General features: G+C 59.9%; 43 protein-coding genes. 26 read left to right on the top strand and 17 right to left on the bottom strand.

Features of this window, described 5'->3' with window-relative positions; all coding sequences use genetic code 11:
• Positions 1-156: 156 nt before the first annotated feature.
• From JFT66_RS28565 to JFT66_RS28545, 5 genes are all read right to left on the bottom strand, one after another.
• Positions 157-2,244 carry an LTA synthase family protein gene (locus tag JFT66_RS28565; RefSeq protein WP_034116966.1) on the bottom strand — a complete coding sequence of 696 codons (2,088 nt, stop codon included), beginning with the start codon at positions 2,242-2,244 and terminating at the stop codon, positions 157-159.
• A gap of 410 nt (positions 2,245-2,654) precedes the next feature.
• Positions 2,655-2,846, bottom strand: coding sequence for a PLDc N-terminal domain-containing protein (locus tag JFT66_RS28560; RefSeq protein WP_003172956.1), 192 nt, complete (start codon positions 2,844-2,846; stop codon positions 2,655-2,657).
• A 67-nt stretch (positions 2,847-2,913) separates the two neighbouring features.
• The gene (locus JFT66_RS28555) at positions 2,914-3,444 is read right to left on the bottom strand and encodes a hypothetical protein (protein WP_034116967.1); all 531 of its coding nucleotides are present in this window, start codon (positions 3,442-3,444) and stop codon (positions 2,914-2,916) included.
• A 41-nt stretch (positions 3,445-3,485) separates the two neighbouring features.
• Positions 3,486-4,001, bottom strand: a complete 516-nt coding sequence (locus tag JFT66_RS28550) for an ankyrin repeat domain-containing protein (RefSeq protein ID WP_034116968.1) — start codon at positions 3,999-4,001, stop codon at positions 3,486-3,488.
• 106 nt (positions 4,002-4,107) lie between these two features.
• Positions 4,108-5,934, bottom strand: coding sequence for a long-chain-acyl-CoA synthetase (locus JFT66_RS28545; protein WP_034116969.1), 1,827 nt, complete (start codon positions 5,932-5,934; stop codon positions 4,108-4,110).
• 405 nt (positions 5,935-6,339) lie between these two features.
• Here JFT66_RS28545 and JFT66_RS28540 point away from each other — a divergent pair, with 405 nt between their 5' ends.
• Positions 6,340-6,618 carry a DUF3509 domain-containing protein gene (locus tag JFT66_RS28540; protein ID WP_003172952.1) on the top strand — a complete coding sequence of 93 codons (279 nt, stop codon included), beginning with the start codon at positions 6,340-6,342 and terminating at the stop codon, positions 6,616-6,618.
• Between the two features lie 56 nt (positions 6,619-6,674).
• On the opposite strand, the gene JFT66_RS28535 is transcribed toward JFT66_RS28540, so the two are convergent.
• The 4 genes from JFT66_RS28535 to aroC all read right to left on the bottom strand — a co-directional run bounded on the left by JFT66_RS28535 (position 6,675) and on the right by aroC (position 10,016).
• Positions 6,675-6,944, bottom strand: coding sequence for a response regulator transcription factor (locus JFT66_RS28535; RefSeq protein WP_034116970.1), 270 nt, complete (start codon positions 6,942-6,944; stop codon positions 6,675-6,677).
• Between the two features lie 210 nt (positions 6,945-7,154).
• Positions 7,155-7,685 (bottom strand): 1,2-dihydroxy-3-keto-5-methylthiopentene dioxygenase, encoded by a 531-nt coding sequence (locus JFT66_RS28530; RefSeq protein ID WP_198860558.1) that lies wholly within the window; start codon positions 7,683-7,685, stop codon positions 7,155-7,157.
• On the bottom strand, positions 7,682-8,848 hold the full coding sequence (locus JFT66_RS28525) for an MFS transporter (protein WP_153871040.1): 1,167 nt from the start codon (positions 8,846-8,848) through the stop codon (positions 7,682-7,684). Before JFT66_RS28525 ends, JFT66_RS28530 begins: the two co-directional genes overlap by 4 nt.
• A 76-nt stretch (positions 8,849-8,924) precedes the next feature.
• On the bottom strand, positions 8,925-10,016 hold the full coding sequence (gene aroC, locus JFT66_RS28520; protein ID WP_198860557.1) for a chorismate synthase: 1,092 nt from the start codon (positions 10,014-10,016) through the stop codon (positions 8,925-8,927).
• Between the two features lie 143 nt (positions 10,017-10,159).
• On the opposite strand from aroC, the gene JFT66_RS28515 reads away from it, so the two are divergent.
• Complete coding sequence (locus tag JFT66_RS28515; protein ID WP_153838067.1) at positions 10,160-11,122, top strand: alpha/beta hydrolase; 963 nt, start codon at positions 10,160-10,162, stop codon at positions 11,120-11,122.
• Positions 11,123-11,221: 99 nt separating this feature from the next.
• Positions 11,222-12,025, top strand: coding sequence for a hypothetical protein (locus JFT66_RS28510; RefSeq protein WP_034116975.1), 804 nt, complete (start codon positions 11,222-11,224; stop codon positions 12,023-12,025).
• Positions 12,026-12,164: 139 nt separating this feature from the next.
• Here JFT66_RS28510 and prmB read toward each other — a convergent pair whose 3' ends face one another.
• A complete protein-coding gene (gene prmB, locus JFT66_RS28505; protein ID WP_034116976.1) occupies positions 12,165-13,073 on the bottom strand; it encodes a 50S ribosomal protein L3 N(5)-glutamine methyltransferase in 909 nt (302 codons plus the stop codon).
• Between the two features lie 240 nt (positions 13,074-13,313).
• Here prmB and JFT66_RS28500 point away from each other — a divergent pair, with 240 nt between their 5' ends.
• The 5 genes from JFT66_RS28500 to JFT66_RS28480 all read left to right on the top strand — a co-directional run bounded on the left by JFT66_RS28500 (position 13,314) and on the right by JFT66_RS28480 (position 16,091).
• The gene (locus JFT66_RS28500) at positions 13,314-13,904 is read left to right on the top strand and encodes a cysteine hydrolase family protein (RefSeq protein ID WP_034116977.1); all 591 of its coding nucleotides are present in this window, start codon (positions 13,314-13,316) and stop codon (positions 13,902-13,904) included.
• 136 nt (positions 13,905-14,040) lie between these two features.
• Positions 14,041-14,361: a hypothetical protein gene (locus JFT66_RS28495; protein WP_034116978.1), complete on the top strand. Its 321-nt coding sequence runs from the start codon at positions 14,041-14,043 to the stop codon at positions 14,359-14,361.
• A 75-nt stretch (positions 14,362-14,436) separates the two neighbouring features.
• Positions 14,437-14,994 (top strand): Smr/MutS family protein, encoded by a 558-nt coding sequence (locus JFT66_RS28490; RefSeq protein ID WP_034116979.1) that lies wholly within the window; start codon positions 14,437-14,439, stop codon positions 14,992-14,994.
• Between the two features lie 78 nt (positions 14,995-15,072).
• On the top strand, positions 15,073-15,618 hold the full coding sequence (gene folE, locus JFT66_RS28485; protein WP_034116980.1) for a GTP cyclohydrolase I FolE: 546 nt from the start codon (positions 15,073-15,075) through the stop codon (positions 15,616-15,618).
• A 101-nt stretch (positions 15,619-15,719) separates the two neighbouring features.
• Complete coding sequence (locus JFT66_RS28480; RefSeq protein ID WP_027603930.1) at positions 15,720-16,091, top strand: glutathione S-transferase N-terminal domain-containing protein; 372 nt, start codon at positions 15,720-15,722, stop codon at positions 16,089-16,091.
• A gap of 59 nt (positions 16,092-16,150) precedes the next feature.
• On the opposite strand, the gene JFT66_RS28475 is transcribed toward JFT66_RS28480, so the two are convergent.
• Positions 16,151-16,753 carry a glutathione S-transferase family protein gene (locus tag JFT66_RS28475; protein WP_034116981.1) on the bottom strand — a complete coding sequence of 201 codons (603 nt, stop codon included), beginning with the start codon at positions 16,751-16,753 and terminating at the stop codon, positions 16,151-16,153.
• Between the two features lie 367 nt (positions 16,754-17,120).
• Between JFT66_RS28475 and JFT66_RS28470 the strand changes: the two genes are divergently transcribed.
• Both JFT66_RS28470 and JFT66_RS28465 read left to right on the top strand, forming a co-directional pair.
• Positions 17,121-18,407, top strand: coding sequence for an NCS2 family permease (locus JFT66_RS28470; protein ID WP_153838242.1), 1,287 nt, complete (start codon positions 17,121-17,123; stop codon positions 18,405-18,407).
• Between the two features lie 12 nt (positions 18,408-18,419).
• Positions 18,420-19,046 (top strand): LysE family translocator, encoded by a 627-nt coding sequence (locus JFT66_RS28465; protein ID WP_034116983.1) that lies wholly within the window; start codon positions 18,420-18,422, stop codon positions 19,044-19,046.
• Here JFT66_RS28465 and JFT66_RS28460 read toward each other — a convergent pair.
• Both JFT66_RS28460 and uraH read right to left on the bottom strand, forming a co-directional pair.
• Complete coding sequence (locus tag JFT66_RS28460) at positions 19,036-24,270, bottom strand: dermonecrotic toxin domain-containing protein (RefSeq protein WP_198860556.1); 5,235 nt, start codon at positions 24,268-24,270, stop codon at positions 19,036-19,038. The genes JFT66_RS28465 and JFT66_RS28460 overlap by 11 nt on opposite strands.
• 148 nt (positions 24,271-24,418) lie before the next feature.
• Entirely contained in the window at positions 24,419-24,772 is a 354-nt protein-coding gene (gene uraH / locus JFT66_RS28455; RefSeq protein WP_034116988.1) for a hydroxyisourate hydrolase, read from the bottom strand.
• A gap of 390 nt (positions 24,773-25,162) precedes the next feature.
• Here uraH and puuE point away from each other — a divergent pair, with 390 nt between their 5' ends.
• The 8 genes from puuE (at position 25,163) to JFT66_RS28415 (ending at position 32,326) form a co-directional block, all read left to right on the top strand.
• A complete protein-coding gene (puuE, locus tag JFT66_RS28450) occupies positions 25,163-26,089 on the top strand; it encodes an allantoinase PuuE (RefSeq protein WP_198860555.1) in 927 nt (308 codons plus the stop codon).
• Positions 26,086-26,601 (top strand): 2-oxo-4-hydroxy-4-carboxy-5-ureidoimidazoline decarboxylase, encoded by a 516-nt coding sequence (gene uraD, locus JFT66_RS28445; RefSeq protein WP_153838071.1) that lies wholly within the window; start codon positions 26,086-26,088, stop codon positions 26,599-26,601. Before puuE ends, uraD begins: the two co-directional genes overlap by 4 nt.
• A 41-nt stretch (positions 26,602-26,642) precedes the next feature.
• Positions 26,643-27,638, top strand: coding sequence for an allantoicase (alc, locus tag JFT66_RS28440; protein WP_005789952.1), 996 nt, complete (start codon positions 26,643-26,645; stop codon positions 27,636-27,638).
• 145 nt (positions 27,639-27,783) lie between these two features.
• The gene (locus JFT66_RS28435; RefSeq protein ID WP_034116993.1) at positions 27,784-28,287 is read left to right on the top strand and encodes an ureidoglycolate lyase; all 504 of its coding nucleotides are present in this window, start codon (positions 27,784-27,786) and stop codon (positions 28,285-28,287) included.
• Positions 28,288-28,338: 51 nt separating this feature from the next.
• On the top strand, positions 28,339-29,637 hold the full coding sequence (locus JFT66_RS28430; RefSeq protein WP_034116996.1) for a urate hydroxylase PuuD: 1,299 nt from the start codon (positions 28,339-28,341) through the stop codon (positions 29,635-29,637).
• 115 nt (positions 29,638-29,752) lie between these two features.
• Complete coding sequence (locus JFT66_RS28425; protein WP_034116998.1) at positions 29,753-31,099, top strand: nucleobase:cation symporter-2 family protein; 1,347 nt, start codon at positions 29,753-29,755, stop codon at positions 31,097-31,099.
• A gap of 49 nt (positions 31,100-31,148) precedes the next feature.
• Positions 31,149-31,517, top strand: a complete 369-nt coding sequence (locus tag JFT66_RS28420; protein WP_152612296.1) for a hypothetical protein — start codon at positions 31,149-31,151, stop codon at positions 31,515-31,517.
• Between the two features lie 23 nt (positions 31,518-31,540).
• Complete coding sequence (locus JFT66_RS28415; protein WP_034116999.1) at positions 31,541-32,326, top strand: outer membrane protein OmpK; 786 nt, start codon at positions 31,541-31,543, stop codon at positions 32,324-32,326.
• A 48-nt stretch (positions 32,327-32,374) separates the two neighbouring features.
• Here the strand turns inward: JFT66_RS28415 and JFT66_RS28410 are convergent, their stop codons facing one another.
• On the bottom strand, positions 32,375-33,523 hold the full coding sequence (locus JFT66_RS28410) for a patatin-like phospholipase family protein (protein ID WP_198860554.1): 1,149 nt from the start codon (positions 33,521-33,523) through the stop codon (positions 32,375-32,377).
• A 30-nt stretch (positions 33,524-33,553) separates the two neighbouring features.
• Positions 33,554-34,489, bottom strand: a complete 936-nt coding sequence (locus JFT66_RS28405; protein ID WP_034117000.1) for a lipid A biosynthesis lauroyl acyltransferase — start codon at positions 34,487-34,489, stop codon at positions 33,554-33,556.
• Between the two features lie 119 nt (positions 34,490-34,608).
• Here JFT66_RS28405 and minC point away from each other — a divergent pair, with 119 nt between their 5' ends.
• The 8 genes from minC to JFT66_RS28365 all read left to right on the top strand — a co-directional run bounded on the left by minC (position 34,609) and on the right by JFT66_RS28365 (position 42,816).
• A complete protein-coding gene (gene minC, locus JFT66_RS28400; RefSeq protein ID WP_034117002.1) occupies positions 34,609-35,346 on the top strand; it encodes a septum site-determining protein MinC in 738 nt (245 codons plus the stop codon).
• A gap of 200 nt (positions 35,347-35,546) precedes the next feature.
• The gene (gene minD, locus JFT66_RS28395) at positions 35,547-36,359 is read left to right on the top strand and encodes a septum site-determining protein MinD (RefSeq protein WP_003175251.1); all 813 of its coding nucleotides are present in this window, start codon (positions 35,547-35,549) and stop codon (positions 36,357-36,359) included.
• A 3-nt stretch (positions 36,360-36,362) separates the two neighbouring features.
• Positions 36,363-36,617 carry a cell division topological specificity factor MinE gene (gene minE, locus JFT66_RS28390; RefSeq protein ID WP_003175252.1) on the top strand — a complete coding sequence of 85 codons (255 nt, stop codon included), beginning with the start codon at positions 36,363-36,365 and terminating at the stop codon, positions 36,615-36,617.
• Positions 36,618-36,713: 96 nt separating this feature from the next.
• Entirely contained in the window at positions 36,714-37,349 is a 636-nt protein-coding gene (locus JFT66_RS28385) for an RluA family pseudouridine synthase (RefSeq protein WP_005789965.1), read from the top strand.
• Positions 37,350-37,535: 186 nt separating this feature from the next.
• Entirely contained in the window at positions 37,536-38,825 is a 1,290-nt protein-coding gene (locus JFT66_RS28380) for a M18 family aminopeptidase (protein WP_034117006.1), read from the top strand.
• Positions 38,826-39,049: 224 nt separating this feature from the next.
• Entirely contained in the window at positions 39,050-39,217 is a 168-nt protein-coding gene (locus JFT66_RS28375; protein ID WP_162524839.1) for a hypothetical protein, read from the top strand.
• Positions 39,218-39,289: 72 nt separating this feature from the next.
• Positions 39,290-41,455 (top strand): mechanosensitive ion channel domain-containing protein, encoded by a 2,166-nt coding sequence (locus tag JFT66_RS28370; protein ID WP_162524855.1) that lies wholly within the window; start codon positions 39,290-39,292, stop codon positions 41,453-41,455.
• A 14-nt stretch (positions 41,456-41,469) separates the two neighbouring features.
• Positions 41,470-42,816: an amidohydrolase gene (locus JFT66_RS28365; RefSeq protein ID WP_034117010.1), complete on the top strand. Its 1,347-nt coding sequence runs from the start codon at positions 41,470-41,472 to the stop codon at positions 42,814-42,816.
• A 115-nt stretch (positions 42,817-42,931) separates the two neighbouring features.
• On the opposite strand, the gene JFT66_RS28360 is transcribed toward JFT66_RS28365, so the two are convergent.
• Together JFT66_RS28360 and JFT66_RS28355 are read right to left on the bottom strand one after the other, a co-directional pair.
• The gene (locus tag JFT66_RS28360) at positions 42,932-43,156 is read right to left on the bottom strand and encodes an MbtH family protein (RefSeq protein WP_034117011.1); all 225 of its coding nucleotides are present in this window, start codon (positions 43,154-43,156) and stop codon (positions 42,932-42,934) included.
• A gap of 82 nt (positions 43,157-43,238) precedes the next feature.
• A complete protein-coding gene (locus JFT66_RS28355) occupies positions 43,239-44,636 on the bottom strand; it encodes an aspartate aminotransferase family protein (protein WP_198860553.1) in 1,398 nt (465 codons plus the stop codon).
• Positions 44,637-45,085: the final 449 nt, after the last annotated feature.

The raw sequence follows: 45,085 nt of genomic DNA, 5'->3' as shown, positions 1-45,085 counted from the left end.
GCCACCTCATGAACGCTACTTGCAGACAGACACTCTTCAATCAGTGATTGCTTGAGCGCTAGGTTGTATTTCGTCATGGAACACCCTCCCGAGGGGTCAGGTGTCCAACATTCGGGGGGCAGTTCACTAGAAGGCCTCTTTTTTATTGCCGGTCAATCAGTCCGGCTTACCATCCACGACACCTGCGGTGTTATCCAGCAGGCTCTTGGTAGCGGTTTGCAAGAACGACTCGAGTTTTTGCTTGAGTGCAGCCTCGTCCGGCGATTCCGGGATCACCTTGCCAGTCGGCTCGGCGCCCAGGGTGTATTCCCACAACTTGGGTGGCATTTCTTTTGGCAATACCAGCACGCGGTCACCGGTAAGCAAGGCCACGGTCTGGTCGCTGCCTGACGGCTTGATCACGCCGAAGCCCTTGTCGCCTTCCGGCAGGTTCAGCAGGTCACGGCCCCAGCACTGGTGCAGGGTGTCGCCGCCAAGGCGGCCCATGATGGTCGGCACGATGTCGATCTGAGTGCCCACGGTGTGGTCACGCTCGCCGAACTTCTCCTGCATGCCCGGTGCAATCAACAGCATCGGCACGTTGAAGCGGCCCAGGTCCATCTCGGTGATCTGCTGCTCGTTACCGAAGCCGTGGTCGCCTACGACCACAAACAGGGTTTCCTTGAAGTACGGCTCTTTACGGGCCTTTTCAAAGAACTGGCCCAAGGCCCAGTCGGAGTAACGCATCGCCGTCAAATGCTCGTTGAGGCTGCCACGGTCGGTGACTTTCTCAACCGGCAATGGCGTCGGCAAAGCGTATGGCGTGTGGTTGGACAGGGTTTGCAGCAGCGCGTAGAACGGCTTGCCGCCTTCACGGGCCTTTAATTCTTCCAGGCCACGGTTGAACATGTCCTGGTCGGATACGCCCCACGTCGGGTCGGAGAATACCGGGTCGACGAAGTCATTGCGGCCGATGAAGTTGGTCATGCCCTGGTTGCTGAAGAAGCCCGACTGGTTGTCCCAGGCGAAATCGCCGTTGTAGACATACACATCGTCGAAATCACGGGCGCTGAGCAACTGCGGCAAGCCCGACAGTTTGTGGCTGCCTTCCGGGGTCTGCATCAGGTATTCGAAACCCGGCAGGTTCGGGAAGCAAGCCATGGTGGCGAACATACCCTGGTGGGTGTGGGTGCCGTTGGAGAAGAAGCGGTCGAACAGCAAGCCTTCCTTGGTCAGCTTGTCGAAGTACGGCGTGATATTGCCCGGACGCCCCAATGCGCCCACCGAATGGCCGGCGAAGCTTTCCATCAGGATCACCACGACGTTCTTGATCGGCAGGGTTTTCTCGGCCGGTGGCGTGAAGTCACGGCGCACGGCAGCAGTGTCGGTATCCACCAGCTTCTCTTGCGGCAACACCAGCATGTCGCGCACGGTCTGGGTGGCCAGCGGCTGCTCCAGGGTGGCTTTCCAGATGTTGGCACGGTCTTCACCGAACCGCGCCTTGGCCGCAGCGATCAGCGACAGGGTGCCATTGAGGCCCAACTGGTTGGCGAAGTTGGAATCGGTGGTGTACACATCACCCCAACGCAGCGGCGGCCCCTGGCGCAGGGTGCCACGGATGGCGACCACAGCGACCAGCAGGCAGACCACGAACACGGCGATGCGGCTGTACCACGGTGCCACCTGGCGCGTACTGATAGTGCCGCCACTGAACGGGCCGCGTGGGCGCGTTGCCCGGTCTGCCCCTTTGAAGGCCATGCTCAGGATCAGCGTACCCACGGCCCAGGCCAGCAGGTAGCGCACGACCGGGAAACCGTACCAGAGCATGCTCATCACGGTTTTCGGGTCTTCCTTCACATACTGGAAGACCAGGCCGTTGAGGCGCTGGTGGAACTCACGGTAGAAGTCCATCTCCATCAAGCCCAGGAACAAGGCGATGCTCGACGCAACGGTCAGCCACACACGGAAGAAGCCACGTGCCGCCATGGCCCGCACACTGAACAACGCCAGCAGCAGCGGGATCAGCAGGTACATCACCAGGCGAATGTCCAGGCGCAGGCCGTTGGCGAACGCTTCCAGGAACGTCGAGGCGGGCGTATCCAGGATCATCTCGCGGTTGTAGACCAGCAACGCCAGGCGTAGCAGGGAGAACATCACCATCATGACCAATGCGCAAAGCAGCGTGTAAGCCAGATGGGATTTGACGGTCGGTTGCAGCAGGCGATTTGAAGCTCGCTGCTGATTCAGGGCGTCCGGGTTTGCCATGTCGTTTTAGGACCCATTGGAAGTTTAAGTTGCGAAATAATGCAGTGGCGTCCGTCCCTCGCCCAGGCTGGCTGGGGTAGGCGGTTAACGCGGTGGCACAAATGGTGCCCGATCAAGGCCGGCAAGGCTATTAATTACTGAACGTGCGCCACGATCCTGCTTTTAAAAGCGTTGGAGTTAGAGCCTTGGCAGGGAGATAAAGCCGGCGAATTGTCTTGGATAAGATGTGAAAATTCTGTGCACCGAATACTTTCGACACATAAAACTAATTGATGCAGTGAAAAGCAATGTGGGAGCGGGCTTGCTCGCGAATGCGGTGTGTCAGTCAAAACATCTGATACTGATACACCGCTTTCGCGAGCAAGCCCGCTCCCACACTAACTGTGCTCACTCCAAAGAAAGTGAGGTGCTTAGATCCGCACGTTACCGCGTGGCCCGGCAATCGCCCAGATGATCAGGCCCAGTACTGGCAACAGCAGGATCAGCAGGATCCATAGCACTTTGGCGCCCGTGCTCGCGCCGCTTTTGAACACGTTGATGATCGCCCAGATATCCAGCGCGAGGATGATCAGGCCAATCAGGCCATTAAAAGTGGAACCCATGGTGTCGCTCCTAAGTGAGGGCATGCACTTGTAGGATAGCCAGCCTTGGCGGGGGTTCCGTTTTATTTCAGACGTGCACAGCGATCTTCAACGCTTCCAGCGACGGCTCGGCCTTGATACCCACTTCGGCGCACAGTTCCAGCACTCGTGGCAGGTCGTTGCCAAACACCAACACCGCCTGGATCTCGTCGTCCAACAACTGGCTGAAGTTCATCAACACATAGCCGCCGTCTTCCGGGCTCAAGGCGCTCATCTGGATCTGGATGCGGTTCAGCGCGGTCAGGTCTTCGGCCTTGGCCAGTTGCTTGGGCTTGAGGTTGAACGCCACACCCGGGCCGAACGACGCGACGATCTGGGCAAACAGGTCGACATAGGTATCGGCCTGGAACAACACCGTGTCCGGCAGGCTACCGACCACCACCCACTCTCCCAGTGAGATAGGGAAGGTGTCGTCATAGTTGATATCCGGATTGGCCGCCAGAAACGCCAGCGGGTCCGCATAGGCCTGGGCCGCTTCGTCGGCGATACGCGCGACCTCGTCGTCGCTCATGACGCCGGCGCTGATTTTGCTGAGGAGTTCGACGAGGGCGGTTTTCATGAGGTGGTCCTGTGGCGGGCGGGTTTTAAAGGGCGCGTAGCCTACACCAGTTTCTGCAACTGCGCCGCCGTATCCACCGCGCCCATGGTGTGTGCCGCTGCCAGCGCCGTCGCACCCTGTGCATCGGTGGCCTTGGGATTCGCGCCCTTGCTGATCAGGTAGTCAACCATTTCAACGCGGTTGAACATCGCCGCCATCATCAACGCCGTGCGCCCATCCGACGATGCGGCCTCAACCGGCGTCCCCCCTTCGATCAGCGCCTTGACCACCGGCAGGTTGCCTTTGAACGCCGCCCCGGCAATCGGCAACTGGTTCTTGTCGTTGGCGATCAAGGGGTCGGCCTTGAATTCCAGCAGCACCTTTACCGCCTCGGCGTGGCCATGGTAGGCCGCGAGCATCAACAAGGTGTCGCCATTGTGATTACGAAAGTTGGCCGGCAAGCCCTTGGCCAAGAGCGCCGCGAGCATGGCGGCGTCGCCTTTGCGGGCCACGTCGAAGACCTGCTCGGCGAATTCGGCAGCTTCGTCTTCGGTCATTTGTTTAGGCTGATCTGACATGGGGGCTCCTTCCTGATGCGACTTATGTAACTGGATAAGGCGCCCAGTGTCGCGATGGAGTTCCCCAGTGTCATGGCTTTTTTGTCAAAAGCCGCCATAGCCAGAATCAATAACGGAACTGCCCGCCCTGGATCTGCGCCAACAATTGCCCGGTGACCGGCACGTAGCTGTCCGAACCCGGCAACCAGGCGTAGACCGGATCATTGCCGGCCTTGTCCGGGTCGAATGCCTCCTCTTTGAGTTTCACTTTCTGGTATTTGAAGGTGCCGGTGGTTTCCATCTTCACCTTGATCCGCAGGAACAGCGGCACCGCATAATGCGGCAACTGGCCATGAGCGAATTGCAGCAACTCGCGCATATCCAGGGCGGCCAGGGATTCGCTGGGAGTGATGGCGACCATGCCTGCGCGGCCGTTAGTGTTTTCAATCTCGACGCCATATGCCACCACTTCGGCAATCTGCGGGTGTTGCAGCAGGACGTTTTCCACTTCGGTGGTCGAGACGTTTTCGCCCTTCCAACGATAGGTATCGCCCAGGCGATCGACAAATTGCGCATGACCAAAACCGATACTGCGCACCAGGTCGCCGGTATTGAAGTAGCGGTCACCCTTTTTGAACACGTCCGTCAGCACAACCTTGCGATTCTTTTCCGGGTCGGTATAGCCGTCGAAAGGCGACTTTTCATCAATGCGCGCCAACAACAGGCCCTGCCCGCCGGTGGGCACCTTGAGCATGAACCCATTGCTGGCGCGCAGCGGCTCACCCGTGTCGTGGGCGTAATCCACCAGCGCCCAGTGCTGCAGGCAAAAGCCGATGGTGTTGTCGAAATTCAGCACGTTGGTAAAGCCGATATTGCCGTCGCTGGCGGCATACAGTTCGCAGATATGCTCGACGCCATAGCGCTGCTTGAATTGTGCCCACACACCGGGGCGCAAGCCGTTACCGACCATCTTGGTCACGCGATTATCGCGATCCTGTGCGCTGGGCGGCTGATCAAGCAGGTAGCGGCACAACTCACCGACATAGCCAAGGGTGGTCGCGTTGAACTTGCGCGCATCGTCCCAGAACTGGCTGGCGCTGAATTTGCGCCGAATGGCGAAGCCGGAAGCACCGATAATGGCCGAGCCCCAGCACACACACAGGCCGGTGGCGTGGTACAGCGGCAAGGTGCAATAGAGGACGTCCTGCGGCCCCATGTCCAGGGCGATGCTGCCGAAGCTCACGGCGGTCTTGGTCCAGCGCCCGTGCTTCATGATGCCGGCCTTGGGCAAGCCGGTGGTGCCGGACGTGTAGATATAGAAGCAGGGGTCGTTGAAGAAAATCTGCGCTGAGCTCGCGAGATTGTCGACCGGGCTTTCGGCACTCGCGGCCATCAGGTCGATATAGCCCTGGGGAGCCTCAGTACCGGGTTGATCAGCCACGAACCAGGTCCGCTCGGCACGGATCTGCACGTGTTCACGCACCGCTGCGTAGGCACTCAGCAACTCCGCCCCCACCACAATGGCTACCGGGTTGACCAGCGTCAGGCTGTGCACCAGCGGGGCCTGGGTCTGCGAGGTATTGAGCATGGCGCAGATACCGCCCAGCTTGGCCACGGCCAGCACGTTCAAGAGCAGTTCGGGACGGTTTTCGATAAACAGCGCCACCACGTCGCCCTTGCGAATGCCTTGGGCATGCAAGAAATGGGCGATGCGATTGGCACGCTGGTTGGCGTCGCGATAGCTGATCACGCTGTCACCGTACAGCAGCGCGGCACCGTGCGGGTTACGCAAGGCCGCTTGCTCGAAATGCCAGGCCAAGCCGCAGGGCTGCGTTGGGTCGGTGACATTGGCTGCGCGCATGCCGCGAACAACCCTTGGGAGCGCCCTAACGATAGCGGGCACCTTGCGCAGCATCATGCGCCAGGTGATCAGGTCGGTTTGCTGGTGACTCATGGCGGAACGTCCTTTTTCTTATTCTTGGTCGGGGCCGGAAACTCGGCGCCCATGAGGGAATTCGCCGAATGACTTACCGGAAAATACGTCAGCCCTTCCCGGGCTGTACACGCGGGATTTGAAAAGTTTTGTATCCCATTGGTAGTCCGGTCACGGAATGGAATTTTCCCGCGAAAAAGACGGTCAGTATCTTCAGAGTATTACCACTGCCCGTAAAAAAACCTCGGCCAGACAACGCAAAATGCAGGATGCACGATGGCCATTCATGCAAATTGCACGAAAATGAAAATTCACAAATTTTATAAGTAGATGATTTATAAGGATTTTTTAATACTGGCAATACTGGCACAATCACTGCACCTATCACTCCATGCTTGCCAACTTAAGCCAACGGAGCTGATAGACATGAGCCTGATCCAAGACAAATTCGCTTCAGTATTTTCCAACTACGACGTCACCACTCAGCCACGTCCCGACGGCGGCATCCTGTTGACTCTGCGCAATAGCGAAGGCAAACAGGTCAAGCGCTCGATTTCGTACCAGCAACTGCACACAGCCGACCAACTGACCTGGGTCATCAGCGCCATTCGCCGTGACTTGGCCGAACAAGCCAGCGAGCTGCCGCAAATTTCGATGCTGCAAAGCCAGAACCGCTTTGCGCTGCCGACTTACCATTCGGCTTAAGCGACAGATAGTAAAAGGGCCGCGACGCCATTGGCGTCGCGGCCCTTTTTTTGCCTTCAGCATAAACCTCGGCGGGCTGCTTCATTCATCGCCTGTACACGATTGGTGACATCCAGCTTGCCGTAGATGTTACGCAGGTGGAATTTCACCGTAGCTTCTGAAGAGGCGCGAATCTGGCTGATTTCCCAGACGGTTTTGCCCTCGGAAGCCCACCGCAGGATCTCCAGCTCCGATGGAGTCAGGGGCTTGCCAGACAAGCTCAGGCGCTTTCTGATAGCCGTCGGCACAATCACCAACGGGGAATACGTCTGCTCTGGGCCACTCATTGCTCTCTCCTTTTATATCTGCTGATGCAATGCCACCTTTCGGATTCCTCCTATTGACAGGTGACATAAACACGGGTGCAAACGGAGAGTTACATAACGCGTGGAATGAAAGCGTTAACCACAGAATAAACAGCTTTACCCTACGAGAAATTGAGTTTCTTCCCACAGCAACTTCCAACTTGCCAGGGTTGAAAATTCAGATATTTATGCTTAGTCGTCCAGCCCTGGGAAGCGAGCGCAACTATTATCGCCGGTGAACTCAGGTACCTTGCCTTGGGTGGTGTTGAACAGGCGCAGTGCCACCAAGTGCGGGTTCTCTCCTATGTCGAACCCGTGCGGCAGGCCAGCCGGAATTATCAGCAGGTCATTTTTCTCACAGCGTACGCCGTACACATAGTTGCCAATATGCAGGGTGTATAGCCCCTGGCCGGCGATAAAGAAGCACACTTCATCTTCACTATAAGTACGCTCCTGGAGAAACTGGGTACGTAACTCATCTTTCTGTGGATGATCGTGAGTCACGCTGATCACCTCCACGGCGGCGTAGCCGAGGGCGTCGATCTGAGCCTGGTAAGCGTCGATCAGTTCAGCCTCGGTGGCGCCCCTCTCGATAGGGCTGGGCTGCCAGCGCTCAAACCGCACGCCGTGCTCGGCCAGGGTCGACTGAATGTCGTCGAGATGGGTCAACACCTTGTTCGGGGTGTCCGGGTGGTCGATAGGGTAGACAGCTACATAACTCATTGCATGGCTCCTTGGTTCGGTTCGTGCAATCGAAGGCCGATGATAATGGCGGCGGCCAGGGCGGCGATGCTCGCGACGCTGAAGGTCAGGGTTGGCCCCAACAGGTTCCAGCTATAACCGGAATACAGGGCGCCGATTACACCACCGGTGCCGACCAACGCCGAGTACAACGCCTGGCCCCGGCCTTGCTCACGGTCACTGAAATTGCACTGCACAAAGGCGATCGCCGCCGCATGAAAGCTGCCGAACGTAGCGGCGTGCAGCAATTGCGCCACTATCAGCACCCAGAAAAATTCGGCAAAGGAGCCCAGCAGCAACCAGCGCAGTGCTGCCAGCAGGAAGCTGGCCAACAGCACTCGGCGCACCGAAAAACGCTCGAAAATGCGGCTCATGGCCAGGAACATCAGGACCTCTGCCACTACGCCCAGCGCCCACAACATGCCGATCACACCACGGCTGTAGCCCAGGTGTTCCAGGTGCAGGGTGAGAAAGGTGTAATACGGGCCGTGACTCATTTGCATCAGCGCCACGCAGGCGTAAAACGCCAGTACGCCGGGACTGAGCAATTGCTTGAGGAAACCGTCGCCGGCCAAGCGATTACCCTCGCTGGAGGGCTGAGCATTTGGCACCCACAGGCTGGCACTGATTATGCCCACCATGATCACCACGACCACCACCGGATAGCTATCCAGGCTCAGCCAGTCGTACAGGCGCCCAATAATCACCACGGTGAGGATAAAACCGATGGAGCCCCACAGACGGATCTGGCTGTAGCGCGAGGTTTGTTTGTGCAAGTGGGCCAGGGTGATGACTTCAAACTGCGGCAGCACTGCGTGCCAGAAGAACGCGTGCAAGGCTATGACCAGCGCAACCCAGGCGTAAGTCTTGGGGACGAAAATCAGGCAAAAGCTGGCCAGGGTGCTGCACACCGCGCCAAACCGCACGATGGCCAGGCGCCGGCCAGTGGCGTCGCCGATCCAGCCCCATAGGTTCGGCGCTACGCAACGCATCAGCATAGAGATGGACACCAGTTCGCCGATGCGCGCGCTGGAGAAGCCCAGGTGATCGAAGTACAGCGCCAGGAACGGTGCAGTCGCCCCCAGCAGGGCGAAGTAGAACAGGTAGAAGCTGGAGAGGCGCCAGTACGGGAGCGGTGGGTTCATTTTACTGGGGGCTGCTTGGCAGCCCAGCGCGAGCAAGCTCGCTCGCCACAACAAGCGCGCTCGCCGCCACGGACCGTCACAGCTGGCCCAGTACCGGCGTCGTCACGCGCACATCGGCATTTTGCCCACGGTTGCGCAGCAGGTGGTCCATCAGCACGATGGCCATCATGGCCTCGGCAATCGGCGTGGCGCGGATGCCGACGCATGGATCGTGGCGGCCCTTGGTGATCACATCCACCGGGTTGCCGTGCACATCGATCGAACGGCCCGGCGTGGTAATGCTCGACGTCGCCTTGAGCGCCAGGTGCGCCACGATCGGCTGGCCGGAGGAAATACCGCCGAGGATGCCGCCCGCGTTGTTACTGAGGAAACCTTCCGGGGTCAGTTCATCGCGGTGCTCGGTGCCGCGTTGCGCGACACAGGCAAACCCGGCGCCGATTTCCACGCCTTTCACCGCGTTGATGCTCATCAGTGCGTGGGCCAGTTCAGCGTCGAGGCGGTCGAAGATTGGCTCGCCCAGGCCCGGTTTCACACCTTCGGCCACCACGGTGATCTTGGCGCCGACGGAGTCCTGGTCGCGGCGCAACTGGTCCATGTAGGCCTCCAGTTCCGGCACCTTGTCCGGGTCGGGGCTGAAGAAGGCGTTTTCGCCGACACTGTCCCAGCTCTTGAATGGGATTTCGATGGGGCCCAACTGGCTCATGTAGCCACGGATGACGATGCCCTGGGTGGCCAGGTATTTCTTGGCAATGGCACCGGCAGCCACGCGCATGGCGGTTTCGCGCGCCGAGCTGCGGCCACCGCCGCGGTAGTCGCGCTCGCCGTATTTGTGATGGTAGGTGTAGTCGGCGTGGGACGGGCGGAACAGGTCCTTGATTGCCGAGTAGTCCTTGGACTTCTGGTCGGTGTTGCGAATCAGCAGGCCGATGGCGCAGCCGGTGGTGCGACCTTCGAATACCCCGGAGAGGATTTCGACTTCGTCCGGCTCCTGACGCTGGGTAGTGTGGCGGCTGGTGCCGGGCTTGCGGCGGTCGAGGTCGCGCTGCAGGTCTTCCTGGGACAGTTCGAGGCCTGGCGGGCAGCCGTCGACAATGGCGACCAACGCCGGGCCATGGCTTTCGCCCGCGGTGGTGACAGTGAACAGCTTGCCGAAGGTATTGCCGGACATGCAGGGCGCTCCGTGAAATCAGTTGAATCAAGTCAACCGTAATAACTTAAGGCGGCCAGTATACGCAGGCTAACCGACTAGTTCATCCTCGAAACCTTACCGGTAGACGTTGGTCCAACCGGCACCTCACTGATGATGGCGCGATGATGCTGCGAGCTTTACTGTTCACCCTCACCCTGTTTACCGCCGTGGCCCAGGCCGCCTCCCCTGTCGTACTGCAACGCCCTATCAGCCTGGACACCGGCAGCGGCGAACTATTTGGCTCATTGCTGTTACCGCAGTCCGACAAACCGGTGCCGGTGGTGCTGATCATCGCCGGTTCCGGGCCGACCGACCGCAATGGCAACAGCGCTGACGGCGCTCGCAACGACAGCCTCAAGCGTCTGGCCTGGGTGCTGGCCCGGCATAACATTGCCAGTGTGCGCTACGACAAGCGCGGGGTCGCTGCAAGCCTGGCCGCCACGCCGGATGAACGTAACCTCACCCTTGACGCTTATGTGTCCGACGCGGTGGCCTGGGGCAAGTTGCTCAAGGCCGACCAGCGCATGGGCCCGTTGATTGTGCTGGGCCATAGCGAAGGCGCTTTGGTAGCCGCTCTCGCCGCACCGCAACTGGCGCCGGCCGGGGTGATTTCCTTGTCCGGTAGCGCGCGCCCGGTGGACCAGGTGATTCGCCAGCAATTGGCCGATCACTTGCCCCCTGCCCTGTTGCTGCGCAGCAATCAAATCCTCGACCACCTCAAGGCCGGCCAGGTAGATGCCGACGTGCCCCGCCCGCTGGAGGGCATTTTCCGCCCAAGTGTGCAGCCTTACCTGATCAGCCTGTTTCGCGCCGACCCCTCGGCTGCCTTCGCCAAGCTGACCATGCCGGCGTTGATCATCCAGGGCACCAACGATATCCAGGTCGGCGTAGCAGATGCCCAGCAACTGAAAAAGGCCAAGCCCGACGCGCATTTGACCGTGATCGAAGGCATGAACCACGTGATGCGCATCGTGCCCAACGACGTGAAGCAGCAACTGGCGTCCTACAACGACCCGAAACTGCCCCTCGCCGCCGAACTGGGGCAGCGCATCGTCGCGTTTATCGACGGACTTCAGCCCCGTTAAGCGACTATTGGCCTCCAGTCTTGGGAAAAACGGCCGATAAGCCCTGGGTCGACAGTAAAAAGACTGTCGGCTTGCAGGGCTTGGACAGGATCGCGCCGCATGACAACCACCGAAGCAACACCCGAATCTCCCGCCGACACCCCGGCTGAACCCGAGGCCGCCGAGGCTGCGGCCCTGCCGTGGGCGGACGTACACGCCGAAAATTTCAAGATGCTGCGCCTTGCCCCCCTCGCCACCGACCGGGCCACCGGCGCGCGACCGTTGCGCTTTGTGCAGTTCGGCTATGCCGAGCGTCATGACAAACACCACAGCCTGTTGCGCATGGTCATCCAGTTACCGGGCCAGCGGGTACGCCGCGAGCAGAACCACCTGGATATCTGGGTGGATCACGATAAACACCGCGTGCACTTCGGCCCGGGCAACAGCCTGGAAATAGAGCCGGTCAACCGTGGTCTTGGCCGCTTTCTGGTCGCACAGGCCGCCGCTTGGGCGAAGAAGAAATGGTCACACTACCGCGTCGATGGCGTGGACCTGGCCAACAAGGACGCCCTCAACGAAGCCACGCGCCTGCGCCGCGATCACTTCCTGCGTATCCAGGGTTTTGATGTGGCCTACGCCGATGTGCAGCATCTCAAAGGCAATGTGCAGCCGGGCAAGGTCAGCGACGTGCTGGACAGCTGGAATACCGAGAAGGTGCAGTTCGTGGAAATCCTCGAAGCCGCGCAGATGCTGCAACAGGCCGAGCAGAACCTGGCGGAACAGGAAGTGAAGCTGCGCAAGGAAGAGGAAAAAGTCATCAAGTTCAAGCGTGAGGACAGCGGGTTGCGCTTTACCATCACCTGCCTGGTGGCGTTTACGGTGTTTCAGGCGGGGTTGTTGATCTGGATTGCCACACACCGGTAGCAGACTGGAATGCAGTCAAATTGTGGGAGGGGGCTTGCTCCCGATGAGGGAGTATCAGTAGATGCATTGCTAACTGATACACCGCTATCGGGAGCAAGCCCCCTCCCACATTGGCCCAGTTTCTTCAGTTAAACCTTGGTTAAACCCGGGCAGCAAAGACGGCCTGGTGTTGGCGGCACTGTTCAGCCGTCAACATGAACACCCCATGCCCCCCGCGCTGGAAGTCCAACCAGGCAAAATCCACTTCCGGGTACAGCGCCTCAACATGCACCTGGCTATTGCCCACTTCGACAATCAGCAACCCCTTCTCGGTCAGGTGGTCCGCCGCTTCGGCCAGCATCCGGCGTACCAGGTTCAGGCCGTCGTCACCGCAGGCCAGGCCCAGTTCGGGCTCGTGCTGGTATTCGTCCGGCATGTCGGCGAAATCTTCGGCATCTACATACGGCGGGTTCGACACAATCAGGTCAAAACGCTGGCCCGGCAAACCATCGAAGCCGTCGCCCTGCACGGTATAAACCCGCTCGTCGACGCCATGACGCTCGATATTCTGATTCGCCACTTCCAGGGCTTCAAAGGACAGGTCACCCAGCACCACTTCAGCGTCCTGGAACTCATAGGCGCAAGCGATGCCGATGCAGCCGGAGCCGGTGCACAGGTCGAGGATGCGGGCCGGCGGTTGGGCCAGCCAGGGTTCGAAGCGGTTTTCAATCAGTTCGCCAATCGGTGAACGCGGGATCAACACACGCTCATCGACAATAAACGACATGCCGCAGAACCACGCCTCTTTCAACAGGTAGGCGGTCGGTACACGCTCATGGATACGGCGATGCAGCAAGCGCTGCACATGGGAGATTTCCTCTTCTTCCAGGTTGCAATCCAGGTAGCTGTCGGCAATTTCCCACGGCAGGTGCAACGCACCCAGCACCAATTGCCGAGCTTCGTCCCAGGCATTGTCGGTGCCATGGCCAAAAAACAGGTCTTCCCCATGGAAACGGCTGACAGCCCAACGGATGTGGTCGCGCAAAGTGCGCAGGCGAGAAGTGATCACGGGGCAAGCTCCTGGAAAAAACGACTGGCGATTCTAACAGCCTTCACCTGTACCGACGATGTACGAAAGCCCTGGCGCCGTACGTCGGATTTCATCCAATTTGCCAGCATTGTGTTAAACAAGCCCACCTCTTGACATGGCTGCACGCCAGCAACGGCGTACCTTACGATAGTAGCGATTCACAGAAGCGCTCAGCCAGTGGACAATGTCGCAAAAGCCCCACTCACAGGAGCCCCCAGAATGTCCGTTCCAAAGACGATGTTTCAACTCAGCGGTCGCGGTTACGCAGCAGCCAACCTCAATCATGCGACCCTCGTGATCATCGACGCCCAGAAGGAATACCTCAGCGGCCCGCTCGCCCTCTCGGGCATGGACGCCGCTGTCGATAACATCAAGCAGCTAGTGACTGCAGCGCGCAACGCCGGGCGCCCGATTGTGCATGTGCGTCACCTGGGCACCGTCGGCGGCCTGTTTGACCCCCAGGGCGAGCGCGGCGAATTCATCCCGGGCCTGGAGCCTCTGGGTGATGAAACCATCATCGGCAAACTGCTGCCCAGCGCCTTCCACGGCACCGGCCTGGAAAAACACCTGCAAGACCTTGGCTCCCTGGACCTGATCGTCTGCGGCTTCATGAGCCACTCCAGTGTCAGCACCACCGTACGCGCGGCCAAGAACCTGGGCTTTCGCTGCACCCTAGTGGAAGATGCCTGCGCCACCCGCGACCTGCCCTACAAGGGCGGCATCCTGAGTGCCGAGCATGTGCAGCAAACCGAAATGGCCATCATGGCTGACAACTTCGCCACCCTCGCGTTGGCCAAAGATCTGATTTGATCATTCCTCTGATGAGCGGCGTGTTCATTGCTCCGCTCATCCGCTAAGCCCTTTCATTTGGCGCATTTACCTCAGGTACAGGAACAACCTGTGTATCTTCCGGTCGAAGGGCCGATACCCTGGAGGAAAGGTCGGAATGAAGATATCCGATGGTTTTGATGCTCGTCGCTTGCGCCCCAAGGGCCCGAGCAACTGGCGTCTGCGCCTGGTGGCCGGCATAGCCGCGTTGCTGGCGATCGTAGGTTTATTGTTGGCGGGCGCTGGTGGCGCTGGCCTGTTTGGGCATTCACCGGCACTGGGCGAGCTGAACGCCAGCCCGGGCGGCTCGGCGATCCTGTTGGTGATCGGCCTGCTGGTGGTGTGGCTGGGCGTGTGGTTATGGCGTCGCAGCCGTCGGCGGATGCGCCAGCCGTTGTCGTTGAATATCGCTTCGCACCTGATGAAAAAGCACGACTGATGGCGCTTGGATAGCGTTTCCTGCGCCCTGGCCGCCGCGATTTAGGTAAACTGCCCGCCCTTCGCGGAGGCTGACATGCAAGACGACGATTTTTCCCTGTTCAAAAACGAGTTGCGCGGCGTCAAGCCGATCAAGCACGACCGCGCTGACACCGGCAAACCCAAGACTGACCGGGCGCAGATCGCCAAACTGCGCCAGGCCGCGACCGTGCGCACCGATATCACCAACGTGGATGGCCTGTCGGATCAGTTCGTGATCGACGTCGGCCCCGAAGATGAGCTGATGTGGGCCCGCGACGGCGTGCAGGAAAGCCAGATGCGCAAGCTCAAGCTCGGCCAGATCCCCTTCGAAGGTAGCCTGGACCTGCACGGCATGAATGTGGAGAAAGCCCGGGAAACCCTGTGGGCCTTCCTCGCCGAAGCCACCCAGTTCGAAATCCGCTGCGTGCGCGTCACCCACGGCAAGGCTGTGCGGTTGGATGGCAAGCGGCCGATGATCAAGAGCCACGTCAACACCTGGCTGCGCCAGCATGCCCAGGTGCTCGGTTTTACCTCATGCCAGGCCCGCCACGGCGGCGCCGGCGCGGTGTATGTGATGCTCAAGCGCACCATGATGGAGGGGCGCGACGAGTAACAAGTGCCATCGTCAGGCTTGCAGCGATGTGCCCGCCACCGTAACCTTGCGCTTTGCGAAAATCCCACAGGTAGTTTCATGTCCCTGGAACAGAATTACACCGCGATCCTTGGCCAACTCGGCGAGGACGTCTCCCGCGAGGGCCTGCTCGACACGCCAAAGCGTGCCGCCAAGGCGATGCAGTACCTCTGCCGCGGTTATGCACAGACGCTCGAAGAAGTCACCAACGGTGCCTTGTTCAGCTCCGACAACAGTGAAATGGTGCTGGTCAAGGACATCGAGTTGTATTCGTTGTGCGAGCACCACCTGCTGCCGTTTATCGGCAAGGCCCATGTCGCGTATATCCCGAGCGGCAAAGTGTTGGGCCTGTCGAAGGTCGCGCGGATTGTCGACATGTATGCGCGCCGCCTGCAGATCCAGGAAAACCTCAGCCGCCAGATCGCCGACGCCGTATTGGAAGTCACTGGCGCCCTGGGCGTGGCCGTGGTGATCGAGGCCAAGCACATGTGCATGATGATGCGCGGTGTGGAGAAACAGAACTCGTCGATGATCACCTCGGTGATGTTGGGTGAGTTCCGCGAAAACGCCGCTACCCGCAGCGAGTTTCTCAGCCTGATCAAGTAAACAGGCGGCATAAAAAAACCGGCGTTCATCGCCGGTTTTTTTTCGTGCGTAGAATTCAGGTAAGCTGCGGCCCCTTCTTCATGGGCAAGAGGTTTTCAGCCATGTTCGTCAAAGCACTTCGAGTCGGCCTCGGCCACGTCATCATCGCGGGCGACTTTCTGACCCGTCCACGCAAAAAACAGCGCCCCGCCGAACAACAGGCCCAGGTAAACGCTGCGGCCAAGGACCTGACCCTGTATCAGTTCCACGCCTGCCCGTTCTGCGTGAAGACCCGTCGCACCCTGCACCGCTTGAACGTGCCGGTGGCCTTGAAGGACGCGAAGAACAACGAACAAGACCGCCAGACCCTGCTGGAGCAAGGTGGCAAGATCAAGGTGCCGTGCCTGCGCATCGAAGAGAACGGCCAGACCACCTGGATGTATGACTCCAAGGTGATCATCGATTACCTGGACAAGCGTTTCGCTGCAATCTGACAGACCTGCGCATATTCACTGTGGGAGAGGGCAAGCCCCTCCCCTATTTGAATGGGTGTTCAGCCCAGCATCGCCACATGTTTTGGATGACTGGCAACGCGTGCCAACCACGTCTGCACCGCCGGATAGGGCGCCAGGTCAAAGCCTCCTTCATGGGCCACATGGGTGTAGGCATACAGCGCAATATCGGCAATCGAATAGGTGTCCCCCACCAGGTACGGCGTGGCTTGCAGTTGGCGTTCCATGACCTTCAAGGCCTTGTAACCGCCCTTGTGGGTGGTCTTGTATTCCTCGAGGCGATCTTGCGGCATGTTCAGGTAAAACTGGATAAACCGCGCCACCGCAATATACGGCTCATGGCTGTACTGCTCGAAAAACTGCCACTGCAATACCTGGGTGCGCAGGCGTGGTTCTGTCGGCAAGAACTCGCTGCCATCGGCGAGAAAATTGAGAATCGCATTGGATTCCCACAGGCAGGTGCCATCTTCCAGTTCCAGTACCGGAATCTTGCCGTTGGGGTTCTTGGCCAGGAATTCGGCGGTCTCGGTGTCGCCGTTGAGGATGTCGACATCGATCCATTGATACGGAATGCCCAGTAGGTTGAGCATCAATTTGACCTTGTAGCAGTTGCCCGACTTGTAATCGCCATAAACCTTGTACATGGGGCTCCCCTTATGCCGCTGGTGCGCTCTGACCGAATACTTGCGCCGATAAGGTGCGGGTGTCGGGGGATTGTTTCAAGGAGGCAGGCAGAATAAATCCCCTCGTACTTCTGAAATTGGCCTTTCATCCCCTTTTGCCGAACCGATCGAAAACATTATTTGCTTTATTTGTATACAAAAGCATAATTCGCTTCGTGCGAGTTCCTGACCTATTGGTCAACAAAACCCGCTAATACCTCAAAGCGCCGCTACCTACCCATGCGAACGGCGCTGGACATAACAATAAAACGCTTGAGGAGTATTTGCTGTGGATAGCCGAAAAACCGAAGCCCCTACGCTGGACCTCGCCACGCCACAAGGCGGTTGGATGGAACGTCTGTTCAAACTGCGCTTGCATGGCACCACAGTGAAGACCGAGCTGATCGCCGGCCTCACCACGTTTATCACCATGGCCTACATCATCTTCGTCAACCCCAACATCATGGCTGACGCAGGCATCGATCACGGCGCGGCGTTTGTCGCCACCTGTATTGCCGCTGCGCTGGGCTGCCTGTTGATGGGCCTGTACGCCAACTGGCCGGTGGGCCTCGCGCCGGGCATGGGGCTGAACGCGTTTTTCACTTATACCGTGGTCGGCACCATGGGCTACACCTGGGAAACCGCGCTGGGCGCGGTGTTTATCTCAGGTATCTTATTCATGGGCCTGACGCTGTCGCGGGTGCGCGAGTGGCTGCTCAATAGCATCCCCGTAAGCCTGCGCCACGCGATGGGCGCCGGTGTCGGCTTGTTCCTCGGGGTGATCGGCCTGAAAACCGCGGGCATCATCGTCGACAGCCCGGCCACCTTGATCAAGCTCGGCTCCCTGCACGAACCGGCACCGCTGCTGGCGGCGGTGTGCTTCCTGTTGATTGCGATCCTCAGCTACCACCGGGTATTCGGCGCAATCCTGATCAGCATCATCGCCGTGACCCTCGCCGGCTGGGGCCTGGGCCTGGTGCATTACAACGGCATCCTCTCCACCCCACCGAGCCTGGCACCCACCTGGATGGCAATGGACATCAAGGGTGTATTCAATGTCAGCATGATTAGCGTGGTATTTGCCTTTCTTTTTGTACACATGTTTGATACCGCCGGTACACTGATGGGCGTGGCACAACGTGCCGGGCTGGTGAATGCCGATGGCAAGATCGATAACTTGTCACGCGCCTTGAAGGCCGACAGTGCGTCCAGCGTGTTTGGCGCCATGGTCGGCGTGCCTCCAGTGACCAGCTATGTGGAAAGTGCCGCGGGGGTGGCCGCGGGTGGACGCACCGGGTTGACCGCCGTGACCGTGGGAATCCTTTTCGTGGCGGCAATGTTTTTCGCGCCTCTGGCCGGGATGATCCCAGCCTATGCCACCGCCGGTGCGCTGATCTACGTGGCAATGCTGATGATGGCGAGCATGGCCCATATCAATTGGGATGAAGCCACCGACAGCATTCCGGCGATTGTCACCGCGATCATGATGCCACTGACGTTCTCGGTCGCTGACGGTATCGCCCTGGGCTTCATCACTTATGTGGCGCTCAAGGCCGGCACCGGCAAGTACCGGGAGATTTCCGTCAGCCTGTGGGTGTTGTGCGCGATTTTCATCGCGAAATTCATATTTTTGTAAAGGGAGCAAATGATGAACCTGGATACCTGGCTGCTGTTCAGTGGGGCTGCATTGATCGTGATCCTGATTCCAGGGCCACTGTCACTGCTGATGATCAGCAACAGCCTCAATTACGGCCTGCGCCGCTCGTACCCGGCGTTTCTGGGCGGAGTGTTCGCGTCGATCTGCCTGTTGAGTGCTTCGGCCCTGGGTCTGGGGGCCTTGTTGCTGGCCTCGGAACAGCTGTTCAGCGCCTTGAAAATCGTCGGTGCGGCCTACCTGTTCTACCTCGCCTGGCAGAGCTGGCAGCAATCGCGCCAACCGAGCCAGGGCGCGGTAGTGCCTGCGGCCGCGCCGACGCCCCGCTTCCGCACGCTGTTTGGCCGGGCCTTTGTGCTGGGTGCCAGCAACCCCAAGGACATCCTGTTTTTCGCGGCCTTCCTGCCGCAGTTTCTCAATAGCCAGCAGCCGTTTCTGCCACAGTTGTTGATCATGATCGCCACCTGGACGGTGCTCGACCTGCTGTGCAAGCTGGCCTACGGCCTGGGTGCCCATGGCGCCGCGCGGTATTTGCGCAGCGGCAAGGGTCAAAGCTGGTTCAACCGGGTCAGCGCCGCATTGTTCGGCAGCGCCGGCGCAGCATCGTTAATTACGCGCTAGGCATCATTTTGATGAAGTAAACGCTTGGAGGCACCTTTCCAAAGGTAGGCCACTGAATGCCCGCCATGATCCGAACCAGGCGCTTTTCCTGCAGTGCACTTTTAACCTCGGCGGGTAATGATGGGTTTGCGTGAAACCAGCGGTCATCAAGCCTGACACCGATCTTGATGCTCCCCTTCTCAACCCACTGGTAGGCCACGTAATACAGTTGGGTTGGAGAATTGGGGTGTGTAGCGATCAATTCGTGAGTGGTTTTTTTCCCGTAACGTTGTACCTGGAGCTCCCGGAGTTCGAAGCCCTGCGACGTCAGTACTGCCTTGACTGCGGCTCTTTGCGCAACCTCCCTGTCTGCCACAACCACTTTGCCGCCGCGCTGGAGCCTGGGTTCTGGACTGACGGTGAAGTCAACACGCGTGAAGCCAGGCGCCTTACCATCGAAACCGATGTGTATGAAGTCTCGGTCCATTTCATGGGGACGCAACATTCGGAGCAAATCATCCGTCTGGCCAGGCCTCGCAGGAAGTGGGGGTATCCAATCGTCGAGCGTCGCACGAGCATTGAGCAAATGGCTGGCCGTTGCCGGGCGCTTTGGACCTGATAACTCGATGACCCTTGCGACAGTGAACTCTCGGCTATAGCGCGTCATGGTGGGGAAGGCCGTCCCCACAGAGTCCGTCAAAGGCCTGTCGAACAGAGGGGCATGGACGAGCCATGCGCCCGCTTGAGTACGTGACACCGGAAGGGGTTGCTCAATAGGCGCATCGCTCGTCCAACGCACAATGTCAACTTCGGCCAACGAAACCAGCGGTTCATTCCTGTGAATAAACACAATGCTACTCGTTGGAGCCTGATCGCCCTCGGGAAGCAGCCTGAAATAACTGCTCGCAGGATCCATCAGGCTGGAATTCGGGGCCGCCGCCCGAAGGACATTGTGAGGGTATCCTCGGGCATCCTGCGCAATATGAAACACCCCTGCAGACGGAGAATGGGATATCGCCCCCACCTGCTGGGGTGAGATGCGCCAAGTGTGCCAATGGGTCGCCGCCGCGCCAGACTGGAGAATCGCGTTTTGCACAGCATCGCGCGCGACACTGGATGGCTTCCAATCGGACGACAGGTCAGGCGCACGCAACGGGTTAAGTGCTACCGCTCCCGCCTCCGGTTGAGGCGCATCTGCGCCGAGCAACCATTCCCCAGGCTCGTGGATAGTCAAGATCAGCTCATCTTGCCCCAACGCCTGCTTGTTCTTCAGGCGAAACGACGGATCGTTGCCGCGCCGGTGGAGCGGGTAATGGTGGGTATCATCCGCCACAAATGGCTCGCCATTCTTAACATAGACACCTTTTTCGCCCGGCCCTTTCAACGCTACCGCCCCCTCAGGCACACCCTTGATTTTGAAAGGTTCCAGGGCTTTGAGGTGAGGCACGGGGGACGGTGCCAGGCGGGAAGGCCCGCTCTTGGACATACGCAAGCGGTGTATCCGCCCCAAGGACTGCCGCAGTGCAGGCCTTGGGGCGGGAGTCGCGATACCTGCCTTTTTCTTGGGCCCGGGTACGAAATTCGATAAGAGATCAACAGCCAGAAAGATGCTCATAAAAGTCACATCGACTGCATCATTGGGATCGCCAAAGCGGTGATAACTCCGCGCTGCAAGCAGCAACTCATAAAACTCATTAACCACCCCGTACAACGGAATGAAAAAAGCAACCGACCTTCGTATGGTGGCATCGCTCTGCTCGTCAAGACGACGGATCCGATAGGCCTCGAGCGCCTTTGCTGAATGGCTGGCAGCCTGTGTCCGGCGTTGCAGCTCAAGCACGCTGGCGCGGTACAGCAAGGCCTGGGCGTTGCTGTGGGACGTGGCGACAAGCGCCAACCAGTCCTGCGGATCACTGGCAATCTGCTCAAGGGTTTGCTTTTCGATCTCATCAGCAATCGCCGTCGGCTCCAGATACTTGATGCTGAATGAGCGAATAAATTCGCTCCCCCGCCAAACGCCCTTCACCAAGCAAGCATAAGGTGATAGATCCAGCAGTTCGAATCCCTGGGCGGCCCTGTCGTCGCGATCGGGATGGTGGGTGATGGCCTCAAATGCCCAGCCCGGTGCGACCTGCCGCGCCAGCGCCTTGGCGTTATCAGGCAAGGCGCCTATACGGTTCAATTCATCATGGGCCTGTTGCAGGCTGCTGTACTCGGTGAGGATCAATGCTTGCGTGGCCTGGGGCCAATAGACAACGCACAGCCCGGAGCGCTTGTCGTGCACGAGCACTATCCCGGCGATATAGCGATCATGCTGCATCGTGTGCCCCACCAGATGAATCACGTACAGTTGTAACTCATGTTGGTTTTTCAGTAGGTCTTGCGGCGTACGAGCCGCCAGCGCAGTTTTGACTACGCTTTGTGCCGTCGCCGTGAGCCCCCCTTGTGTTGCCGAGAACAGGTGGTACGCAACGCCCGCGTGCAGCGAGCGATTCAATAAAGCGCAGATGCGCCCTTCACTGAGCGTATCGTCGGCGCCCACCGGCGGGTAAAACGTTTGGGTGATCAATGCGTCGTACTGGCCACCGATATCCAGCGAGGACACCATGCCGATCAGGTAATCGGCATTCAGTAGTTGCGTGCATTCGGGTTGCAGAAAGCGGGCGCGACTCAATCGCCACCGCGTCCAGGGCGCCAGTGGATCCAGGTTGTGCAGCGCCAGTTGCAACAGGCTAAAGGTTGTACGCGTCGTGCTTGGGGTCAATATTATGTTGCGATCGCCCACGGGGCAGGCGCTTGTGCCCGCACAGATGCTGCCTTGAACATCATCGGGCATATCAATAAAGGGCTGGTCGATGTCCAACAGAGGCGCGATACCGTCCTGGCTCAAACGGGCGATCAAGGCGCGGCGGGCGAACGTATAGAGGTCGGGCAGATGCTGTTCAAGCCGAGCGCTATAGGCAAAGGCGGCGCTCAGGTAAAGACGCTGCAAGCGCCTGAAGTGTTTACGTTGCGCACGCGCGGCATTCGCCAACCATGCCGGCAGTCTTTTCGCGTCAGAGGCGGCCTTGCGCAGCAATTCAATATTCGCCTGGGCCTGACTCAGGGCGCTATTGGCAGGAACCTTCAGTTGCTCTTGCAGCTCCACCATCAGCAGCGCGCGGCTCAGCTCAGCCCCTCTCACTTCACTGAAAATACGCGTGATGTCCTCGGTGCTTTTGTGCAAGCGATCGTAGGATCCAAGCATTTTCTGAAGAGAGACCAGCGCAGGCTTGCGCTCGATGGGTACGTAACGCACTGCCAAGGTCTCACGCATCGCGTGTGCGCGTAAGTCGTTACGTTTATCGCGCTCGATACAACCCCACAGCACGGAGTCGTCCTGGCTGCTCAGGCTCGCCTTGACACTTCGGGTCAAAGCATCCAATCCGGAAAAAGCCTGCACCCCACCCTCGATCCCAAAAGCGTACAGGACTACCGGACGCTGCCGGGACGGAACCCTTACTGCCGCCGCTGTCGTCACCACCCACACGTTATGGAGTGAGTAGAAGGCATCTGGCTCGCTGCCCACCGCGATCCACAGCACCTGGGTTTCACTGCCTGGGCGTTTAGCTGGCAAAGGTTGCTCCACCACCTCAATCACCAGATCTCGATGGGCCGTGCTTAGCCGCTTGAGCCGGTGTTGCAACTGAACCTCACAGCGCAGGGCCTCGGTTTGGGCATTCATGAACAGGGAACCACGCCTGAGCGTCCCCGCGCCACCGGGGCGCTCAGTCCAAAAAGCCAGGTCGAGCAGCCGTTGCTGCGCATCCTGCAGCAACGTATTCAACGTTTGGGCATGCACCTTGAGTTGGCTTACCAGCGACATGAACGCCTGATACGCCGCAGTCTCTTCGCTCAGGTCATCGGGATTGAGCAGCGCAAGCAGACCTTTTTCGTAACGTTTGATCTGCTGCTCGGTGGTGCGCAGGGCCAAGCCGGACGCAGTGCTGGCAAAAATTATTTCTTCGCGTCGTCGTTGCTGGTCCCATTTGAGTAATCGGTCACGAAGGGCACCGAGCCGAGCGCTGCCGACCAGTTGCTTCCTGGCACCCTCCACATGCTTGAGAAAAGGCACAGCGTTCAGCGGCGCAGGCCGAGGCCGTTCTTCAGAATACACGTGGGCGTAATTGATCATCACAGCACACGCCAGTTCGTTTCCCCATTGCTCGCTCAGTAATGCTTCGGCACCCAACGCCAGCGCATCGCCCATGATCTCCATGCCACGAACCACACTGGACGCCGGGGACAGGTCTGCGGGCCGGCACAACGCATTGCGCCGATTTAACGGCAAGCACTGCCAGAGGTCGTGAAACAGCGTCCTGTTCAGTTCCAACAGGCCACACTGAAGCGCGATGAAGGATGGGTACTCGTAGAAGTTGCGGGCAACCCCCGGCAAGTAAATGACATGGGGTGCACCGCTGGGGTCACCCTCACGATACACATGCAATGCGCCCGGGATCGCCACCGCAGGCGTACCGGGCCACATCAACAGGCCCACCCGCACGCAAGCCCAGGCCCCGCCTGCGCGCTGACGAGCCTCAGCGCCAGGCGCATCGATCACCGCCTGAACCATGGCTACTCCTGCACTCGATAGCTCGTCCAGTTGCCGGGCCAGAAAGGCCCGGTCAGCGAACAATTCCGTATGCAACTCAACCCAACGTTCCCGGCGTGTGCGCCAGGAACCCTGCACCAGGGCGTCCCAATATTCGGATTGCGCACGCGCCAGCCGGTCAAAAAGCCTCAACGCGATCACTCGCTGCAATATCTGCAACGGTGTATACGGCAACCGACGGCTCGGATCGCCTTTGACGTTCAGGCGGGTGAATTGATTGACATTGATCGGCACAGAGGGCCGAACCAGCAGCAGCAACGCTCGATCGGTCAAGCTGTCGATCTTCTCAGGCATACCTGACGGGGCGAGCTCGGTGAAAAGCAGGCTGTCCGGATCAACCTCAAACGCTTTGCGCAGCTCGGCGCGGATCACCTTCAACACGCTAGGCGAGCGCCCTATAAGGCGTGTAAGCGCCTTTGTCGACTCGCTGCATCGCCAGTCGGCAAGGCCGATCTGGTTAATCAGACGGCTGGGATGAGTCTGTACGTTAATCCGTCGCCTCAGCTGCTCGCGCACTGCTTGTGACTGCGCGTAGGCAGCCAATTCAAAATCGGCGATGTCGGACAATGGGCTGGAAGGTGGTGGCGAGGTCATGGTGCTTCCCTGTGAGAAAGGACCCAGCCTAGGCATGGCAGATGTTCAAAAGGCGCTAGATAGTGAGCGCACACCTGCAAAAAAAAGCCCGCAGTGTGCGCGGGCGAAACCAACGAAGAGCATTTGGGGTGAGAAGCGAGGTGACGACTCAGCTACCGCGATAGGTGGAGTAGCTGTAAGGCGAAATCAGCAGCGGCACATGGTAGTGATCCTGTTCGGCGCTGATGCCGAAGCGCAGTACCACCACGTCGAGAAACGCAGGTGTCGGCAGTTGCACGCCACGGGCGCGGTAGTAGTCGCCAGCGCTGAATTGCAACTGGTACACGCCGCTGCGGTAGTCGTCACCTTGCAGCAAGGGCGCGTCGCAACGGCCGTCGCTATTGGTCACAGCGCTGGCAACCAGCTCCAGCTGTGCACCTTCGACGCGGTACAGCTCAACCTTGATCGCGCTGCCAGGGCAGCCATGTGCGGCGTCCAAAACGTGTGTAGTCAAACGTCCCATGGCGTCAACGCGCCTCCCTAAGTCAGTAGAAGAGAAACCTGCGCTTTTTCAGGGCATCGAAAAAGCCGGCGATGACCGATTAAGACACTTTTTAATAAAATTGTACACAATAAAAATTACAAACCTTTGGATACGCCCAGCCGCATTGCTCGACAGGTCAATCCTCGGGTAATCCTTGCTTTTAAACGACCTTTTGTCCATTAACTGACCACTCAGGCAAGTTTCTTGCTTCAGCCTGTGAACCGATGTCTGCGGAAAAAATGCGGAAATGTAGGCTTACAAAGTGCTCGATAAGTTGTATACAATCACTCATCGCTGTGACGCCAACCAGTCTTTTCACTGCCCGGCCGCCACACATACTTGCTACCACGAACAAGAAGGAAGACTGCAGTGAGCGCTGACTACCCACGCGACCTGATCGGTTACGGCAGTAACCCTCCTCACCCCCACTGGCCGGGCAAGGCACGCATTGCGCTGTCTTTCGTACTCAATTACGAAGAAGGTGGCGAGCGCAATATCCTGCATGGCGACAAAGAGTCCGAAGCCTTCCTCTCGGAAATGGTCTCGGCCCAGCCGCTGCAAGGCGAGCGCAACATGAGCATGGAATCGCTGTACGAATACGGCAGCCGCGCCGGCGTGTGGCGCATCCTCAAGCTATTCAAAGAGTTTGATATCCCGCTGACCATCTTCGCCGTGGCCATGGCCGCCCAGCGCCATCCGGAGGTGATCCGCGCGATGGTCGCCGCCGGCCATGAGATCTGCAGCCACGGCTACCGCTGGATCGACTACCAGTACATGGACGAGGCCCAGGAACGCGAGCACATGCTCGAAGCCATCCGCATCCTTACCGAGCTGACCGGCGAACGCCCACTGGGCTGGTACACCGGGCGCACCGGCCCCAACACACGGCGGCTGGTGATGGAGGAAGGCGGCTTCCTGTACGACTGCGACACCTACGACGACGATCTGCCCTACTGGGAACCCAACACCCCCACCGGCAAGCCGCACCTGGTGATCCCCTACACCCTGGACACCAACGACATGCGCTTCACCCAGGTGCAGGGCTTCAACAAGGGCGATGACTTTTTCGAGTACCTCAAAGACGCGTTCGACGTGCTCTACGCCGAAGGCGCCGAGGCACCGAAGATGCTGTCCATCGGCCTGCATTGCCGCCTGATCGGCCGCCCGGCGCGCCTGGCAGCCTTGAAGCGTTTTATTGAATACGCCAAGGGCCACGAACAGGTGTGGTTCACCCGCCGCGTCGACATTGCCCGCCATTGGCAGCAAACCCACCCCTACACGGGAGCGGCGAAATGACTGCGTTCCATACCTTGAAACCCTCGACCCTGAGCCGCGACGCATTCGTCGCAGCCTTTGCCGACATCTACGAACATTCGCCATGGGTGGCCGAAAAGGCTTTCGAACTGGGCCAGGATGCTTCGATCGACCAGATCGAAACCCTGCACCAGCGCATGAGCGATATCCTGTTGAGCGCTGATCACACCAGGCAGCTGGCGCTGATCAATGCTCACCCGGACCTGGCAGGCCGTGCGGCCGTCCAGGGCCAGTTGACCGAAGCCAGCACGAATGAACAGGCTGGCGCCGGTATTCACCAATGCACGGCCGAAGAGTTTTCTCGCTTCACCGAGCTGAACGACGCCTACAAGGCCAAGTTCAAGTTTCCCTTCATCATGGCGGTAAAAGGCAGCAACCGGCATCAGATCCTCGCCGCGTTCGAAACGCGCATCCACAATTCGGTGGACACCGAATTCAAATGCGCGCTGGACGAGATCAACAAGATCGCGTTGTTCCGATTACTGACCCTCTAGCAGTCCATCCCCAGCCACTCATTTTAAGGCAGACAAGAAGAATGAAAGCTTACGCCGTACCTTTCGAGAAGTTCGTCAACCTGGCCGACGCCCGCCTGGGCACCAAGATCATCTCTGTGACCGATGACTGGTTCGCCGACGCCAACCGCCTGTTCCAGCCGACCCCGGCCGTGTGGAAGGAGGGCGTTTTCGATGATAACGGCAAGTGGATGGACGGCTGGGAGTCACGCCGCAAGCGCTTCGAAGGCTACGACAGCGCAGTGATCCGCCTGGGCGTGCCCGGCTCGATCAAGGGTGTGGACATCGACACTTCATTCTTCACCGGCAACTTCCCGCCGTCGGCCTCCCTGGAAGCCTGCTTCCTGGCCTCGGGCGAGCCGGATGCCAACACCCAGTGGGTGGAAGTGCTGTCGGCCGTGGAGCTGCAAGGTAACAGCCATCACTACCACGAGATCAACAACGACCAGGCCTTCAGCCACCTGCGCTTCAACATCTACCCGGATGGCGGCGTGGCGCGTCTGCGTGTGTACGGCGTGCCGTTCCGCGACTGGTCCTCGGTGGGCGACAACGAACAGGTCGACCTGGCTGCCGCGCTCAATGGCGGTCGTGCCCTGGCCTGCTCCGACGAACACTTCGGGCGTATGAGCAACATCCTCAACCCAGGCCGTGGCATCAACATGGGCGACGGCTGGGAAACCGCGCGTCGTCGCACGCCAGGTAACGACTGGGTAATCGTCGCTCTGGGCCACCCGGGCGAGATCGAGAAGATCATCGTCGACACCCTGCACTTCAAGGGCAACTACCCGGACACCTGCTCGATCCAGGGCGCATTCGTGAAGGGCGGCACCGACAGCCAGATCGAAACCCAATCGCTGTTCTGGCGTGAACTGTTGCCGGCGCAGAAACTGGAAATGCACGCTGAACACACGTTTGCCGAGCAGATCAAGGCGTTGGGGCCGATTACCCATATCCGCCTGAATGTGTTCCCGGATGGTGGTGTAAGTCGCCTGCGAGTCTTGGGCAAGGTTTCGAAGTAATGCTGAGACTGTAGGAGCGAGCCTGCTCGCGAAGATCGTCAACGATAACGCGCCCATCCTGGATATACGCGGTGTCCTTGAGTTTTTCGCGAGCAAGCTCGCTCCTACACTGATCCAATAACAATTCAAGATTAAGAAGACAGCCATGCGCACACTGATGATCGAACCCCTGACCAAAGAAGCCTTCGCCCCCTTCGGAGACGTTATCGAAACCGATGGCAGCGATCACTTCATGATCAACAACGGGTCGACCATGCGCTTTCACAAACTGGCAACGGTCGAAACCGCGCAGCCGCAAGACCACGCCATCATCAGCATCTTCCGCGCCGATGCGCAGGACATGCCGCTGACCGTGTGCATGCTGGAAAGACACCCGCTGGGCAGCCAGGCTTTCATTCCGCTGCTCGGCAACCCCTTTCTGATCGTGGTCGCGCCACTTGGCGACGCACCTGTATCAGGCTTGGTCCGCGCCTTCGTCACCAACGGCAGGCAGGGCATCAATTACCATCGCGGCGTCTGGCACCACCCGGTGCTGACGATCGAAAAGCGGGATGACTTCCTGGTGGTTGATCGCAGTGGCACAGGCAATAACTGCGATGAGCATTTTTTCAAAGAGGATGAGCGGTTGATCCTCGCCCCCCACCAATAAGAGAAGGCCGGATCACCCGACAACAAGGGTGACAGGCGAGAGGTAAAGACTGTGGAAGCACATCTGTTGGAATGGCTGAACCTGAGCGTGCGCTGGGTTCACATGATCACTGGCGTCGCCTGGATCGGCGCTTCGTTCTACTTTGTCTGGCTGGAAAACAACCTTAATCGCGTCAACCCCAAGAGCGGCCTGGCCGGTGACTTGTGGGCGATCCACGGTGGCGGTATCTACCACCTGGAAAAATACAAACTGGCCCCGCCGACCATGCCGGACAACCTGCACTGGTTCAAATGGGAAGCCTACTTCACCTGGATGTCGGGCGTCGCGCTGCTGTGCGTGGTGTTCTACTGGAACCCGACGCTGTACCTGCTCGCCCCGGGCAGCAGCCTCAGTGGCACCGAAGGCGTGTTGCTGGGCATCGGCTCACTGTTCGCCGGCTGGTTCATCTACTCCTTCCTCTGCGACTCGGCCCTGGGCAAGCGCCCTGCTCTGCTCGGCTTGATCCTGTTCGTGCTGTTGATTGCCGCGGCCTACGGCTTCAGCAAGGTGTTCAGCGGCCGCGGTGCCTACCTGCACGTAGGTGCGGTGATCGGTACGATCATGGTGGGCAACGTGTTCCGCATCATCATGCCCGCCCAACGTGCGTTGGTGGCGGCCATCGCCGAGAACCGCACCCCGGACCCGGCGCTGCCAGCCAAGGGCCTGCTGCGTTCGCGGCACAACAACTACTTCACCTTGCCGGTGCTGTTCATCATGATCAGCAACCACTTCCCGAGCACCTACGGCAGCCAGTACAACTGGCTGATCCTGGCCGGGATCGCGGTGGCGGCGGTGTTGGTAAGGCACTACTTCAACACCCGGCACAACAGCCAGAAGTATGCGTGGACCTTGCCGGTGGGCGCGTTGGCGATGATTTGCCTGGCGTATGTGACCGGGCCAAAACCCATGTCGAACGCACCGGAAGTCGCCAAGGCACCGGCGGCCATCGAGTACCAACCCTTGCCTGAAACAGCCCTGGGCGGTGGCTTGAAACCGGCGGCACCGGCAACTGCAGAACCTGCCCCGGCGGCGGCGCCCGCTCAAGCATCGATTGATTTCGACAAGGTGCACGGCGTGATCGAGCAACGTTGCACTGTATGCCACTCGGCCAAGCCCACCAGCCCGCTGTTCAGCACCGCACCGGCTGGGGTGATGTTCGACACCCCGGCGCAGATCCAGCAGCAGGCGGCGCGCATTCAAGCGCAGGCCGTGGCGAGCCAGATCATGCCATTGGGCAACATTACCCAGATGACCCAGCAGGAGCGGGATTTGATTGGCTCGTGGATCAATCAAGGCGCTCGCACCAACTGACAGATTCACACAGTTCCAATGTGGGAGGGGGCTTGCTCCCTCCCACAGGGGTTCTGCTGTGTTTTGAAGATTGCGTTACACACAACACAAAAATAAAAAAGATCCGAGGTGTTGCATGACCGAGTTAGTCGAACCGCAGATTCCCGCCGCGCCCGCCATGGTGCGGCTGCCCCTCTTGCAACTGATTCTGGTAGGCCTGCAACACGTCTTGCTGATGTACGGCGGCGCCGTCGCCGTACCCCTGATCATCGGCCAGGCCGCAGGGCTAAGCCGTGAAGAAATCGCTTTCCTGATCAATGCCGACCTGTTGGTGGCCGGTATCGCCACCATGGTGCAGTCGTTCGGCATCGGCCCGGTGGGTATCCGCATGCCGGTGATGATGGGCGCCAGTTTCGCCGCCGTCGGTAGCATGGTCGCCATGGCCGGCATGCCCGGTATCGGTTTGCAGGGCATCTTCGGCGCGACCATCGCCGCCGGGTTCTTCGGCATCCTTATCGCGCCGTTCATGTCCAAGGTCGTACGCTTTTTCCCGCCGTTGGTGACCGGTACCGTGATTACCGCCATCGGCCTCTCACTGTTTCCCGTGGCCGTGAACTGGGCCGGGGGCGGCAGTGCCGCCGCCACATTCGGCTCGCCGGTGTACCTGGCGATTGCCGCCCTGGTACTGGCCACCATCCTGTTGATCAACCGTTTCATGCGCGGCTTCTGGGTGAACATCTCGGTGCTGATCGGCATGGCGCTGGGCTACGGCTTGTGCGGCCTGCTCGGCATGGTCGACCTCAGCGGCCTGGCCCTGGCGCCGTGGGTGCAGGTGGTGACGCCGATGCACTTTGGCATGCCCACGTTCGAGCTGGCACCGATCCTGTCGATGTGCCTGGTGGTGGTGATCATCTTTGTCGAGTCCACCGGCATGTTCCTCGCCCTGGGCAAGATCACCGGGCAGGAAGTCACGCCGAAGATGCTGCGTCGCGGCTTGCTGTGTGATGCCGGTGCATCGTTTTTTGCCGGCTTCTTCAACACTTTTACCCACTCATCCTTCGCGCAGAATATCGGCCTGGTGCAGATGACCGGCGTGCGCTGCCGCTCGGTCACGATCATGGCGGGTGCATTTTTGATTGTGCTCAGCCTGTTACCCAAGGCCGCTTACCTGGTGGCGTCGATTCCGCCAGCGGTACTCGGCGGCGCGGCAATTGCCATGTTCGGCATGGTCGCGGCGACCGGCATCAAGATCCTGCAGGAAGCCGACATCGCCGACCGTCGCAACCAGTTGCTGGTGGCGGTGAGCATCGGCATGGGGCTGATTCCCGTGGTGCGCCCGGAGTTCTTCGCGCAATTACCGCTGTGGATGAGCCCGATTACCCACAGCGGCATCGCCATGGCCACCCTCAGCGCGTTGTCGCTGAACATACTGTTCAACATCCTCGGCGGCGCTGAACGCCCCGAAGTCGCCCATACGCATTGATTCACCTGTTACACCGACAACAAAAATAATAACGAACAGGTAACACCGTATGCACGCCATTCACCCGGGGCCGGCCACACACCGCGCCCCATTCTTGCCCCACGCGCTCTGTTACAGCGCACTTGAGCCCAGGCCTGGGAGCCAGTATTCTCCGCGCCCGCTCGAATCGACTCAAAAAAAAACAGCGAATGTAAAAGCTGACTTCAAGGCCAACTTATCCCGGCCTGATGTTGGCTGCCAAAGTGCACAAAAGTCCTCTGAATTCGACTGCATCCCTTGCAGCCGACGGGGATTTTTTGGTTTTTCAAACACCTTGGCGCAGCTCTTGCTAAAAGCATTAAAGCTGACCGAACAGACGATTTTTGCAGCGAACCAAAAGGCGCCATACCAGAGCGCCTGCGTAGAAGAAAAACCATAAAACTTTAACTCGGGAGCAACCGAATGAAACCTATGTTCAAAGGCCTGATGCTGGCGGGATCCCTGCTGGCCGGTGGCCAGGCCGTGGCCGGTGACTTGTTGCAGTGGCAGAACAACAGCCTGACTTACCTGTGGGGCAAGAGCTTTACCGTCAACCCACAGATCCAGCAAACCGTCACCTTCGAACATGCCGACGCATGGAAGTACGGCGACAACTTCTTCTTCCTCGACCGTATCTTTTACAACGGCAAGGAAGACGGCAACGTGGGTCCGAATACTTATTACGGCGAGTTCAGCCCGCGTTTGTCATTCGGCAAGATCTTCGATAAAGACCTGTCATTCGGCCCGATCAAGGATGTGCTGCTGGCGTTCACCTACGAGTTCGGCGAAGGCGATAACGAATCGTACCTGGTCGGCCCGGCCTTCGACTTGAACATCCCCGGCTTCGATTACTTCCAGCTGAACTTCTACCAGCGCCAGACCGAAGGCAATCGCCCGGGTGACGGTGTCTGGCAGATCACCCCGGTTTGGTCGTACACCATTCCCGTGGGCAACTCCGACGTGCTGATCGACGGCTTCATGGATTGGGTGGTGGATAACGACAAGAACGCCCGTGGCACTTATCACGCCAACTTGCACTTCAACCCGCAGGTCAAATACGACCTGGGTAAAGCGCTGCATTGGGGCGACAAGCAGTTGTATGTAGGTTTTGAATACGACTACTGGAAGAACAAGTACGGGATTGAAGACAGCGGCGCTTTCAAGACGACTCAGGACACGGCGAGCTTCCTGGTCAAGTACCACTTCTGATTGAACACAGCAGTTCAAATGTGGGAGGGGGCTTGCCCCCTCCCACATTTAGCTCAGTGTCAGGCCCAGAAACCGGGTTAGTTCCTCACGCTTGGCCAACGCATCCTTGCGGCCCAACTCGATCAACTCACTGCAATACCCCGCCTCGAACAACAAGTAACTCAACACCCCCGCCCCGCTCGTCTTCGTCGCCCCCGGCCCACGCAAGAACAAGCGCAACGCCGCGGGCAATTCCTGACGATGCCGTGCAGCGATTTCATCGATGGGCTGGCTGGGTGCAATCACCAGCACTTCCACCGGCGCCAGGCCCTGTACCGCTGCATCAGCAGGCACGACACGACTGAACTGGTTCAAGCGCTCCAGCAGTTCGATATCGCTTTCCAGGCTGTCGATGAATGTGCTGTTGAGCATGTGCCCGCCGATTTGCGCCAGGGTCGGTTCCTGGCCGGTGTAGGTGCGTTGCATCGAAGGCTCATTGCCCCGTGGGTTGCCACTCACGCCGACCACCAACACGCGGCTGGCCCCAAGGTGCAAGGCCGGGCTGATGGGCGCCGACTGCCGCACCGCGCCATCGCCGAAATACTCCTGATCGAGCTTGACCGGGGCGAACAGCAGCGGGATCGCCGAACTCGCCAGCAGGTGGTCCACCGTCAATTGGGTCGGCACGCCGATCCGCCGATGGCGCAGCCAGGCATCGATGGTGCCGCCGCCTTGATAAAAGGTCACGGCTTGCCCGGACTCGTAACCAAAGGCCGTTACCGCCACCGCCTGCAAATGCTTGCGGCGGATGGCCTCGTCGATGCCGTCCAGGTTCAAGCGCGCTTGCAGCAGGTCGCGTAGCGGCGAACTGTTGAGCAGCGCCACCGGCACCTGGGCGCCGAAGCCCAACAGGCTGTGGGTCAGGAAGCGGCTCGCCTGGCGGATCACCCCCGGCCAGTCGCTGCGCAGCACCTGATGGCTGCGAAAGCCCTGCCAGAATGCCGTCAGCCGTTGGATAGCCGCGCAGAAATCGGTGGCCCCACTGGCCAGACTCACCGCATTGATCGCACCAGCGGACGTGCCGACGATCACCGGGAAAGGATTCGGCGCCCCAGGCGGCAGCAACTCGGCAATCGCCGCCAGCACCCCCACCTGATACGCCGCTCGCGCCCCGCCGCCGGAAAGAATCAAGCCTGTGACCGGTTCAACTGGGCGCATTGCGTCACTCCATGTGGGGTAAATCAGCTCTTATCGACGGCGTTTTTCGTACAACTTGGGTTCACCCGCAGGCCGGCTCTTGAAGCGGCGGTGGGTCCACAGGTATTGCTCGGGGCAGTCGCGCACCGAGGCTTCGACCCAACGGTTGATGCGCAGGCAGTCGATTTCGTCGGTTTCCCCAGGGAAGTCGGTCAACGGCGGATGGATCACCAAGCGGTAACCACTGCCATCGGCCAGGCGCTCCTGGGTGAACGGCACTACCAGCGCCTTGCCCAGGCGGGCGAACTTGCTGGTGGCGGTGACGGTGGCGGCCTGGATGCCGAACAGCGGCACGAAGATGCTTTGCTTGGCGCCGTAATCCTGGTCCGGTGCGTACCAGATGGCCCGGCCGGCACGCAGCAGCTTGAGCATGCCGCGCACGTCGTCACGCTCCACGGCCAGGGAATCGAGGTTATGGCGTTCGCGGCCACGGCGCTGGATAAAGTCGAACAGCGGGTTGCCGTGTTCGCGGTACATGCCATCGATGGTGTGTTTCTGCCCGAGCAGGGCCGCGCCGATTTCCAGGGTGGTGAAGTGCAAGGCCATGAGGATCACGCCCTTGCCTTCCAACTGCGCCTGCTTGAGGTGTTCGAGCCCTTCGACATGGGCCAGGCGCGCCAGGCGTGGCTTGGGCCACCACCAGCTCATCGCCATTTCAAAGAAGGCGATGCCGGTGGAGGCGAAATTTTCCTTGAGCAGGCGTTTACGTTCCTTGGCGGATTTTTCCGGGAAGCACAGCTCAAGGTTGCGTGCCGCGATACGGCGGCGATCACCCGCCACGCGGTACATGCCCGCGCCCAGCAGGCGACCAATGGTCAACAGCGCCCGGTACGGCAACTGGGTGACCAGCCACAACAGGCCGAGCCCCAGCCATAGCAGCCAAAAACGCGGATGAAAAAATACAGCTCGAAAACGCGGGCGATCCATTACAGATTCCGGTAAAGACAAGGGCCGCGCATTCTACAACGGTTCGACTCGGCTTGCGGCGGGTGAGTGTTCTCGTTATAAGTCTCGACACTTTTCGTGACAAGCCGCTTTCGCCGACCATGAGCCAAACCGAACCGCTAGACCAAGATCCCGTGTTCCAGCTGAAAGGCAGCATGCTCGCCATTACCGTGCTGGAACTGGCCCGCAACGACCTCGATGCCCTGGACCGCCAGTTGGCCGCCAAAGTCGCCCTGGCGCCGAACTTTTTCAACAATGCCCCGCTGGTACTGGCCCTGGACAAACTGCCGGCCGGCCAAGGTGCGATTGATTTGCCCGGGCTGATGCGTGTGTGTCGCTCCCATGGCTTGCGCACCCTGGCGATTCGCGCCAGCCGCATCGAAGACATCGCCGCCGCCATCGCCATCGAACTGCCAGTACTGCCACCGTCCGGCGCCCGTGAGCGTCCGCTGGAACCATTGGTCGGTGAAGAGAAGAAAAAACCGGAAAAACCACCCGAGCCTGCGATCAAGCCTACAAAGATCATCACCTCGCCGGTACGCGGCGGGCAGCAGATTTACGCCCAGGGTGGCGACCTTGTGGTGATCTCCTCGGTCAGCCCGGGGGCGGAACTTCTTGCCGATGGCAATATCCATGTATACGGCCCGATGCGCGGACGTGCCCTCGCCGGCATCAAGGGCGATACCAAGGCCCGTATTTTTTGCCAGCAGTTGACCGCTGAGCTAGTGTCCATCGCAGGCCAGTACAAGGTTTCAGAAGATTTGCGCCGTGATCCGCTGTGGGGGGCTTCGGTGCAGGTCAACCTGTCGGGCGATGTGTTGAACATCATCCGTCTTTAACGGATACTGCCGCATTTTCCAAGCATCTCTAGACTCTGATAGCAAAGCGAAACCGGCAAGACTTGTGTAGGAATATTTGGAAGTTAGTGTCTCCCTACGGAAACACCATCTTTTTCCTACAAAGGCTGTCCGCCTGCAGCGAGTTCCAAGAGATGTTTTTCAGGGACTGAAAAGTCCTTTTTCCTTAGGGGTGAAACACCTTGGCCAAGATTCTCGTGGTTACATCCGGCAAGGGTGGTGTGGGTAAGACCACCACCAGCGCCGCTATCGGTACCGGCCTCGCTCTGCGCGGCCACAAGACAGTCATCGTCGACTTCGACGTCGGTTTGCGTAACCTCGACCTGATCATGGGCTGCGAGCGCCGCGTGGTGTACGACTTCGTCAACGTAGTGAACGGCGAAGCCAACCTGCAACAGGCCCTGATCAAGGACAAGCGCCTTGAGAACCTGTACGTGCTGGCCGCTAGCCAGACCCGTGACAAAGACGCGCTGACCAAAGAAGGCGTGGGCAAAGTCCTCGCTGAGCTGAAAGAAACCTTCGAATACGTAGTGTGCGATTCCCCGGCGGGTATCGAAACCGGCGCTCACCTGGCGATGTACTTCGCCGATGAAGCCATCGTGGTAACCAACCCGGAAGTTTCCTCGGTACGTGACTCGGACCGCATGCTCGGCCTGCTGGCCAGCAAGTCCAAGCGCGCCGAAGAAGGCCAGGACCCGATCAAGGAGCACCTGCTGCTCACCCGCTACAACCCTGAGCGCGTCAGCAATGGCGAAATGCTCGGCGTTGAAGACGTGAAGGAAATCCTCGCAGTGACCCTGCTGGGCGTGATTCCGGAATCCCAGGCCGTACTGAAGGCATCCAACCAGGGTGTGCCGGTGATTCTTGACGACCAGAGCGACGCCGGCCAGGCGTACAGCGATGCAGTGGATCGCTTGCTGGGCAAGACCGTGGAACACCGCTTCCTCGATGTTAAGAAGAAGGGATTCTTCGAGCGTATCTTTGGAGGCAACTAAACAATGAAATTTCTCGACTTCTTTCGCGCCAACAAAAAGCCAAGTACCGCGTCGGTAGCGAAAGAGCGTCTACAGATCATCGTGGCGCACGAACGCGGCCAACGCAGCACGCCGGACTACCTGCCAGCCTTGCAGAAGGAACTGGTCGAGGTGATCCGCAAGTACGTCAATATCGGCAACGATGACGTGCATGTCGCCCTGGAAAATGACGGCAGCTGCTCGATTCTGGAACTCAATATCACCCTGCCCGATCGTTGATCGAAAGGGCGGTCGCCACGGCGGCTCGGTCACCTTGCTCCCTTTTCGGGAACCGGGTGGGCGAGCCGCCGTTGGCGTTTGTTACGAGGCTGTTTAATGCCGCTGTCCAATATCCATATCCTGCATCAGGACGACGCTGTCCTGGTGGTGAACAAGCCGACCCTGCTGCTCTCGGTGCCGGGTCGCGCCGACGACAACAAGGACTGCCTGATTACCCGCCTGCAGGAAAACGGCTACCCCGAGGCCCGCATCGTCCATCGCCTGGACTGGGAAACCTCGGGGATCATCCTGCTGGCCCGGGACGCCGATACCCACCGCGAACTGTCCCGCCAGTTTCATGACCGCGAAACCGAAAAAGCCTACACCGCCTTGGCCTGGGGTCAGCCGGAACTGGACAGCGGCAGCATCGACCTGCCCCTGCGCTACGACCCGCCGACCAAGCCACGCCATGTGGTGGACCACGAGTTCGGCAAGCACGCACTGACCTTCTGGAAAGTGCTGGAGCGTTGCGGGGACTGGTGCCGGGTAGAGCTGACACCGATCACCGGGCGTTCGCATCAGTTACGTGTGCACATGTTGTCTATCGGGCATCCGTTGCTCGGTGATGGTTTGTATGCCCATGAACAGGCCCTGGCCGCCTGGCCGCGCCTGTGCCTGCATGCGAGCATGCTGAGCTTCACTCATCCGCAAAGCGGCGAGCGTTTGCGCTTCGAGTGCCCCGCCCCTTTTTAAAGCTGCGAATACGATTAGAAATGTGGGAGCGGGCTTGCTCGCGAATGCGGTGTGTCAGTCACTGATCTGTTGGCTGATGTACCGCATTCGCGAGCAAGCCCGCTCCCACATTCAGTTCTGTGTCAGTTCTAGACACCGAGTCAAACCAATACGGTAAACTCCGCGCATTGCTGTCTGGAGCTACTTATGCGCGAAGCGTTGAATCAAGGCCTGATCGACTTCCTCAAGGCCTCCCCTACTCCTTTTCATGCCACTGCCGCCCTCGCCCAGCGCCTGGAAGCGGCCGGTTACCAACGCCTCGACGAGCGCGACACCTGGACCACCGAGGCCAACGGTCGCTACTACGTGACCCGCAACGATTCCTCGATCATCGCCTTCAAGCTCGGCCGTCACTCGCCGCTGCAAGGCGGCATCCGCCTGGTCGGCGCCCATACCGACAGCCCATGCCTGCGGGTCAAGCCCCAGCCTGAGCTGCAACGCCAGGGTTTCTGGCAGTTGGGTGTGGAAGTCTACGGCGGCGCGCTGCTGGCCCCGTGGTTCGACCGCGACCTGTCCCTGGCCGGCCGCGTGACCTTCCGCCGCGACGGCAAGGTCGAAAGCCAATTGATCGACTTCAAGCTGCCGATCGCGATCATTCCCAACCTGGCCATTCACCTCAACCGTGAAGCGAACCAGGGCTGGGCGATCAATGCCCAGACCGAGCTGCCACCGATCCTCGCGCAGTTTGCCGGTGACGAACGCGTGGACTTCCGCGCCGTGCTCACCGAGCAGTTGGCCCGTGAGCATGGGTTGAACGCTGACGTGGTGCTCGACTACGAGCTGAGCTTCTACGACACCCAAAGCGCTGCGGTCATCGGCCTCAATGGCGACTTCATCGCCGGCGCACGCCTGGACAACCTGCTGTCGTGCTACGCCGGGCTGCAAGCCTTGCTCACCAGCGAGACCGACGAAACCTGCGTGCTGGTGTGCAACGACCACGAAGAAGTCGGCTCCTGCTCGGCCTGCGGTGCCGATGGCCCGATGCTGGAACAGACCCTGCGCCGCCTGTTACCCGAAGGTGATGAATTCGTACGTACCATTCAGAAATCCCTGTTGGTATCGGCCGACAACGCCCACGGCGTGCACCCTAACTACGCCGAGAAACACGATGCCAACCACGGCCCGAAACTCAACGCCGGCCCGGTGATCAAGGTCAACAGCAACCAGCGCTACGCCACCAACAGCGAAACCGCCGGGTTCTTCCGCCACCTGTGCATGGCCCAGGAAGTGCCGGTGCAAAGCTTCGTGGTGCGCAGTGACATGGGCTGCGGCTCGACCATCGGCCCCATCACCGCCAGCCACCTGGGCGTGCGCACCGTGGATATCGGCTTGCCGACCTTTGCCATGCACTCCATTCGGGAGTTGTGCGGCAGCCATGACCTGGCGCATCTGGTGAAGGTGTTGGGTGCGTTCTACGCCAGTCGCGACTTGCCCTGATTTGATGGGCAAAATGTGATCGAAATGTGGGAGGGGGCTTGCTCCCGATGGCGGCGGGTCAGTCACCCGATGCAGTGGCTGACACTCCGCCATCGGGAGCAAGCCCCCTCCCACATTTGGTTCGGTGTACTGCCAGACTGACCTATATCACCTGCACTTCTGATAATCCGGCCTAGACTTGTCAAAATTCCCACTCCGACAAGGCCGCCTCCACGATGATCTCAATGTCCTCGTTCCACACCATGCTCATCCCCATTGTGATCGGCATGATCATGCTCGCGGTCGGTTTCAACTTTCGCGACAAGCCCCTCGGCGTGTTCGGCATGTGGGTCGGCATGCTGTTGATCCTCGGCACCGTGGTGTACAAGATCCTCGCCAAACTGGCGCAATGACAAATGCGCTCGCATTGGGCATAGCGGCCTCGTACACTCGGTCAACTCGTCGTTTTCAAGGTTGACCGCCTCGTGTTCTCCCGTCTGTTTGCCCTGCCCTGCTACCTGCTGATCACCCTGCTCACGCTGCTGCCGCTGACGTCCGCCCAAGCCGTGGGCTTGCCCGGGATGCTGGGCAGCTCCAGCAAGACCCAACCCCAGGCCGAAGTGCCCCTGGGCCAGTCGCTGGACGAGGTGATCAAGACCCTCGAGAACGACCAGCAGCGCACCCAGTTACTGAGCGACCTGAAGAAACTGCGCGCCGCCACGCAAAAGGCCCAGCCCGCCGCCGAACAAGGTGTGCTCGGGTTGATCGGCAGTACGCTGTCGGGCTTTGAACAGCAGTTTTCCGGCGCCGACAGCCCATTGGGGCGCTGGTCCAATGAAGTGGACCTGGCCAAGGAAGAACTGGGCGCCCTGATGCTGCCAGCCAGCGAGTGGCTGCCGATCATCTTCGGGTTTGCCGTGATTTTAGCGGTGTGGAGCCTGCTGGCCGCCGCGCTGATCTGGCTCAGCCATCGGGTACGCGAGCGCTTCGGCCTACCCGAGGAGCTGCCGCAACACCCACGCACCTGGGACATGCTGCGCTTCGCCCTACGCAAGCTGGGGCCTTGGCTGATTGCTTTGGTGATCACGGTTTACCTCAGCTACGCGCTGCCTTCATCCCTGGGCAAGTCCCTGGCGATGGTGCTGGCCTACGCCTTGGTAGTCGGCACCTGTTTCTCGGCCATCTGCGTGATCGCCTTCTCCGTGCTCGATGGCCCGCACCGCCACCGCGCCCTGTATATCCTGCGCCACCAGGCGTTCCGCCCGTTGTGGTGGATCGGCAGTTTTGCGGCCTTCGGTGAAGCCTTGAGCGACCCGCGACTGGTCGAGGCGCTCGGCCAGCACTTGGCCCACACCGCCGCGACCGTAGCCAATGTAATGGCCGCGTTGTCCACCGGCGTGTTCATCCTGCGTTTCCGCCGACCGATTGCGCACTTGATCCGTAACCAGCCGCTGTCGCGTCGCCTGACCCGGCGTGCGCTCACCGACACCCTGTCAATTATCGGCACCTTCTGGTACCTGCCAGCCCTGTTGCTGGTCGGTATCTCGCTGTTCGCCACCTTCCTGTCGGCCGGCGACAGCAGCACCGCCCTGCGCCAGTCGCTGCTGTGCACGGTGTTGCTGGTGTTGTGCATGGTGATCAACGGCCTGGTGCGCCGCCACGCCCTCAAGCCACAACGCGGGCACAAGCGCCACGCGCTGTATTCCGAGCGCCTGAAAAGCTTTGTCTACACCCTGGCCCACCTGGTGGTGTGGCTGGTGTTTATCGAACTGGGCCTGCGCGTGTGGGGCCTGTCGCTGATTCGCTTTACCGAAGGCGACGGCCATGAAATCAGCGTCAAGCTGTTCGGCCTGGCCGGCACGCTGCTGTTTGCCTGGCTGATCTGGATCCTCAGCGACACCGCAATCCACCATGCCCTGACCCGCTCGCGCAAAGGCCTGGCCAACGCGCGTGCGCAGACCATGATGCCGTTGATCCGCAACGTGCTGTTCGTGACCATCTTTATCATCGCCGCCATCGTCGCCCTGGCGAACATGGGCATGAACGTCACGCCACTGCTGGCCGGTGCCGGTGTGATCGGTCTGGCCATCGGTTTTGGTGCGCAGTCGCTGGTGGCGGACTTGATCACCGGTTTGTTCATCATCATCGAAGACTCCCTGGCCATCGACGACTACGTGGATGTCGGCGGCCACCTCGGTACAGTGGAGGGCCTGACCATCCGTACCGTGCGCCTGCGCGATATCGACGGCATCGTGCACACCATCCCGTTCAGCGAAATCAAGAGCATCAAGAACTACTCCCGGGAGTTCGGCTATGCGATCTTCCGGGTGGCGATCCCGTACAACATGGAGATCGACGACGCGATCAAGCTGATGCGCGATGTCGGCCATGCCATGCGCAACGACCCACTGCAACGCCGCAATATCTGGTCTCCGCTGGAGATCCAGGGTGTGGAGAGTTTCGAGTCCGGCAGCGCGATCCTGCGCGCACGCTTCAAGACCGCACCGATCAAGCAGTGGGAAGTGTCGCGGGCGTTCAACCTGTCGCTCAAGCGCCATCTGGATGAAGCCGGGCTCGACCTGGCGACGCCGCGCTTGAGTGTGCAGGTGGTCACCGCCGGCAGCGTGCAGGAGAAAGAACCACAACAATAAATAGAGAGGTTTATATGCGTTTGAACGGTCTGACACACCAGTGGGTATTCGGCTTGCTCTGCGGCGTTGCGAGTAGCGCAGTGGTTGCCGCCAGCAGTGGCCAGGACAGCGCCCGGGAGGAAATTGCCACCCAGGCAAAAATCCTCGAACCGGCCTTACTGGAAACCCGCCGCGATATCCACGCTCATCCGGAGTTGGGTAACACCGAAACCCGCACTGCCGAGTTGGTCGCCAAACAACTGCGCGAGCTTGGCCTTGAGGTGAAGACGGGCGTGGCCCGCACCGGCGTCGTCGCCATCTTGAAAGGCGCCCTGCCCGGCCCCACGGTGGCCCTGCGCGCCGATATGGATGCGCTGCCGGTCAAGGAAGTCGCCGACCTGCCCTTCGCCTCCAAAGCCAAGGGCACCTATCTGGGCAAAGAGGTCGATGTGATGCACGCCTGCGGCCACGACGCCCACACCGCGATCCTGCTGAGCACTGCGAAGATTCTTACCGGTATGCGCGAGCGCCTGCCCGGCACCGTGGTGTTCTATTTCCAACCGGCTGAAGAAGGCCCGAGCGACTTTATCCCCGATGGCAAGAACACCTGGGGCGCGAAGATGATGGTGCAGGAAGGCGTGATGAAAGCGCCGAAGCCCGACGCGGTGTTCGGCCTGCATGTGTGGGCCGGTGTACCCGCCGGGCAAATCGCCTATCGCCCGGGGCCAACCCTGGCCAGCTCCGATGACCTGCGCATCAAGATCCTCGGCAAACAGACCCACGCCGGTCGCCCGTGGGATGGCATCGACCCGATCACCGTTGGCGCACAGACCATTGTCGGCCTGCAAACCGTGGTCAGCCGCCGTACCGATATATCCTCATTTCCCTCTGTGGTGAGCATCGGCACCATCAACGGTGGCACCCGCTACAACATCATCCCCGAGTCGGTGGACATGAGCGGCACCATTCGCTCCTACGACTACGGCATTCGCCAGAAGCTGCATGCGGATGTGCGCCAGACCGTAGAAAAAATTGCCGAGAGCGGCGGCGCGAAGGCCGAAGTAACGATCATCGAGAAGTACGACCCCACCATCAACAACCCGGCGCTCACCGAAAAAATGCTGCCAAGCCTGCGTTGGGCGGCCAAGGATGATGTGGTGCAAGGTCCGCTGGTGGGAGGCGCCGAAGACTTCTCGTTTTATGCCAAAGAAGCGCCGGGGCTGTTTGTGTTCCTGGGGGTGACCCCGAGGGATCAGGACATGAGCAAGGCCGCGCCAAATCACAACCCGGGGTTCTTTGTGGATGAGTCGGCGTTGGTGGTGGGCGTGAGGACGCTGGCGTCGTTGGCGACGGATTATCTCTACGCCAACACACCGCAGTAGTGCTTTTTAATGTGGGAGGGAGCTTGCTCCCGATAGCGGTGTGCCAGGTTGAACATATTCACCTGATGTACCGCCATCGGGGGCAAGCCCCCTCCCACATTTGAACCGAGGTGAATCAGTTGGCCAGCACTGCGCCATCCATCTTCTGGCGCAGGCTCAACGGGCGCATATCAGTCCACACTTCCTCGATGTAGGCCAGACACTCTTTCTTCATGCCGCTCTTGCCCACCGTACGCCAGCCTTCAGGCACAGCCTTGTAGTCGGGCCAGATCGAATACTGCTCTTCGTGGTTGACCACTACCTGAAACAGGATGTCGTCGCGGTCAAATACTGAGGTCATTGCTGTTCTCCATCGCTCAAAGGCTGGCTGCGCACCACGCGCAGCACTGATATCTGTAGAAACGTACCAAGGGCCTGGAAAATTAGACGCTGGCGACCGCTGCCGCCAGGGCACGCCCGAAGATCTCGGCCACCTGGTCAACCTCGGCAGCAGTGATCACCAGCGGTGGCAGGAAGCGCACCACGCTGCCATGGCGCCCGCCCAACTCCAGGATCAGGCCGCGCTTGAGGCATTCACGCTGCACCAGCGGCGCCAACTGGCGATGTACCGGTGGGTGGCCCTGGCTATCAGGCGTGCCTGTCGGGTCGACCAATTCCACCCCCAGCATCAGCCCACGGCCACGAATATCCCCCAGGTGCGGGAAGTCGCGCTGCAGGATGCGCAGGTGTTCACCCAGGCGCTCCCCCATGGCCGCCGCATGGCCGGCCAGGTCGTGATCCTTGAGGTAGCGCATCACCGCCGAGCCCGCCGCCATCGCCATCTGGTTGCCCCGGAACGTCCCGGCATGGGCGCCCGGCAGCCAGGTGTCGAGCCAGTCGCGATACACCACCACCGCCAACGGCAGGCTGCCGCCAATGGCCTTGGACATCACCACCACATCCGGAATGATGCCGGCGTGTTCGAACGCGAACATCTTGCCGGTGCGCCCGAAGCCACTCTGGATTTCATCGACGATCAGCGCTACACCCGCCTGCTCGGTGATACGTCGCAGGCCACGCAGCCAGTCGAGGTCCGCCGGAATCACGCCGCCCTCGCCCTGAACCACTTCGACAATTACCGCCGCTGGCAACAACACCCCGGCTTCCGGATCGTTGAGCAGGTTTTCCAGGTAATGCAGGTTGACCCGCACACCCTCCGCGCCGCCCAGGCCGAACGGGCAACGGTAGTCATACGGGAATGGCAGGAATTGCACGCCATTGCTGAGCAACGCGCCCAAGGGTTTCTTCGGCCCCAGGCTGCCCATCAGACTCAACGCACCCTGGCTCATGCCGTGATAACCGCCCTGGAACGACAGCACGGTGCTGCGCCCGGTGGCGGTGCGCACCAGTTTCAATGCGGCTTCCACCGCATCGGTGCCGGTGGGGCCGCAGAACTGGATCTTCGCTTCTCGCGCCAATTCAGAGGGCAGCACACCGAACAGGTCCTGCACGAACTGATCCTTGACCGGCGTAGTCAGGTCGAGGGTGTGCAGGGGCAGTTCATCGCTCAGCACTTGCTGTATCGCCTGGATCACCACTGGGTGGTTATGCCCCAGCGCCAGGGTCCCGGCGCCGGCCAGGCAGTCGATGAAACGCCGTCCCTCGACGTCTTCCACATAGATGCCCTTGGCACGCCTGAGCGCCAGGGGGATGCGTCGCGGGTAGCTGCGGGCGTTGGATTCCTGCTGGCGCTGGCGGGCCAGCAGCGGGGTTTCGTCGAACTGGTAGAGCGTTTCCGCAGGCGCCAGGGCGTCTTCGATAAGGCTGGTAGCGACTGACATCTCTCGATCCCTCAATACGCTGGTGATGGTGACCAAACTGCCGATCCGTTGGCGTCTGGCCCAAGGGCATGCGCACGGATTTCCTGTTCTGGAGACGCATCAGCGGGGAGAGGATTTAGGGGACGGTGGTTGTTAACTGATGAATGAAGATCAAGTGTGGGAGGGGGCTTGCCCCCGATGGCGGTGAGTCAGTCACAGATGTGTTTACTGATACCCCCTCATCGGGGCATGGGTATCTACACAACTTTGTAGCTTTTTAGCAGTCAACGGTAACCACGATGCGAAGCGAGCCGCTCTTGATCTTGATCTTAGGCGCCCCGTCAAACCACGCTGGCCGTAATTCGATATTGATTTGGGGGGTAAACCGGCAGGGATGCCGGTTTAGCCGCCCCGCGCCATGGATGGCGCGTGGCGGCGGCCCCCCAAATCAATGTCGGATTACGGGCACA

This window comes from Pseudomonas sp. MF6755 (assembly GCF_016405635.1).
GTDB classification, from domain to species: Bacteria; Pseudomonadota; Gammaproteobacteria; order Pseudomonadales; family Pseudomonadaceae; genus Aquipseudomonas; species Aquipseudomonas haemolytica.
The sequence above is the reverse complement of the archived record's forward strand: the minus strand, read 5'-3'. Positions and strand labels throughout refer to the sequence as shown.

Bases quoted from the DNA above. Each gene is read 5' to 3' on its own strand.
- JFT66_RS28565 (WP_034116966.1), bottom strand. From the start codon at position 2,244: ATGGCAAACCCGGACGCCCTGAATCAGCAGCGAGCTTCAAATCGCCTG.
- JFT66_RS28560 (WP_003172956.1), bottom strand. From the start codon at position 2,846: ATGGGTTCCACTTTTAATGGCCTGATTGGCCTGATCATCCTCGCGCTG.
- JFT66_RS28555 (WP_034116967.1), bottom strand. From the start codon at position 3,444: ATGAAAACCGCCCTCGTCGAACTCCTCAGCAAAATCAGCGCCGGCGTC.
- JFT66_RS28550 (WP_034116968.1), bottom strand. From the start codon at position 4,001: ATGTCAGATCAGCCTAAACAAATGACCGAAGACGAAGCTGCCGAATTC.
- JFT66_RS28545 (WP_034116969.1), bottom strand. From the start codon at position 5,934: ATGAGTCACCAGCAAACCGACCTGATCACCTGGCGCATGATGCTGCGC.
- JFT66_RS28540 (WP_003172952.1), top strand. From the start codon at position 6,340: ATGAGCCTGATCCAAGACAAATTCGCTTCAGTATTTTCCAACTACGAC.
- JFT66_RS28535 (WP_034116970.1), bottom strand. From the start codon at position 6,944: ATGAGTGGCCCAGAGCAGACGTATTCCCCGTTGGTGATTGTGCCGACG.
- JFT66_RS28530 (WP_198860558.1), bottom strand. From the start codon at position 7,685: ATGAGTTATGTAGCTGTCTACCCTATCGACCACCCGGACACCCCGAAC.
- JFT66_RS28525 (WP_153871040.1), bottom strand. From the start codon at position 8,848: ATGAACCCACCGCTCCCGTACTGGCGCCTCTCCAGCTTCTACCTGTTC.
- aroC (WP_198860557.1), bottom strand. From the start codon at position 10,016: ATGTCCGGCAATACCTTCGGCAAGCTGTTCACTGTCACCACCGCGGGC.
- JFT66_RS28515 (WP_153838067.1), top strand. From the start codon at position 10,160: ATGATGCTGCGAGCTTTACTGTTCACCCTCACCCTGTTTACCGCCGTG.
- JFT66_RS28510 (WP_034116975.1), top strand. From the start codon at position 11,222: ATGACAACCACCGAAGCAACACCCGAATCTCCCGCCGACACCCCGGCT.
- JFT66_RS28500 (WP_034116977.1), top strand. From the start codon at position 13,314: ATGTCCGTTCCAAAGACGATGTTTCAACTCAGCGGTCGCGGTTACGCA.
- JFT66_RS28495 (WP_034116978.1), top strand. From the start codon at position 14,041: ATGAAGATATCCGATGGTTTTGATGCTCGTCGCTTGCGCCCCAAGGGC.
- JFT66_RS28490 (WP_034116979.1), top strand. From the start codon at position 14,437: ATGCAAGACGACGATTTTTCCCTGTTCAAAAACGAGTTGCGCGGCGTC.
- folE (WP_034116980.1), top strand. From the start codon at position 15,073: ATGTCCCTGGAACAGAATTACACCGCGATCCTTGGCCAACTCGGCGAG.
- JFT66_RS28480 (WP_027603930.1), top strand. From the start codon at position 15,720: ATGTTCGTCAAAGCACTTCGAGTCGGCCTCGGCCACGTCATCATCGCG.
- JFT66_RS28475 (WP_034116981.1), bottom strand. From the start codon at position 16,753: ATGTACAAGGTTTATGGCGATTACAAGTCGGGCAACTGCTACAAGGTC.
- JFT66_RS28470 (WP_153838242.1), top strand. From the start codon at position 17,121: ATGGAACGTCTGTTCAAACTGCGCTTGCATGGCACCACAGTGAAGACC.
- JFT66_RS28465 (WP_034116983.1), top strand. From the start codon at position 18,420: ATGAACCTGGATACCTGGCTGCTGTTCAGTGGGGCTGCATTGATCGTG.
- JFT66_RS28460 (WP_198860556.1), bottom strand. From the start codon at position 24,270: ATGACCTCGCCACCACCTTCCAGCCCATTGTCCGACATCGCCGATTTT.
- uraH (WP_034116988.1), bottom strand. From the start codon at position 24,772: ATGGGACGTTTGACTACACACGTTTTGGACGCCGCACATGGCTGCCCT.
- uraD (WP_153838071.1), top strand. From the start codon at position 26,086: ATGACTGCGTTCCATACCTTGAAACCCTCGACCCTGAGCCGCGACGCA.
- alc (WP_005789952.1), top strand. From the start codon at position 26,643: ATGAAAGCTTACGCCGTACCTTTCGAGAAGTTCGTCAACCTGGCCGAC.
- JFT66_RS28435 (WP_034116993.1), top strand. From the start codon at position 27,784: ATGCGCACACTGATGATCGAACCCCTGACCAAAGAAGCCTTCGCCCCC.
- JFT66_RS28425 (WP_034116998.1), top strand. From the start codon at position 29,753: ATGACCGAGTTAGTCGAACCGCAGATTCCCGCCGCGCCCGCCATGGTG.
- JFT66_RS28420 (WP_152612296.1), top strand. From the start codon at position 31,149: ATGCACGCCATTCACCCGGGGCCGGCCACACACCGCGCCCCATTCTTG.
- JFT66_RS28415 (WP_034116999.1), top strand. From the start codon at position 31,541: ATGAAACCTATGTTCAAAGGCCTGATGCTGGCGGGATCCCTGCTGGCC.
- JFT66_RS28410 (WP_198860554.1), bottom strand. From the start codon at position 33,523: ATGCGCCCAGTTGAACCGGTCACAGGCTTGATTCTTTCCGGCGGCGGG.
- JFT66_RS28405 (WP_034117000.1), bottom strand. From the start codon at position 34,489: ATGGATCGCCCGCGTTTTCGAGCTGTATTTTTTCATCCGCGTTTTTGG.
- minC (WP_034117002.1), top strand. From the start codon at position 34,609: ATGAGCCAAACCGAACCGCTAGACCAAGATCCCGTGTTCCAGCTGAAA.
- minE (WP_003175252.1), top strand. From the start codon at position 36,363: ATGAAATTTCTCGACTTCTTTCGCGCCAACAAAAAGCCAAGTACCGCG.
- JFT66_RS28385 (WP_005789965.1), top strand. From the start codon at position 36,714: ATGCCGCTGTCCAATATCCATATCCTGCATCAGGACGACGCTGTCCTG.
- JFT66_RS28380 (WP_034117006.1), top strand. From the start codon at position 37,536: ATGCGCGAAGCGTTGAATCAAGGCCTGATCGACTTCCTCAAGGCCTCC.
- JFT66_RS28375 (WP_162524839.1), top strand. From the start codon at position 39,050: ATGTCCTCGTTCCACACCATGCTCATCCCCATTGTGATCGGCATGATC.
- JFT66_RS28365 (WP_034117010.1), top strand. From the start codon at position 41,470: ATGCGTTTGAACGGTCTGACACACCAGTGGGTATTCGGCTTGCTCTGC.
- JFT66_RS28360 (WP_034117011.1), bottom strand. From the start codon at position 43,156: ATGACCTCAGTATTTGACCGCGACGACATCCTGTTTCAGGTAGTGGTC.
- JFT66_RS28355 (WP_198860553.1), bottom strand. From the start codon at position 44,636: ATGTCAGTCGCTACCAGCCTTATCGAAGACGCCCTGGCGCCTGCGGAA.